Raw genomic sequence first — 40,767 nt, forward strand, 5'->3', positions numbered from 1 at the left:
GTAGGTGGCGAAATAGCTGCCGACATAGAGGTCGGCCCATTCGGGATCGACCTCGCCCTCCAGCTTCACATAGGCCTCGTCCCAGACCGAGGCGGAGACGATCTGGCCGACCAGGTCGTGCTCGCGCTCGCGCATGTAGTTGGCGACGAGGGCGCGTTTCTCGTCGATATGGGCGCGGTCGATGGCTCCGGCGGCGTAGACCAGAAGCGCCACGCCGCCCGAGGCGACGATGACGATGATCGCCGCCGCCAGGGCGACGATACGGGCGATCGCCTTGCGGTTATGCGCCAGACTGGACTTCACACCTGCCATGGCGCCGATATCGCGGGACCGGCGCTATCAAATGGTGAATCGACGGTGCGGCGTTTTGGCAGCAGGCCGTGATGGCGCGGGGCTGTCGGCCCGACTTAAGCCTGTCCGATTTCCAACTGAAGAACGTCCGATATATCGGAATTTTCCGGGCGCTATTCGAGGCGTCGTCGTCCGAAGCGGACTCTGCGGATGTCGCAGTAGGGTGGAAAGCGGACATCCAGTCCATTGAATGCGCGTTGCTGGCACTTGCCGGGCGAGAACAAAATGGGGCACCTACACCGTAGAATGGTGGGGGCTAACATGGCGTTGGATTGTGGCGCGATCGGCATTGGATTGGCGACATTCACCGAAGAGGACGTCGTCCTCGACTGTTGGTTTCCTGGTCCGCGACTGATCCGCTCTGGAGGCGGAAGTACGCTCACGGAATTGAACGCCGCCACCGCAGAGAAAGAGTTCGGGATCAGAATTCCCCTTGGGACGGATCCGCGGCGCCCCAATGTGAGCACCCGTGCGGTGCATGTCACCGTCGACGACTTGCGAAAGGCTCCGGAGAACGCATTCGACGTCTACCTTCGGCTGCACCTCATCAGTCATCGACTCGTCCGCCCTCATGGAGCGAACCTTGATGGCATTTTCGCTCTGTTGACCAACGCCGCCTGGACGACAGACGGCGTAATGCCCGTCGCAGCCGTTGCCGCTGCTCAGCTCCGAGCGCGCGCCGAGCGGCGGCACTTTGAGGTCATCTGTATCGATAAAATCCCGCGGATGGTCGACTATGTCGTGCCGGAAGGCGTCCGGATCGCCGATGTCAATCGAGTGAGGCTGGGTGCGCACCTTGCGCCTGGCACCACGGTCATGCACGAAGGGTTTTGTAATTTCAACGCTGGCACGCTGGGGCCCTCCATGGTTGAGGGCCGCATTAGCGCCGGGGTGATAGTAGGCTCCGACAGTGACGTTGGCGGTAGCGCGTCGATCATGGGGACGCTGTCGGGCGGCGGCAAGGAGATCGTGGCGATCGGGGCGCGTTGCCTGTTGGGCGCCAACTCGGGCACCGGGATATCGCTAGGCGACGACTGCGTTGTGGAAGCGGGCTGCTACATCACTGCTGGATCCCAAATCAAGCTGCCTGACGGCGGTGTGGTCAAGGCAAGGAGCCTCTCAGGCGCGACGGGCCTACTATATCGCCGGAATGCCCAGACGGGGGCCTTGGAGGCAATTCCTCGCTCGGGAGCCTGGGAGGGTCTGAATAGCGCCCTTCATGCGAATTAGCGGTAAAGCGTCATGAACTCGGTCCTGAACACTGCCCGCCTTATCCTCCGCCCCCCTCTGGCCGAGGACTTCGACGCCTGGGCGGCGTTCTGCGCTGAGGATGAGGCGATGCGCTTCCTCGGCGGGGTGAAGTCACGTCCCATGGCCTGGCGGAACTTCTGCACGGTGGCAGGCTCTTGGGACCTTTACGGGTTCGGCTACTTTTCCGTCATTGAGCGTGAGACCGGCCATTGGCTGGGGCGGGTGGGGCCATGGCGTCCCGACGGATGGCCAGGGACGGAAGTCGGATGGGGCCTGACCTCGGCCGCGACCGGCCATGGTTTCGCGCTGGAAGCCGCGGCGGCAGCAATCGACTGGGCGTTCGAGATCTTGGAATGGGAGCAGGTTATACATTGCATCGAACCGGAGAACGTCGCGTCCATCCGCCTTGCTGAGCGCCTGGGGGCGACCTATCGATACGAGACGGAGATGCCGCCGCCCCTGGATGGGCACGTCACCCATGTCTATGCGCAAGATCGTGCGGCGTGGAGGAGACTAGGCAGCAGTTGAAGTACTCGTCTGCTTTCACCCTCCGCTAAGGGCACTGGGCGGTCATTCGATGGCCTCGAGAATGAAAACCCAAAAGTGAACCCGCGGGACGCCTCTGATGGGGCCAAAGCAGGCCCCCGACCAGGCGCTGTCAGGGGACGCCGATGATGTCCGTGGGCCGGCTTGAACGGGGCGGGGCGGCTCTGTTAGGGTTGCGGCGATGGGGATGGAGTTCCCCCGAAACCGCCCGCAAGGGCTGATGACTCCTACCGCAACCGACACGCGGTAGGAGTGCGTCCGAAGCGCCCGCCGCAATGGCGGGTTTTTCATGCCCGCCCCGACGAAGGAGCGAGCATGTCTTTTTCAACCTGCATCATGGTCATGGCCGGGGGCGCGCTGGGCACGTTGGCGCGCTATGGCCTTTCGGTGGCCGCCGCCCCGTTCAGCGAGCGCCTGCCGCTCGGGACCATCCTCATCAACGTCACCGGCTCGTTCGTCATCGGGGCGTTCGGGACGCTGACGCTGGCGCACGGGCGCTATCCGGTCTCCGAGGAGGTGCGGCTGTTCGTGATGATCGGCCTGTGCGGCGGATACACGACCTTCTCATCGTTCAGCCTGCAGACGCTGGACCTGTTGCGGGCCGGCGCGCCGGTCCGGGCGGCGGTGAACGTGGGGGCCTCGATCGTGCTGTGCGTCGCGGCCGTGGCGCTGGGGCATCTGATCGGCGCCCACTTCAACCGCGGCGCAGTCGAGATCGCGCAGATCCCCATCGAGGAGGAGATCTGAGAGGGGGTCGCGCCTCGCGCCCTCAACCCGGCAGGGCGAAGGCCACCACGCTGTCGCCGCGCTTGGTGCCGCTCTTGGCGTGGCCGCCGGCGGCGACGACGACGTATTGCCGGCCCTTCCACACATAGGTCATGGGCGTGGCCTGGCCGCCGGCGGGCAGGCGGCCTTTCCAGAGCTCCTTGCCCGAGGCGGCGTCGAACGCGCGCAGGTAGTCGTCCATCGCCGCGCCGATGAAGACGAGGCCGCCGGCCGTGACGATCGGGCCGCCGACATTGGGCGTGCCGACGCCGTGGAGCAGGAACTGCGAGCCTGGGGCGAGGTCGCGGGGAGTTCCGAGCGGCGTGCGCCACAGCACCTTGCCGGTGGTCATGTCGACGGCGGTCAGCACGCCCCAGGGCGGCGGGTTGCAGGGCAGGCCGAGCGGGGAGAGCAGCACCTCGCGCCGCATCCCGTAGGCCGCGCCCGCCTGCGGGCTGATTTCCACATCGGGCGCCGCCTGCTTTTCCGCTGAAACGCGGGCGGCGGGGATCAGGGTCACCTTGTGCATGGCCGAGGAGGTGTTGACGTAGGCGACGCCGCGGCGGGCGTCGAAGGCGATCCCGCCCCAGTTCGAGCCTCCGCCGGTGAAGGGATAGAGGATCGTGCCCTGGGTGCTGGGCGGGGTGTAGAGGCCTTCGTTGCGGGCGCCTGCGATCAGCTTGCGGCAGGCCGCGCGATCCCAGGGCGTGAGGCCGAAGGCGTCGTCGGGCGTGATGCGGTTCGGGGCGAGCGGGGCGGGCGCGACCGGGAAGGGCTGGGTCGGGGACAACACCTCGCCGATCTCGCCGCCGGTCGGGACCGGGCGCTCCTCCACCGGGATGATCGGCCGGCCGGTCTCGCGGTCGAGGGTGAAGACGAGGCCCTGCTTGGTGGTCTGGATCACGGCCGGACGCGGCGGCCCGCCCCGATAGGCCAGCATGGCCAGCGTCGGCTGGGCCGGGACGTCGTAGTCCCAAACGTCGTGGTGCGAGGTCTGGAACGCCCAGGCGACCTCGCCGGTGGCCGCCCTGACCGCCACCACCGAATTGGCGTGGGCGGCGTTCCCCGGCCGTGCGGCGCCGTAGAAGTCGGGGCTGGGGCTCGAGGTCGGCAGGAAGACCAGCCCGCGCGCCTCATCGGCGGACATGGGCGCCCAGACATTGGCCGCCCCGGCGACCACGCCGGGGTCTGCGCCCTGGAGCGGGTCGTAGGTCCAGCGCAGGGCGCCGGTGACCGCATCGAAGGCGTGGACCGCGCCGGGAGTCTCGCGGACCCTCTGGTTGTCGTCGATCGAGGAGCCGACCACCACGACGCCGTTCACCACGACGGGCGGCGAGGTGATCTGCGCGCCTCCGGAGCGGGCGAGACGCGCGCCGGGCATGGCGTCGGTTTCGCCGCCCTGGCCGAAGGCCGGGCAGGCCTTTCCGGTGGTGGCGTCCCGGGCCAGCAGGCGGCGGTCGTTCGTCGCCATGAAGATGGTTTCCGCGCAAGGCGCGCCGGCCGCCGCCGGATTGCGCCAGTAGGTGACGCCCCGGCAGTTGAAACTGTTGGGATAGCGGAGGCTGGGGTCGATCTTCGGGTCGTAGGTCCAGAGCGGCTTGCCCGTCGCCGGGTCGTGGGCGCTCATCACGTTGAACGGACTGCAGAGAAAGAGGCGCCCGCCGGCCAGGATCGGCGTCGCCTCGAAGGCCGATCGCTCGCTCGCTTGCGGGTGGGCCGTCATGTGGCCGGTGGAGTAGGTCCAGGCGACCTTCAGCCCCGCCACGTTCTGCGGGGTGATCTGGGCGGCGGGCGAGAACCGCTGTCCGCCCGCGTCGCCGCCGTAATAGGCCCAGTCGGCGTCGGGCGCGGGCGTCGGCGGGGGCGTCTTCGGGCTGCAACTGGCGAGGGCGGCGGCCGAGGCTGCGACGATGAGAAGGCGCTGGATCATGGCCGGGAAGATGCCCGCCGATCATCGCACCCGACAGCCGGCGGGGACGAGCGGCGGACCGTGAGGGACAAGCGGCGGGGCTGGCCGGGCGGGCCCGCGCCTGAACCCTTCGTTGCGGAACGCGGCGAGGCGGTCTCTCCCCGCGCGGGGGATTTTGTGGCAGTCAGGCGGGCGGCGGCGTGGGGAGCGCGTGCGCCGTCGGGGAGCCTTGGATGCCGTCGCTGGAGATGCTGATCGCCTTTACGGGCGCCTCGCTGGTGCTGGCGTTCATTCCGGGGCCGGACAATATCTTCGTCATGACCCAGGCGGCCATGCGCGGCTGGAAGGTCGGGGTGAGCGTGACGCTGGGCCTCTGCACCGGGCTGATGGTCCATACCGCCCTGGTGGCGTTCGGGGTGGCGGTGATCTTCCAGAAGTCGGCCCTGGCCTTCGGCCTGCTGAAGTTCGCAGGCGCGGCCTATCTGCTCTATCTGGCCTATGGGGCGTTCAGGGCGGGGCCGGCGTCGCTGGAGGGTCAGGCGCTGAGGCCCGAGCCGTTCTGGCGGCTCTATCTGCGGGGCATCGTGATGAACGTCACCAATCCGAAGGTGGCGATCTTCTTCCTGGCCTTCCTGCCGCAGTTCATCAGCGCCTCGGCCGGGCCGGTCGTTCCGCAGGTGGCGGTGCTGGGCGCGGTGTTCATCGCCTGCGCCCTCTTTGCGTTTTCGCTGATCTCGGTGCTGGCCGGGGCGATCAGCGCACGGCTGATGCGCTCGGAGAAGGCCCAGATCATGCTGAACCGCGTCGCCGCCCTGGTGTTCGTGGGGCTGGCGGCGAAGCTGGCGACCGCCCACAACTGATGGGGCGGCCGCACAGCGGAGCTTTTAGGCGACGCGCACGCGGGCAGTCGATTCCGGCAGGTCCTGGCCGAAGGCGCGCTGGAAGAACTCGGCCACGGTGCCGCGCTCGAGCTCGTCGCACTTGTTGAGGAAGGTCAGGCGGAAGGCGAAGGCGATGTCGCCGCCGAAGATCTCGGCGTTCTGCGCCCAGGTGATGACGGTCCGCGGGCTCATGACGGTGGAGATGTCGCCGTTCATGAAGGCGTTGCGGGTCATGTCGGCCACCCGCACCATCGCGGCGATGGTGCGCTTGCCTTCGGCGCTGTCGTAGTGCGGCGCCTTGGCCAGGACGATGGCGGCTTCGACGTCGTGGGCCAGGTAGTTCAGGGTGGTGACGATCGACCAGCGGTCCATCTGGCCCTGATTGATCTGCTGGGTGCCGTGATAGAGCCCCGTGGTGTCGCCCAGGCCGATGGTGTTGGTCGTGGAGAACAGCCGGAAGAACGGGTTGGGGCGGATGACGCGGTTCTGGTCGAGCAAGGTCAGCTTGCCCTGAGCTTCCAGGATGCGCTGGATGACGAACATCACGTCCGGGCGGCCGGCGTCGTATTCGTCGAACACCAGGGCGACCGGGCGCTGGATCGCCCAGGGCAGGATGCCTTCGCGGAATTCGGTGATCTGCTTGCCGTCCTTCAGGACGATGGCATCCTTGCCGACCAGGTCGATCCGGCTGACGTGGCTGTCGAGGTTCACGCGGATCAGCGGCCAGTTGAGGCGCGCGGCGACCTGCTCGATGTGGGTCGACTTGCCGGTGCCGTGATAGCCCTGGACCATGACGCGGCGGTCGTAGGCGAAGCCCGCGCAGATGGCCTTGGTGGTTTCGGGATCGAACCGGTAGGCGGGGTCGATGTCCGGCACGTGAGCGTCGCGCTCGGAAAAGGCCGGCACGGTCATGTCGACGTCAACGCCGAAGGTTTCACGGACGGACACCTTCTTGTCCGGAACCAGGGCGATCAGCTTGTCGTCTTGCGTATTGGCGAGAGAGGTCATGGCGCGGTTCGATTACAAGGTTACGGGGGCGATGCAAACGGCTGTTTGCACCTGACGTAGCGTCCGATTGAGGCCGGGCGGTGTGTTTAGCCGGATTTGCCCGGCGAGGGCAGGGCGATGTGGGCCGGCGCGGAAAAATGCAGGGGCGGTGTCGCGCGGCCGCCGGGGCGTTCGTCCTTGGGAGAGGCCCGCCCTGGAGGAAAATCATGACCCGCGTTCCCACCATCACCGCTTTCGAGACCTCGCCCGACCGCGGGCGGGGGCTGGCGCGCGACATGCCCGTGCGCTGGGCGCTGGAGGAGGTCGGCCAGCCCTATGAGGTGCGGCTGGTCTCGTTCGCAGCGATGAAGCAGGCCGGGCACATGGCGCTGCATCCGTTCGGCCAGATCCCGACCTATGAGGAGGGTGGTCTCACGCTATTCGAGTCCGGGGCCATCGTGCTGCATGTCGCGCAGACCCATGCGGGGCTGCTGCCGGCGGAGGCCGCGGCGCGGATGCGGGCGGTGGGCTGGATGTTCGCCGCGCTCAACACGGTGGAGCCGCCAATCGTGGAGCGGTCGATGGCGGCGGTCTTCGAGCGCGACAAGCCTTGGTACGCCGAGCGCCTGCCGATGCTGGACGGGCGGGTGTGCGAGCGGCTGGGCCAGCTTTCCGACCGGCTAGGCGAGGCCGACTGGCTGGACGGCGACTTCAGCGCCGGCGACCTGATGATGGTGAGCGTGCTGCGCCGGATGCAGGGGACGGGGTTGCTGGAGCCCTATCCGAGGCTTCTTGCCTATATCGCCCGGGCCGTGGCGCGGCCGGCCTATCAGCGCGCCTTCGCGGCGCAGCTGGCGGTGTTCGAGGCGTCCAGGGGATAGCGTGTTCAAGCCGCATCTTCAGGCCGCATCGCGCCGCAGGTCGCGGGGGGAGGCGCCCCACCAGGCCTTCACGGCGCGTGAGAAAGCGCTTTCCTGGGAATAGCCCAGGCGGCGGGCGAGGTCGGGCAGGGCGAGCTGGGAGCGCGAGAGCAGGACCATGGCCTCGGTCATCCGCGCCTCGTCGCGCAGGGCGGTGAAGCTGGCGCCGGCCTCGCCCAGGCGGCGCTGGAGGCTGCGGGTGGAGAGGCCGAGCTCGGCGGCGACGGCGGCGACGTCGGGGGCGAAGCCCTGGCCGCGGACGACGGCGCGGACCTCGTCGCAGAGGGCGTCGGCGCGGCGCTGGTCGCGCAGCAGGCCCTCGGCGTAGGCGGCGTTGAGCTCCAGCAGGCGCGGATCGGCGCCGGGGATCGGGGCGGCCAGGGCAGCTGGCGAGAACACCAGGGCGGCGTGCTCGGCGAAGGCGACCGGCAGGTTCAGGAAATCCTCGTAGATCCTGGCCGGGGCGGCGCCGGCCGCCATCAGCACGACGCGGGACGGCCGCGCGCCGGAGTTGAAGGCCGAGCGGCGGGCGGCGGTGACGGCCAGCACCGACTCCACCTGCAGGCGGGCGATCTCGACCGGATCGGGGGCCGGGACATAGGTCAGGTGAAGGCCCTCGGCGTCGCGGCGGAGACGGTAGCCGCCGCTGGCGCTGACCAGGGTCTGGTAGCGGACCGCCATCTCCAGCGCCTGGCCGACCGTGGCGCTGTGGGCGGTAAGGATGGAGATGACGTTGCTGGCCTGCATCGGCAGGGCCGCGCCGACCTTGAAGCCCAGCAGCGGGTCGGGATCGAGCCTGGCCGCGCGCCGCCAGAGCAGGCGGGCGGCCGAGACGTCGACGCGCGAGGAGCGCGGGGCGCGGCCGCCTTCGAATCCGCGCAGGCCGGCGGTGAGGGCCGTGCGATCCAGCCCCTGGTCGACCAGGCCGTCGAGGGCGGCGTTCATCCAGCCGGTCATGATGGTCTGCACGTCGCTCATGCCGTCACCTTAGGCGCGCGCCACGCAAAGCCAAGCATCCTGGCGCGAGATGTCAAAAGAACGGCGCGCGGGATCAAGCGCGCTCGCCTAGCCTCTCCGGCAAAGCCGGGAAGGCAGGCAAGAGGAGGAGACGAACATGGGCATCAAAGTGACGCCGCAGGAGAGCGGTTTCGGCGCGGAGGTCACGGGCCTGGACCTGGCCGGGCCGCTGGCGGCCGAGGACCTGGCGGCGGTGAAGGACGCCTGGGCGCGCCATACGGTGCTGGCCTTCCCCGGCCAGCCGTTGAGCCTGGAGGCGCTGGAGGCCTTCACCCTGCAGATCGGGCCGTTCGGGATCGATCCGTTCATCAAGCCGATGGAGGGGCATCCGAACGTGCTGGAGCTGCGCCGCGAGCCTGATGAGAAGGCGACCAATTTCGGGGCGGGCTGGCATTCGGACTGGAGCTTCCAGAAGGAGCCGCCGGCTGCGACCCTGCTGCGTTCGGAAGTCACCCCGCCGGTCGGCGGCGACACCCTGTTCGCCGACTGCGCGCGGGCCTATGACACGCTGTCCGACGCCATGAAGGCGCTGCTGGCGCCGCTGCGGGCGGTGCATTCGGCGAGCCGGGCCTATGGCACCCAAGGGGTGTTCGCCAAGGAGACGACCAAGCGGACGATGGAGATCATCGTCTCGCCCGAGGCCGACAAGACCATCTCCCATCCGCTGGTGCGCACCCATCCGGTGACCGGCCGCAAGGCGCTCTATGTCAGCCCGGTCTATACGGTGGGGATCGAGGGCATGACCCTGAAGGAGAGCCAGGCGATCCTCGGCTTCCTGTTCGCCCACATGACCCAGGACGAGTTCGTCTATCGGCACAAGTGGAAGCAGGGGATGCTGCTGATGTGGGACAACCGCAACACGGTCCACTTCGCCGACGGCGGCTATGACGGCCATCTGCGCGTGATGCATCGCACGACCGTGGCGGGCGAGGCGGTGGTCTAGAAGGGCGCCGGAGCGTCCGCCGCGCGCATGGCGCAGGCGGACGCGACACCCCCTTACATCCCCTTGGCCAGCAGGCCGGCCAGCACCTTGTCCGGGCTCATCGGATAGTCGCGCAGGCGCACGCCGCAGGCGTTGTAGATGGCGTTGGCGACGGCCGCTCCCGCACCGGAGATGCCGAGTTCGCCGACCCCCTTGATGCCCATCGGATTGGCCTTGTCGTCGGCCTCGTCCAGGAACATCGAGTCGAGATTGGCGATGTCGGCGTGCACCGGAACCAGGTATTCGGCCATGTCGCCGGCCACGAACGACCCATAGCGTGGGTCGACGGCGTTGACCTCGGTCAGGGCCGTGCCGACGCCCCAGATCATGCCGCCGGTGATCTGGCTCTTGGCGGTCTTGGCGTTGAGGATGCGCCCGGCCGCGAACACGCCGAACATGCGCCGCAGCCGCACCTCGCCGGTCACCTGGTCGACGCCGACCTCGGCGAAATGGGCGCCGTAGGTGTGCTGGGAATAGTCGCGCGCGTCGGCCGCGGGCGTGATCGCGCCCTCGACATAGACGCCCTCCGGCGCGGCGCGCGCCACCAGGGCCGCGAGGCTTTCGCTGCGGTTCTCGATGGCGATGTTGCCGTTCTCGAAGGTCACGAACTCCGCCGGCCCGCCATAGAGCGGCGAGCGCGGATCGCCCACCGCCAGCTCGGTCAGGGCCGCGCGCAGGTTCATCGCCGCCTGGAAGGCCGCCGATCCGGCCGTGGCCGCCCCGAACTGCCCGCCCGAGCCGGGAGCCGGCGGCATGTCGCTGTCGCCGATCTCGACCCGCACGTCCTCCAGCCGCGTCCCCATGGTCTCGGCCGCGATCTGAGCCAGGATCGTGTAGCTGCCGGTGCCGATGTCGGTCATGCCCTGGCGCACGGTGACGATCCCGGTCGCGTCGATGCGCACGCCCGCCTTGGCCGGCAGCAGGAAGTTGCCGCGGATCGCCGCGGCCATGCCCATGCCCACCAGCCAGCGGCCTTCGCGCACCTGGCCCGGAACCGGGTTGCGGCGCGCCCAGCCGAACCGCTGAGCGCCCTCGGTCATGCAGCGGACCAGTTGGCGGGTGGAGAACGGCTTGCCGGTCTCCGGGTCGGTCTCGGGCTCGTTGCGGATGCGCAGCTCCACGGGGTCGATCCCGAGGGTCTCGGCCAACTCGTCCATCGCGCATTCCAGGCTGAGCATGCCCGAGGCCTCGCCCGGCGCGCGCATGGGGCCTGCGTGCGGCAGGTCCATCTTGACCAGCCGGTGGCCGGTCAGCCGGTTGGGCGCCGCATAGAGGCTGCGCGCGAAATTGGCCGCATGCTCGGTGAAGATCGCCTGGCGCGCGCAGTGGGTCGTCGCCTCGAGCGCCATGGCGCTCAGCCGGCCGTCCGCCTCGGCGCCCAGCCGCACCCGCATCTCCACCGCCGGGCGATGGATGGTGCCGTGGAACATCTGCTGGCGGGTGTAGGTGACCTTCACCGGCCGCGAGAGCGCCCGCGCCGCCAGGGCCGCCAGCACCAGGTCCTCGTAGGGCTGGCCCTTGCCGCCGAAGCCGCCGCCGATGTAGCGCGTGGAAAGCTGCACCTGCTCGGACGGGATGGCCAGGGTCTCGGCCAGGGCGTGCTGGCCGCCCTTCACCATCTGGATCGAGGTGTGGACCGTGACCTTGTCGCCCTCCCACCAGGCGACCGTCGCGCAGGGCTCCATCTGCACGTGGTTCTGGAGCGGGCTGAAATAGGTCTCGTCGAGCTTGACCGGCGCCTGGGCGAAGGCGCCCTCGAAGTCGCCGACCCGCACGTCCTCCTCGTTGGGCGGCTGTTCGGCCAGGCCGAAGCTGGCCTTGAAGTCCACCACCGCGGGCTCGGCCGCATAGTCGAAGACGATCAGCTCGGCTGCGGCCCGGGCGTTCTCGAAGGTGTCGGCTACGACGAAGCCGACCGGCTGGCCGTAATACTCGACCCGCTCGCTGGCCAGGGCGGGGTTCGAAGCCCGCTGGCTGCGCGGATTGGCCCGCGTGCCGCGCGGCGCCTGGGGCGGGACGTTGCGATGGGTCCAGACCAGCAGCACGCCCGGCGCGGCCTCGGCGGCCGAGGCGTCCACGGCGACGATCCGGCCGCGCGGGATGGTTGCTGTGGCCATCACCCCGATCGCGGGCGGCGAGGGCGCCGGCGTGTCGTAGGCGTAGGGCGCGGTCCCGGTGACCTTCAGCGGGCCTTCATAGCGGTCGACGCCCTTGCCGATCAGTCCGCCGCGGTTCTCCGTCACCGGATTGGGCGCGGCCCAGTCGCGTACCGAGCTCATGTTTGCCTCCGCGATTGCGCATCCTCGATGGTCGCCGCAGTCAGGCGGCGGACCAGGGCGATCTTGTGGACCAGGCGATCCTCGCCGCCGGCCTGGGCGGTCTCGGCGGCGGCGGCCTCGGCGGGCGAGGCGCCGGCTTCCAGCGCCGCCTGGGCGTGCGCCGCGCGCCAGGGCTTGGCGGCTACGGCGCCCAGCGCGACGCGGGTTCCGGCCACCGCCACCATGGCCAGGCCGTGGGCGTAGGAGGCCCGGTCGCGCACCTTGGCGTAGGCCTGGCCGCCGGGCGGGGGCGGCGGCACGGCGATGGCGGTGATGAGCTCGCCCGCCACCAGCTCGGTCTCCACCTGCGGGGTGTCGCCGGGCAGGCGGTGCAGGTCGGCGACCTTGATCGCGCGCGTCGTCCCGTCCGGGGTCATGGTCTCGACGCTGGCGTCCAGCGCGGTCAGGGCGACCGCCATGTCCGAGGTGTGGGTGGCGATGCAGGCGGGGCCGCCTCCGAAGATCGCGCCATAGCCGCCCGGCGCGCCGATAGCCGCGCAGCCCGAGCCCGGCTGGCGTTTGTTGCAGGGCTTGGCGGTGTCGTAGAAATAGCCGCACCGCGTCCGCTGCAGCAGGTTTCCGGCGTTGGTCGCCTTGTTGCGGAGCTGGCCCGAGGCCCCCGACAGGATCGCCCGCGCCAGCAGCGGATAGCGTTCGCGTACGATCGGATGGGCGGCCAGCTTGGAATTGGTCATCGCCCCGCCGATCTTCAGCCCGCCGTCGGCCGTCTCCTGCGCGCTCGCGAACGGCAGCCGGCCGACATCGACCAGATGGGTCGGGGTCTCGATCTCCAGCTTCATCAGGTCCAGGAGGTTGGTGCCGCCGGCCAGGAAGCGCGCGCCGGGGTTTTCCGCCACCGCCTTGACCGCCGCCTGGGCGTTCGCCGCCCGCTCGTAGGTGAAGGGCTTCATCCCGCCTCTCCGGCCAGGTCGCGGATCGCCGCCAGAATCTGCGGATAGGCCGAGCAGCGGCAGATGTTGCCGCTCATCCGCTCGCGGATCTCCGCGTCGGTCAGCACGGCCGGGGCGGTGAGGTCGCCGGTCTCCTTGCTGGCCCAGCCGTCGGCGGCCTCCTGCAGCATCCCGACCGTCGAGCATATCTGCCCGGGCGTGCAGTAGCCGCACTGGAAGGCGTCATGGCTCAGGAACGCCTGCTGCACCGGATGCAGGTCGCCCGGCGTTCCCAGTCCCTCGATGGTGGTCACCTGGTCGCCGTCGTGCATGGCCAGCAGCGACAGGCACGAATTGATCCGCACCCCGTTCACCAGCACCGTGCAGGCGCCGCACTGGCCGTGGTCGCAGCCCTTCTTGGAGCCGGTCAGGCCCAGGTGCTCGCGCAGGGCGTCCAGCAAGGTCGTCCGCGGATCGACCTCCAGCGCGCGCGCCTGCCCATTGACCGTGATCGTCGTCCGCATCGACACACCTCCCCAGATGTGAGCGCTCACATACTTCTATCTTACAGGCTCGCGCGCCTTCCGACGCGTCGAGTTTAGCTAGGACGTCTCGCCTGGCGCCAGCGCCTTGAGCGAGAGGGCGTGGACCTGCCCGGAAAGCTCCTGCGCCAGGGCCTTGTAGACCAGCCGCTGGCGCACCACTTTCGAGGCCCCCGCGAAGGCCGCGGACTCGATCAGCACGCTGAAATGACTTTCGCCCCCCGGCGTTGCGCCGGCATGGCCTGCATGCCGGGACGAGTCGTCCTCGATCTCCAGGCGCGTGGGCGCGAACGCTTCGGTGAGCTTGTGGTGGATGGCCTCAAATATGGCGCCCATCTGGGTGATGTTCAATTCTTGAAAGGGACTTCGGGAGCCTCATACTTGGCCCATGGCCGGTGCGTTTCAATACAAGCCTAAGTTCGTCGACATCCGGGTGCGGCCGCCGGCCTCCGAGGAGGAGGCCGCGCGCAACGACGACGTCTATACGCTGAAGCCCGGCGAGCGGGCCTGCGACCATCCGGGCTGCCGGGCGGCGGCGACCGCGCGCGCGCCCAAGTCGCGGGAAATGCTCAACGAACACTACTGGTTCTGCCAGCCGCACGCGGCCGAGTACAACAAGCAGTGGGACTTCTTCGCCGGCATGAGCGAGGGCGAAATCCGCCGCCGCCAGGCCCAGAGCGCGGTCGGCGACCGACCGACCTGGCAGTTCAAGGCCGGCAAGCTGTCGCGCGAGGCGGCTGCTGCGGCCCACGGCTTCGGCAAGGGCCAGGGCTATACCGACCCCTTCAATCTGTTCGGGACCGGCGCGCGGCCCCAGCACAAGGCCGAGGCCGACACCGGCCGCAAGCTGGGAAAGCTGGAGCGCAACGCCCTGGCCGACCTCGACCTCGACGAAGACGCCGACGGCCCCACGATCCGGGCCCGCTACATCGAGCTGGTCAAGCGCACCCACCCCGATTCCAACGGCGGCGACCGCTCGGCCGAACACAAGCTCCAGCGCGTCATCAAGGCCTACCAGCTCCTGAAGAAATCCAAGCTGGCCTGATGAACCTGTTCCTCCCCCGGTAAAGCAGGGGAGGAAATGGGCCGTGCCTCAGCCCCCCTGTGCCCTCACGCCGGATCTTCCGAGAAACCGCCGTGTCTCAATCCTTGAGCGCCTAGAGGCTGTTATGAACCTGAGGGCGGCCGTCCCCCACCCGATCGTCATAGCCGGGCTTGTCCCGGCTACCTATGATCTCCGCGTTTGCGGCAGGAAGCGTCGCACGGGCCGCTGATCCTTGCGATCCATCGGGTGTTCATGGGTAGCCGGGACAAGCCCGGCTATGACGATCTGTTTATGGATCAACTCCTTAGCCAAGCCATCGCTCCGGTCGCCGACGGCGCCAAGTCCCTAACAGCCTCTAGCCTGCCGACACCCTCCTGCCAGCAGGGTGTCGGCAGTCGGGAACAATCTCCCCGAGCGTCAGGCGGCGAGGCGAAGCCCCGGCCTGGCGCGGCGCAGGACCGCGCCGGCGCCCATGAACCCGCACACCATGAGCGCCCAGCTCGCGGGCTCCGGCACGGCCGAGGCGGCGCCGCCGACCTGCTCCAGCCGTACGTCGTCGATCAGCACGTCCCAGGCGTTGCCGTTTCCGGTCCCGACCAGCCGCAGCGTATAGTCGCCGGGCGCCAGCGCCGCGCTCCACGACTTCTCCGACCAGGTTCCGTTGCCGCCCAGGTGGGTGAACAGCCCCGACTGCGCGACCACGTCCTGGCCGCTCAGGATCTGGACCTGCAGGGTCGAGCCATCGAAGCCGGACTCCACGCCCATCGCCACCGCAAAATCGATCCCTATCGCCCCGGCTCCCAGCACGAAGTCCTGTGAGATCGTGTTGTAGAGCGTGATCCCACCCAGCGGCGACCAGTTCAGCGCCACATATTGAAAGCCCTCGGCGGCTGCGGCCGGCACGAGCCAGTACTCCACCGGCGCATGGTAGAGATCGGATACCGACGGATCGCCCAGCGTCCAGCCCGGCACGTATTGGGCGGTTTCGGCCGGCGCCGGATAGTGCTGGATATGGCCGCCGCTCGCCCCGTCCTCGTGCTGAAGCGGCAAGGTCGGCTCGGCCTCGAAGCCGCCGTTGGTCAGAAGATTGGCGCCGAAGGCCGGGCCGGCGGACATGAGGGCCGCGACGGCGACGGCAAGGAATCTTAACGACAAGGTGGGATGCTCCCCGAACAGTGTGATGTGTCGAGGGGTGTTCTAGGATCAGCGCCTCCCGGCGCTTTGTAGAAACTCGCCATCGCGCGCAGGGCCGAGCCTATGGAAGATCGCCAGCCCCTCGCGCCGCAGGTGCGTTTCTATCCGCCGACGCCCGGCCTGCGCGACCTAGTCACCGCCTACTACTTCGTCGACGTCCCGCCGGGGCGCCAGCTCGACCACCTGCATCCCGAATGGGCCAACATCAGGTTCGTGGTCGAGGGCGTCTGGAAATGGCGGATGAGGGAGGAAGCGCCCTGGTTCTCCACGCCCGCCGGGCTGTGGGGGCCCACCGACCGCACCGGGACCATCCTCACCGAAGGTGGGCTGGTCGTCGGCTTCGGGCTGACGCCCCTTGGCTGGAGCCGGCTGATCGGTGTGAGCGCCGAGCCCCATGCGAATGGGGCGATCGACCTTGGCGAACTCTGGGGTCCGGCCGCCGCCGAAATGCTGCAAAGCCTGTTGGAGAGCACGGACGATGCGGCTCGCGTGGCGGCTCTGGACGCCCGGCTCGGCCCGCGCGCCCAGGCCGCAGCCATCGTCGACCCGGCGGTCGGGCGCGCGGCCGGCGCCTTGCTGACCGGCGATATCCGCAGCATCGGCGCCTTCGCCCGACAGGTGGGCGTTTCGACGCGGACCCTCGACCGGCTCTGCCGGCGCGTGTTCGGCTTCGCGCCCAAGCGGCTGCTGCGCCGACAGCGTTTCCTGCGCACGCTCGAGCGGATCGGCGGGCGCGCCGGCCTGCCGCTCGGCGCCGTCCTCGACGAGGGCTACGCCGATCAGGCGCACTTCACCCGCGAATTTCGCGCCTTCATGGGCATGACCCCCAGCGCCTATTACGACCTGCCGCGCAACGTCCTGCGCCGCGCGGCCGAAAGCCGTCTCGCCGTCATCGGCCAACCCCTGCAAGGCCTCCACGGTGCGCCCGGCCAAGCCTGAGCCTGTATCTGCCGCCTAGCATACTCACTACAAGATTGACCCCGCGCCGCTCGAACCCAATATGAGTTCAAAAAACAGACTCGCGCATCGGGGGGACTATGAAGCGTGCTGGCGCCGCAAGGCGGATCGGAGTGTTTGCGGCCTCCTGGCTCGTGCTCGGGCTTCCGTCGCTTGCCTGGAGCGCGGAGCCTGCGCCCGAGGCGGCGTCGAGCTTCGCGGCCGGCTTCTTCACCCAGTATAACCCGACCACCGCCGCCGACATGGTGGCGCGGGTGCCGGGCTTCGACCTGCAGGACGGCGCCGAGCGCCGCGGTTTCGCGGCCAGTTCCGGCAACCTGCTGATCAACGGCGAGCGGCCGAGCTCCAAGGCCGTTCCCTCGGAAATCCTCAAGCGGATCCCGGCCGGCGCGGTGGTGCGGATCGAACTGCTCTCCGGCTCCGACGCCGGGTCGGACATTCGCGGCCAGTCGCAGATCGTCAATGTGGTGGTCGATCCCTCGGCCCTGCAGGGCGGGGCGACGACGGTCGCGGCGGGCCTGCGCTATATCCAGTATTCCAACCGCGTCGGCTGGGCGTTCCAGGCCTCGCGTTCCTTCGCCCTGTCGCCGAACGCCGACCTGGCGGTCGACATCCAGGCGCCCAACACCCTGGGCCGCAGCGTGAACCGCGAGGTGCTGCTCTCGGGCGCCGACGTGGTCCAGGGCTTTCGCTATCAGTACGGCCAGGCCCGCAATATGAGTCTGCAAGGCTCGGCGCACCTCAACTGGCGGGCCACGCCGCTGGATACGGTGAACGTCAACCTCCAGTACGTTCCCATCTGGAACTCCGGCGTCAACGCCCAGTACGAATCGGCGGTGAGCGGCGCCCTGCGCGGGCATGTCGAAGGCGAGACCGAGTACGACAACAACTACACCACCGAGGTCGGCGGCGACTGGGAGCATCGTTTCTCGCCGGTCCTGTCGCTGAAACTGATCGGCCTGGTCTCCAACACCAGCGTCGACCAGACCGACCGCTACGAGATCCACACCGCACCGGCGAGCGATCTCGTCCGCACCCAGGCGCGGACCACGCGGAGCGGCGAGCGGATCGCCCGCGCCCAGGTCAAGTGGGGCGCGCTGACCGGCCACGCCCTGGAGTTGGGCGCCGAGGGCGCGTTCAATTTCCGCGACACCACGCTCGACATCGTCAGCCAGGCGCCGGGCGGGCCGCCGGTCCGTACGCCCCTGCCGGTCGCCAACGCGCGGGTGGAAGAAGTGCGCGGGGAGGTGTTCGCCTCAGATTCCTGGCAGGCGAGCCCGGCCCTGACGCTGGAGGCCGGCGTCAATTTCGAGTTCTCCAAGATCAGCCAGACCGGCGACCAGCAGCAGGAGCGCAAGTTCAACTATCTGAAGCCGCGCGTCTCGGCGACCTATGTGGTCAGCCCACGGAACACCTTGCGTTTCAGCCTGTTGCGCGATGTCGCCCAGCTCGATTTCGCCGAGTTCAGCAGCGCGGTCGACTTCTTCAACGCCTCGGCGATCCAGGGCAATCCCGATCTCGTGCCGGAGACCGCCTGGAAGGCGCGGCTGGAGTGGGATACGCGCCTGGCCAGCCGCACGGCCCTGACGCTGGCCCTGTTCGCCGACCGGGTGCAGGACGTCCACGACCTCGTCGACATCGCCGGCTTCGACGCCTACGGCAATATCGGCGACGGCACGCGCCTGGGCGTCGAGGTGCGCGGCTCCACCCCGCTCGGGTTCCTCGGCCGGCCCAACGCCGAACTGCGCTTCAGCGGCCTCTATCAGCAGACCCGCGTCACCGACCCGATCACCGGCGAGGATCGTTCGTTCTCGGTCCCGGTCGAGCGCCAGGGCACGCCCTCCGGCTCGGCCACCCTGAACGGCGGCAACAAGGACTGGGCCTATCTGGTCAATTTCCGCGACAACTTGCCGAACATCTCCTCGGCCTGGGGGGCGACCCTCGTCCAGTGGGCCGGCCGCGACGAATACCGGCGCGCCGAGGCGTTCCACTATGTCCGCAAGACCCCGCGCCTCGATCTGTTCTTCGAGACGACGGCGATCAAGCCGGTGACGATCCGGCTCTACGCCAACAACGTCCTGGTGTCCTCGGAGGACCGCACCCGCACCTTCTATCTCGGCGACCGCGCCTCGGGCGTCGTGCAGCGCTACGAACTGCGCGAAGGCCTCGGCGGCCCCGAAGCCTCGCGCACCTACGGTTTCCTGATCTCGGGGCGGTTCTAGAGCGATGAAGGTCTTTCTGACGGGTGCGAGCGGCTACACCGGCGCGGTGGTGCTCGAGCATCTGCTCGCCGCCGGGCATGAGGTGGCCGCCCTGGCGCGGCCGCAGCGGATCGCCCAGCTTCCGGCGCAGGCGCGCCTGGCCTGGGTCGCCGGCGACTTCGCCCAGCCCGAGTTGATCCACGACCAGGCCAGGGCCGCCGACGCCGTGGTCCACATCGGCGCGGCGCACGATGTCGACAACGCCGAGATGGAGCGGCTCGACGGCCTGACCATCCGCGCCGTGGCCGATGCGCTGGCCGGCAGCGGCAAGGCCTTCGTCAACACCAGCGCCGCGCCGATCTATGGCGACACCGGCCCGCAGCCGCGCGACGAATCCGAGCCGATCGCCGCGCCCCTGGCCGGCCGCCTCTGGCGGCTGCGCCACGATCGCGAGACGGTGGCCATGACCGCGCGCGGCGTCCGCAGCGTGGTGATCCGCCCGCCCAATATCTACGGCCGCCGCGGCGGCGTGCCGCTCAAGCAGATCGAGCGCGCCCAGGCGGCCGGCAAGATCCGGGTGATCGGCGACGGCGACCGCCTGGCCAGCGGAATCCATGTCGACGCCCTGGCGCGTCTCTATCTGGCGGTGCTGGCCCAGGACACGGCGCAGGGCGTCTACAACGCCGCCTCCGACGAGGTCGTGCGCAGCATCGACGTCGCCCGCGTCATCGCCGAGCACTACGGGCCGGGGATCGAGGTGCAGTCCTGGCCGTTCGAGGCCGCTCACAAGGCCATGGGCGTCATGGCCGAGATCGCCGCCGTGAACTGCGTGATCAGCGCCGACCGCGCCCGCCGCGAACTGGGCTGGTCGCCCGTCGGCCCCAGCCTGATGGGCGAACTGGTGATAGGCTCCTACCGCGCCCTCGCACCGAATTCCTGAAATGGGGAACCGCCCATGACCGCTTCTGACGCCCTCGCAAAGGCCGACGCCCTCCACAAGGCGCTCATCGTCCTCGACGGGCACCTCGACATTCCGCTCGATTTCGGCGAGCCGGGGCGCGAGGCCGACGCCGACGGCCCCGGCCAGTTCGACCTGCCCAAGGCGCGCCGCGGCGGCCTGTCCGGCGCGACCGTTTGCGTGGCCGCGCCCCTGGCCCGCTCCACGCCGGCCGGCGTCGCCTCCGGCCGCGCCGCGCACGAGCGCAAGTTCGCGGCCATTCAGAAGATGGTCGAGACGTTCCCCGACCAGGCGGCCCTGGCCAAGTCCCCCGGACCACCTGCGCGAAATCGCCGCCAGCGGGTGCCTGGCCGTCACCCTGGCCCTGCAGAACGCCGCGCCCTTCGACGGCGAGCTGGAGGCGATCTCCGCCTGGGCGGCGCGCGGCGTGCAGATGATCGGCCTGACCTTCATCGGCAACAACGCCTTCGCCGACTCAGCCCGCCCCTATCCGTTCGCCGGCGCCCACGACAACGGAGGTCTGAGCGACCTGGGCCGCGAGGCGATCGGGCTGATGAACGACCTCGGGGTGATGGTCGATGTCTCCCAGTTCTCGGACGCGGCCCTGGCCGACACGCTGAAGGTGGCGAAGGCGCCGGTCATCGCCTCCCATTCGGCGCCGCGCGGCGTGCTCGAGACCCGCCGCAACCTGCCCGACGAGGACCTGCGCGCCATCGCCGACAATGGGGGCATGGTGAACATCGTCGGCTTCGCCAACTACCTGGCGCCCAACACCGCCGACGTGCACGACCAGCTTCGCGCCATGTGGATGCGCTATGGCCTCACCGACTGCCAGAAGATGGACGATGCGATCTTCCACCCGGCCACGGCCGAGTGGGAGGACGAACGCTTCTGGGAATTCCTGCACGAGTTCCACGTCATCCTGGACCTCGCCAATCCCCACGCCACGGTCGCCCACTATGTCGATGCGGTCGCCTATGTGGTCGACAAGATCGGCATCGAGCACGTGGGGCTGAGCTCCGACTTCAACCACGGCGGCGGCGTCCTCGGCTGGCGAAACAGCGGCGAGACCCGCAACGTGACCGCCGAACTCGTCCGCCGCGGCTTCAGCGACCAGGACATCGCCCGCCTCTGGGGCGAAAACTTCCTGGCCCTCTGGGGCAAGGTCCAAGCTGGCGCATCTTCCGCCGAAGTGGGCGCAGGTTCGGCGCAGAAAATGCTCTAAATTCAAAGAGGCTGAAGCGCATATTCATGGGCCGCCAGTCAGCCCATCGACCTCAGCGCCTCTATCGCCGCCGCCGCGCCCTTGCCGATCTCCGCCTCGATGGCGGCGACCTGCTCGAACGGCGCATGGGCGCGCGTGAAGACCGCCACCGCGAACGCCCGGCCGTCCGCATGGGTGATCACGCCAGCCTCGTTGCGAACCCGGCCGGTCAGGCTGCCGGTCTTGGCCGCGATGCTCGCCCCGTCCGGCAGGAAACGGCCCAGGCGCGTGCTCACCTGCTGGCCCATCACCTCCCGCAGCGCCGCGCAGGCCTGTGGCGGGGCCGCTTCGTCGCGCCAGGCCGCACGCAGCAGGCGGGTGATGTCCCGCGGGGTGGAGCGGTTGGTTCGCATCGGATCGAACGCCGTGGCCCCGTCCACCAGTGCGCGGTCGTTGCTTTGCGCAAACGCCTCAGGGCCCAGGTTTCCGGACCGCGCCGCCGCCAGTTCGGCGTAGCCCGCAAATCCGATCTCGACGGCCATTTCGTCGAACATGGTCGCAAGATCGCAGTCGACCACCGTGCTCGGACAGCCGCAGACCCCAAGGCGCGCATTGACGTTCTCGCGCCCCACCCGCGCCAGCAACAGGTCGGTCGCCGCATTGTCGCTGACGCTCATCATCTGCCGCGCAAGGTCGCGCAGCGATATCCTCACCGGATCGCTGAAGCTCGAAATCCCGGTCGGCCCGGCGGTGAGGTCCGCCGGGTCCAGGTCCAGGCGCTCGGCAGGGTCGAGACGGCCAGCGGCGACCTGAGCGTAGAACTCCAGCGCGACGAAGATCTTGAACACCGAGGCCAGCACGACCGGGTGGTCCGCATGGATGGCGACCTCGCTCGCGGTCGTCAGATCGAGCACATGCATCGCCACATCGCATCCGGCCCGGACGAAGCCCGCTTCGATCGCATCCGGCGTCATTGCGGCTGAACGGTGAGGAACGCTTCCCATGGCCGGCATCCTGCCGGCTCGGGATCGACAATGCACCCCCTAGCAAGGACAGCGGGCGGGGCGGCTATTTCGCCTGCAGGCGCAGTTCGCCGAGGATGCGGGCGAGGTCGCCTTCGCGAAAGGGCTTCTGGAGGACGGGGGAGCCCTTGTCGGCGTCGCGCAGGCCAGCGTCCCCATAGCCGGTGGCGAAGGCGAAGGGGGCGCCTTTTTCCCTCAGAAGGTCGGCGAGGGGGAAGATCGGTTGGCCGCCGAGGTTCACGTCCAGCACGGCGCAGTCGAGTTCGACCGAGTTGACCAGCTCCATGGCTTCTTCCAGCCGCGAAGCGGGGCCGACGACCTTGCATCCCAGGTCTTCGAGCATGTCCTCGATAAGCATCGAGACCATCATTTCGTCCTCGACCACGAGCACGCGCAGACCGGCCAGATCAGTCGTCGTGCTCATTTCGAAGGCTCCGGACCGCGCAAGGGTGACTCCTTCGGCATGCCTGCCAAAATTGAGCGAAGGCCGTTTTTGTACTTTAGATCAGGGGCTGGGGCGAGCGCTCAGTCACGCTCGGACCGGGCGGGCGCGGAGATCTTGAGTGCGGTGATGCGGTTGCGCTCGCGCCGGACGATCTGGAAGCGGTGGCCGTGGAAGGTCCAGGTCTGGCCGACCTTGGGAATGGTCTGGGCCTCGTGGATGACCAGGCCGGCGACGGTGACGGCATCGTCGTCGGGCAGGCTCCAGTCCAGCGCGCGGTTGAGGTCGCGGATGGCGACCCAGCCGTCGACCACCACCGAGCCGTCGGCCTGGCGGCGCACGCCTTCGAGGGCGCTGTCGTGCTCGTCCTCGATCTCGCCGACGATCTCCTCGAGGATGTCCTCCAGGGTGATGAGGCCGCGCAAGGCGCCGTATTCGTCGACCACCAGGGCGAAGTGGACCTGGCGCTTGAGGAAGGCGGCGAGCTGATCCTTCAGGGTGGTGGTCTCGGGGATGAACCAGGGCTCGCGGGCGAGGGCGGGGATGTCCAGCGCCTCCAGCTTCCCGCCCGAGGCGGCGAGCGCGGCCAGGACGTCCTTGGCGTGCAGCACGCCGACGATGTTCTCCGGATCGTCGCGGTAGAGCGGCACGCGGCTGTGGCCGGTTTCCAGCAGGTCGTCGAGCAGGGCCTTGGCCGGCTGGTCGGCGTCGATCATAGAGATGGCGCTGCGGTGGACCATGACCTGGGTCACGTCCATCTCCGACAGGTCCAGCACCCCGCCCAGCATGTGGCGGTCGCGCGCTTCGACCAGGCCCTCGGCATGGTGGTATTCGACCGCGCCGCGGATCTCCTCGTGGGCGGCCAGGACGTCGGTCTCCATGGAGAGGTTGATGCCGAAAGGCTTGAGGGTCCGGCGCACGATCCACTGGGCGCCGTTGGCGAGGGGCCCGAAGATGCGCACCACCCACCAGGTCGGGATCGAGAGGGCGCGGGCGACGTCGTCGGCGCGGGCGATGGCCAGCGTCTTGGGCAGGATCTCGCTGAAGACCACGATCAGCACGGTCATGACCGCCGTGGCGAGCAGGGCGCCGACCGGGCCGGGGAAGGCCGCCGACAGCGTCATGGTCGCGAGGGCCGAGGCGCCGATGTTGATGGCGTTGTTGGAGAGCAGGATGGCGCCGATCATCTTCTCCTGATCGGCCATCATGCGGTTGACGCGGCGGGCGGCGCGGTCGCCGTCGCGTTCGAGCTGATGCATTCGCGCGCGGCTGGCGGCGGTCATCGAGGTCTCGGCGGCCGAGATCAGGCCCGAGAGGCTGAGCAGGACGACCAGCGCGGGCGCCAGGCCCGCGAGGACGGCCACGACGCTCAAGGCAGAGCTCCCTCCGCCACCAGGAAGTCGCGGACGGCGGCGGCGTCGACGTCCTTGGCCACGAAAGTGTCGCCCAGGGCGCGGGCCAGCACGAAGGTCAGCTTGCCGCCCTCGGCCTTCTTGTCCTGGCCCATGTGGCGGACCAGGGCGTCCGCCGGGAAGGCGCCGGAGGCCACCTGCGAGAGGCGGGTCGGCAGGCCGGCGGCGGCGATGGCGGCTTCGGCGCGCTCGGCGGCCTGACCGCTGCACAGGCCCTGGGCGGCGGAGAAGCGGAAGGCGATGGCGCTGCCCGCCGCGACCGCTTCGCCGTGCAGCAGGGCCTCGCCGTAGCCGGTCTCGGCCTCCAGGGCGTGGCCGAAGGTGTGGCCGAGGTTGAGCAGGGCGCGGCGGCCGGCCTCCTTCTCGTCCTCGGCGACGATTTCGGCCTTCATCTCCACCGAGCGGGCGACGGCGTAGGCCAGGGCGTCGGGATCGCGGGCGAGGACCGCGGCGCTGTTGGCCTCCAGCCACTCGAAGAAGGCGAAGTCGCCCAGCAGGCCGTACTTGACCACCTCGGCGTAGCCGGCGCGCATTTCGCGGGCCGAAAGGGTGGCCAGGACGTCGAGGTCGGCCAGCACCAGGCGCGGCTGGTGGAAGGCGCCGATCAGGTTCTTGCCGTGCGGCGTGTCGATGGCGGTCTTGCCGCCGACCGAGGAGTCGACCTGGGCCAGCAGGGTGGTGGGGATCTGGATGAAGTCGATCCCGCGCTTGTAGATCGCCGCGGCGAAGCCGGCGAGGTCGCCGACCACCCCGCCGCCGAAGGCGATGATCAGGTCGCCGCGGTCGAGGCCCAGCGCCAGCAGGCGATCGGAGACGTCGGCCAGGCCCTCCCAGCTCTTGGTCTGCTCGCCCGGGGGCACGACGACCGGATGGCTCTCGATCCCCGCCGCGGCGAGGGCGGCGGTGAGGCGCGCGCCATGCAGGCCCCAGACCGTTGCGTCGCTGACGACGGCGGTGCGGCCGCGCTTCAGGAACGGGGCGCAGAGGGTCCCGGCGTCGTCCAGCAGGCCGTGACCGACCACCACGTCATAGGCGCGGGTCCCCAGTCCGACGGGGATGGTGCGGTTCATTGCGAGGGTTCCTGCAGGTGGGTGGCGAGCGCGCGGAGGATCTGGTCGACCGCGACGTGGTGGGGGGTGTCGCCGGTTTCGACCATGATGTCGGCCTCGGCGTAGATCGGATAGCGGGTCTCGGCGAGCTCGGTCAGCACCGCCAGCGGGTCCTTGCCCGAGACCAGGGGGCGGGTGTCCTTGCGCCCGATGCGGCGGGCGAGGATGTCGAGGTCGGCCTTGAGCCAGACCGAGACCGCCTTTTCCTTGATGAGGCGGCGGGTCTCGTCGTTCATGAAGGCGCCGCCGCCGGTGGCCAGCACGTGGGGCGGGTCTTCGAGCAGGCGGGTGATGACGCGGCGCTCGCCTTCGCGGAAGGCGGGCTCGCCCATCTCGGCGAAGATGTCGGGGATGGAGCGGCCGGCGGCCGTCTCGATCTCGTGATCGGCGTCGCGGAACGGCAGGTCGAGGGCGTTGGCCAGGCGGCGGCCGACGCTGGATTTGCCGACCCCCATGAGGCCCACGAGGGCGATGGTGCGGGCGCGCAGCGGTGTGTAACGGTCCATGAACGGCGCAGGTCTTACACGAGGCGGGAGGCTTGCGCCAACTGCGCTTGGGCGGAAGAGGTCGTAAGAGGCGATGGCGGACGGCGCGGCCTGGATCGAGGCGTTCCTGGAGATGATGGCCGGGGAGCGGGCCAGCGCGCGCAACACCCTGACCGCCTACGCCCGCGACCTGGCCGACGCCCAAGCCTTCCTGAAGCCGCGCGGCCATGACCTGGCCGGCGCCGCGGCCGAGGAGATCGAAGCCTATTTCGCGGCGCTGAGCGACCGGGGGCTGTCGCCGGCGACGGCGGCGCGGCGGCGCTCGGCGGTGCGGCAGTTCTATCGCTTCGTGCTGGGCGAAGGATGGCGGAGCGACGATCCCTCGCGGCGGGTGGACGCGCCCAAGAAGGGGCGGCCGCTGCCCAAGGTGCTGAGCCGCGCCGAGGTCGATGGGATCATCGCCGCGGCGGGGGCGCGGGACGGAGCGCAGGGACTGAGGCTCTCCTGCATGATCGAACTGGCCTACGCCTCGGGCCTGCGCATTTCGGAGCTGACCGCCTTGCCGTTGGCGGCGCTGGCGCGCGATCCGGCCTATCTGATCGTCAAGGGCAAGGGCGGCAAGGAGCGGCTGGCCCCGCTGAACGCGGCGGCGCGGGCGGCGGTGAAGGCCTATCTGGACGCGCGCAAGGACTTCCTGCCCAAGGGCGATGCGGCGAACCCGTGGCTGTTTCCTTCGCGCGGCAAGGCCGGGCGGCTGACGCCGAGGCGGTTCGCCCAACTGCTGGACGAGGCGGCGGCGGACGCCGGGATCGACCCGGCCCGGGTCAGCCCGCACGTGCTGCGCCACGCCTTTGCGACCCACCTGCTGGAAGGCGGGGCCGATCTGCGCATCGTCCAGAAGCTGCTGGGCCACGCCGATATCGCAACGACCCAGATCTACACCCACGTCGCCGGCGAGCGCCTGCGCGAGGTGGTGGAGACCAAGCACCCGCTGGGGCGGAAGGGGTAGCTGGGGAATAGATGCTCCCCCGTTGGGGGAGCTGTCGGCCAAATGGGCGACTGAGGGAGCTTGCTGAGTCAGCAGTCCCCCTCCGTCTCGGCGCTCTGCGCCGATCCACCTCCCCCAGAGGGGGAGGATTTAGAGGCCGGCCCTACGCTGGCGCTTCGGGCGTTCGTCGCGGCGATCGACAAATCGTTGTCGATCGCATCCGGCTCGCCAGAGCGAGCCGGCGCTCCTCACCCCGTGATCCGGTAGCGGCCGTCGCGGTCGGGGCAGACGCGGACGTAGCGGTATTCGTCGCCGGAGACCGGGGCGGGGGCCAGGCGGCAGCGCTGGTTGCTGTAGTAGCTGTAGTCGTAGCGGCCCGAGCGGCGGGCGCGGTCGTAGGCGCCCTCGCGGTAAGGGATGGTCTGGTCGTAGCTGTAGTAATAGCCGCGGTCGTCGCAGCGGGCCGAGGAGCGGCCGACCCCGACGCCGATGCCGCCGCCGACCAGGGCGCCTAGCACGGCGCCCTCGGTGCGGGCGTTGCGGGCGGCGATGTTGGAGCCGAGCGCGCCGCCGATCAGGGCGCCGATCAGGCCGCCGGCCACCGAGTTGGTGTCGCGGCGGTTGCGACAGGACGGATCGGAGCTGAAATAGGAGGTGTCGTGCCCGTAGTCGCCGGCGCTCCAGGCGGGCGGCGGTCCGTAGCGGCGTTCGTAGGCGCCCGAACCCCAGCGGCGGTCGTAGGTTCCGCGCTGGCGCTCCCAATCGGCGCGGCGGGCTTCGTAGTCGCGGCGGGCGGCGTCGTAGTCGGCGCGCTCGCGGTCGTACTGGCGCAGGTCCTGGCGGTACTGGTCGGTGGGCTGGTACTGGGCGAAGGCGGCCGGCGGCGCCACCGAAAGCGCCGCCGCCGTCGCCAGTGCGATCTTGATCATTCGCATAGGTTGGCTCCTGGCTGCCTCAGCGCCCGCCGGGGGGCGGGCCGAGGGCGAGGGGATCGCCGGCCTCCCGCCGGGACGTCGGTCCGACCTCGGCTATCAGAACGTGACGGGGCGGCGGCGGTTGCAGTCGCCGGGTTGACGCGCGGGCCGCGATGGAGGTTCCTCGGGCTTGTGAGGCGGGCGCTTCGCGCCTAGTTTCCGCCGCTTCCGCCAACGGAAAGGGAAGATTCCTCGAATGGCCGCACACTATCTCGAGTTCGAGCGCCCGATCGCCGACCTCGAAGCGAAGATCGAGGAACTGTCCAAACTGTCGGAAACCACCGGCTCCGGGGCGCTGGACGCCGAGATCGAGGCGCTGCGGGCGCGGGCGCAGGAAGTGCGCCGCCAAGCCTACGCCAAGCTGGACGCCTGGCAGAAGACCCAGGTGGCGCGCCATCCCGACCGGCCGCACTTCGTCGACTATTGCAGCGGGCTGATCGAGGAGTTCGTGGAGCTGCGCGGCGACCGCAAGTTCGCCGACGACCAGGCGATCCTGGGCGGGCTGGGCCGGTTCCGCGGCCAGCCGGTGGTGGTGATGGGCCACGAGAAGGGCCGCGACACCGTCGGCCGCGTGAAGCACAATTTCGGCTACGCCCGGCCCGAAGGCTATCGCAAGGCGATCCGGCTGATGGAGCTGGCCGAGCGCTTCAACCTGCCGGTCATCAGCTTCGTGGACACGCCCGCGGCCTATCCGGGCGTCGGCTCGGAGGAGCGCGGGGTGGCCGAGGCCATCGCCCGGTCCACCGAGAAGTGCCTGATGCTGGAGGCGCCGATGGTCGCGGTGGTGACCGGCGAAGGCGGCTCGGGCGGGGCGCTGGGCATCGCCTGCGGAAACCGGGTGCTGATCCTGGAACACGCCATCTATTCGGTGATCCCGCCGGAGGGGGCCAACTCGATCCTGTGGCGCGGGGCGCGCACGGCCGAGGAAGCGGCCAAGGCGATGAAGATCACCGCCCAGGACCTGATCGGCATGAAGATCGTCGACCGGATCATCGCCGAGCCGCCGGGCGGGGCGCACGCCGACAAGGAGGCGACGATCCAGGCGGTGGGCGACGCCATCGAGGACGAGCTTTCCAAGCTGGCCGGGCTGTCGATCGAAGCCCTGCGCAAGCAGCGGGCCGAGCGCTTCTACGCCATCGGGCGCAGCGGGCTGCAATAGGGCTTGGCGCTAAACCGGCTTGCCTGACGCGGCGTTGGCGGGTTCATTGTCGCCCAAACAAATGTTTGGGAGGGCGCTATGGCCTTGAAGACCCGTTTCACCGAACTCGTGGGCGTCGAGCACCCTGTCGTGCAGGGCGGGATGCAATGGGTCGGGCGCGCCGAACTGGTGGCCGCGGTGGCCAATGCAGGGGGGCTGGGCTTCATCACCGCCCTGACCCAGCCGACGCCGGACAAGCTGCGCGAGGAGATCGAGCGCTGCCGCGCCCTGACCGACAAGCCGTTCGGGGTGAACCTGACCATCCTGCCGGCGATCAACCCGCCGCCCTATGCCGAATACCGCCAGGCGATCATCGACAGCGGGGTGAAGATCGTGGAGACCGCCGGCAACAAGCCGGCCGAACACGTCGCCGAATTCAAGAAGCACGGGATCGTGGTGATCCATAAGTGCACCAGCGTTCGCCACGCCCTGTCGGCCGAGCGGATGGGTGTGGACGCCATCTCCATCGACGGCTTCGAATGCGCGGGCCACCCGGGCGAGGACGACGTGCCGGGCCTGATCCTGATCCCGGCGGCGGCCGACAAGGTGAAGATCCCGATGATCGCCTCGGGCGGGTTCGGCGACGGGCGCGGCCTGGTCGCGGCCCTGGCGCTGGGCGCCGAGGGGATCAACATGGGCACCCGCTTCATGTGCACCAAGGAAAGCCCGATCCACCAAGCGATCAAGGAGCAGATCGTCGCCAACGACGAGCGCGCGACCGACCTGATCTTCCGCACCATGCACAACACCAGCCGGGTGGCGAGGAACGCCGTCAGCCAGCAGGTGGTGGCGCTGGAGAAGCAAGGCGCCAAGTTCGAGGACGTGCGCGAACTGGTGGCCGGCGTCCGCGGCCGCAGCGTCTACGAGGTGGGCGACAACGATGCGGGCATCTGGTCGGCCGGCCAGATCCAGGGCCTGATCCACGACATTCCCTCCTGCCAGGAACTGGTGAGCCGCATCGTCCGCGAGGCCGAGGAGATCATCAACGGCCGCCTGGCCCGCTTCTCGACCACCCGTCAGGCCGTGCCGGCCTGACGGAGATATGTCCTAGACCAGGCTGCGGAGCGTTTCGGTGAGGTCGTCGACCGCCTCGGCGGTGACGGCCCATGAGCACATGAAGCGCACCGAGCCGTCCAGGAAACGGTAGGCGAACCAGCCGGCGGCGTGCAGGCGCGCCAGAGCCTGATCGTCCATGTGCACGAAGACCGCATTGGCCTCGACCGGATGGGCGAGGGGAAAGGGCATGGCGCCGGCGAGCCGCCGGGCCATGGCGTTGGCGTGGGCGGCGCGGGCGGTGAAGGCGCCGGTCTCCAGCATGCCGATGAAGGGGGCGGCGTAGAAGCGGCCCTTGGACGGCAATTGGCCGGCCTGTTTCAGGCGCGCATCGAAGCGGCGGGCCAGGGCGCGGTCGAAGATCACGACCGCCTCGGTCGGCGGCATGCCGGCCTTGGTTCCGCCGACCACCAGGATGTCGACGCCGAGCCGGGCGACGGCCTTCAGGTCGAAGCCGGCCGCCGCGGCGTTGGCCAGGCGCGCGCCGTCGAGATGGACGGCCAGGCCCTTGGCCCTGGCCGGCGCGATCAGGGCGGCGAGCTGGTCCTGCGAATAGAGCGCGCCGTATTCGGTGGCGTTGGTCAGGGAGAGGGCGGCGGGCGACTGTCGGTGCGAGACGTCGGGCTGATCCAGGGCGCCGGCGAGGGTGTCCGGCGCGATCCGGCCCGAGGCGCCGGGCAGGCCGACGAGGCCCAGGCCATGGCCGAAGAAGCCCGGCGCGCCGGTCTCGTCGGTGCAGACATGGGCGTGCTCGTGGGCGAGCACCGCTTCGAACGGGCGGCAGATCGTGCCAAGGGCGATGGCGTTGGCCGCGGTGCCCGAGGCGACGAAACGGACCTCGGCGTCGGCGTCCAGCAGGGCGCGGACCGCATCGGCGGCGCGGGCGCTGACCTGGTCGGTCCCGTAGCCCGAGGTGAAACCGGCGTTGGCGGCGATCACCGCCTCCATGGCCTCGGGCGCTGCGGGGGCGGTGTTGTCGGAGGCGAAATCGTAGCGGGCCATGGGCGGCTTGGTAGCGCGGCTTTCGTGCGCGGCGAAGCCGGGAGTTTTCTGGAATCTTCATAGTCGCCCCGTCATGTTCGGCGGCGGGGGTTTGAGTATGGGTGATTTTTCCGGGGCGGATCTGGCCGGACGGCTGGCCAATGTCGCGCGGCTGACCGCGCATGCGGTGGCCCTGTGCGACGCCGCCGGCCGGGTCGAGTGGATCAACGACAGCTTCACCGCCATGACCGGCTACAGCCTGGCCGAGGTGCGGGGCCGCCAACTGGGCGAGCTGTTCTATTGCGTCGACGCCGATCCGGAGACGGTGGCCTGGATGGCGGCGCGCGCCGCGGCTGGCGAGGGGTTCCGCACCGAGGTCCTGAACCAGGTGAAGGAAGGGCGGCGGGTCTGGATGGACGTCGACTTCCGGCCGATCTTCGATGATGCGGGCGCCCTGGACGGGTTCATGGCCATTCAGGCGGACGTGACGGCGGCCCGGCAGATGCGCGAGCGGCTGGCGGCTGCGTCGACGGCGCTGAAGGCGGCCGGGCGCCTGGCGCGGCTGGGCGGCTGGGAGGTCGACCTGATCGCCGGCGTGGTGCGCTGGAGCGCCGAGCTGGTCGAGTTGCTCGGTCGGCCCGCCCCGGTCGAGAACCACATCGCCTCGATGGACGTCTATGCGCCGAACGAGCGCGAATGGGTGCTGGAGCACATCAGCCACGCCATCCGCACCGGCGAACGGGTCGATTTCGAGGCCCAGGCGGTGGGGGCGGACGGGGCGCCGATCTGGCTGCGGGTGATGGGCGAGGCGCGCATGGTCGACGGGCGCTGCGTGGCCCTGCACGGCGCCAGCCAGGACGTCACCGCCCAGCGCGAGGCGATGGCCGAGCTGCGCGAATCCGAGCGGTTCGGGCGCGGGGTGATCGACGGCCTGCCCGCCCTGTTGACCGTCATCGACGAGTCCGGGGCGATCATCGCGGCCAATTCGGCGTTCCGGAAGCTGGGGGCGGAGGTCGTGAAGAGCGACGTCTATCCGATGGGCCGCAACCTGTTCGACGTGTTCGACCGGCTGCCGGGCGGGCGCGGCAAACTGCTGACCCGGGGCGTGCGCTCGGTGCTGGCGGGGCAGGCCGACAGCTTCACCCGCGCCTATCAGGCCAGGAACGGCGAGTGGTTCCGGCTGGTCGCCGCGCGGTTCGAGGGCGAGGGACCGGTGCGCTGCGTGGTCATCACCCAGTCGATCGAGGACGTGAAGCGCTCGGAACGGCGGCTGAAGGAGCTGAACCTGCGGCTGCGCAAGGCGCGCGATGCGGCCAATGCGGCCAATGCGGCGAAGTCGGCGTTCCTGGCCACCATGAGCCACGAAATCCGCACGCCGTTGAACGGGGTGCTGGGCATGGCCCAGGCCATGGCCGGGGACGAGCTGATCGACCGCCAGCGCGAGCGGCTGGAGGTGGTGCGCCAGGCGGGCGAGACGCTGCTGGTGCTGCTCAACGACCTCCTGGACCTGTCGCGGATCGAGGCCGGGCGGCTGGAGCTGGAGGATGGGGCGGTCGACATCGCCGCGCTGATGCAGGGCGTGGCGGCGACCTTCGGGCCGTTGGCGGCCGAGAAGGGGCTGGAACTGGAGCTTGCGGCCGAGCCGGCCTTGAACGGGCTTTGGGCGGGCGATCCGATCCGCGTGCGCCAGATCCTGCACAACCTGGTCTCCAATGCGGTGAAGTTCACCGCCCGGGGAACGGTGCGGGTGCGGGCCCTGCGGCGGGCCGGCCGGCTGGTGCTGGAGGTCGCCGACACCGGGCCGGGGATCGCGGCCGAGCGGCAAGGCGCGCTGTTCCAGAAGTTCGTGCAGGAAGACGCCTCCACCACCCGGCGCTATGGCGGGTCGGGCCTGGGCCTGGCGATCTGCCGCGAACTGGCCGAGCTGATGGGCGGACGCGTCGGGGTGGTCTCCGAGCTTGGCGCAGGATCGACCTTCACGGTGAGCTTGCCGCTGACGCGGGTGCGGGCCGCGCCGGAGCCGGCGCCGCAGGCGCCTGCGCAGGTTCCGGCCGGCGGGCTGCGGGTGCTGGCGGCCGAGGACAATCTGGTCAATCAACTGGTGCTGAAGACCCTGCTGGCGCAGCTTGGCCTGGAGGTCGCCTGCGTGGCGGACGGCCAGGCGGCGGTCGAGGCCGCGGCGCAGGGCGGCTGGGACCTGATCCTGATGGACGTGCAGATGCCGGTGATGGACGGGCCGACCGCGACCCGGCGCATCCGCGAGCACGAGGCGGACGCGGGCCTGGCCCGCACGCCGATCATCGCCCTGACCGCCAACGCCATGGCCCACCAGGAGGCCGAATACCGCGCCGCCGGCATGGACGCCCTGGTGCCCAAGCCGCTGGAGGTCGCTCGCCTGGTCGAGGCGATCGCGGCGGTGACGGGGGAATAGGCCCGCCGTGTAGAGGCTAGCTCTCCCGGCCCCAGGCCTGGACGTCGGCGACGAAGAGGTCGGGTTCCTCCATGGCGGCGAAGTGGCCGCCGCTGGGCTGCTCGGTCCAGCGGACGATGTTGTAGGCGCGCTCGGCCCAGGGGCGGGGCGGGGCGGTGTAGAGCGGCTCGCCCGGGAAGTTGGCGAAGGCGGTCGGGGTCTCGCAGCGCTCGCCCTCGGCCATCAGTGGGGGCCGCTCTTCCAGCAGGCCGCGATAGTACCAGGCGCCGGTCGCAAAGGCGCCGGTCATCACGTAGATCATGATGTTGGTCAGCAGCCGGTCCTTGGGATGGACCTGGTCGAGGGACCGCTGGCGCAGGTCGGACCAGTCGTGGAACCGCTCTGCGATCCAGGCGGCCTGGCCGACCGGGTTGCCGGCGCCCAGCCAGGCCAGGGACTGCGGCCTGGAGGACTGGAGCCGGAAATAGGCGCCCATCACGTCCATCATCGCGCCCTGGCGGGTCATCCAGGCGACTTCCTCCTCGCTCTTGGGACCGCCGGCCGGGCGGAAGCCCATCATGTTGAGGTGGATGGCCGAGACGTTCTGAGCGTGTTCGAGGCCGAGCCAGGAGGTGACGAGCGCGCCCCAGTCGCCGCCCTGGGCGCGGTAGCGGTCGTAGCCCAGCACCTGGGTCATCAGGGTGTTGAACAGCCGCGCGGTGGTCTGCTGGCCGATCGGCCGGGCCGGCCTGGACGAGAAGCCGAAGCCGGGCAGGGAGGGGATGACGAGGTCGAAGGCGTCTTCGGCGCGACCGCCGAAACGGCTGGGCCAGGCGAGCTTTTCGATCACGCCCCAGAATTCGTAGTGCGAGCCGGGCCAGCCGTGGGTGAGCAGCAGCGGCCGCTTGCCGCCCGCTTCGCCGACCACGTGCAGGAAGTGGAGGTCGAAGTCCTCGACCCTGGCGGTGAACTGGGGGAAGCGGTTGAGGTCGGCGACCGCGGCGCGCCAGTCGTAGCGCTCGGTCCAATGGTCGCAGAGCTCGCGCAGATAGGCGCCGTCGCAGCCATAGGCCCAGCCGTCGGGAACCTGCGGCGCCGGCGGCCAGGGATAGGCGCGGACCTGATCCAGCACCGCCTGGACGGCGTCGTCGCTCCAGGCGACCTCGAACGGTTGGACCATGCGGCGTTCCCCTTTTTCTTTGGTTGCGACGAAGGTGGCGCGGTTGCCCTTGGGGGCGTCAATACGGATTCCTGCCGGTAGGGCGGGGCGATTGGGCTTTCTTTTCCTCCCCTACGAAGCCGGGCAGGGCTATCGCATATGGCGCGGATAAGCGGTGGTATCCCACTTCGCATGTCGTCCCGGAAAGCGTGCAGCGCTTGTCTGGGATCCATGAACACCTGAGCTTTCAGGGTCTGGCGCCGCCGAGGCGGATTCTGAACCGCCTGTGTTCATGGGTCCCGGTCTTGCTTCGCAAACCGGGATGACACCCATATGCGATCGCCCGGCGAAGCGGGGGAGGAAAATACTTGGCCTCCGCGCCCGGGCGCAGGCCTCGGGCCAGGGTCTGGCCGAGCTGGCGCGAGAGGGTGCGGGCCGCGCCGCTGGGCAGCTTGCCGGCGAGTTCGAGGGTGACGGCGCCGTGGGTGGCGGCCCAGTACATGCGGCCGATCTCCTCCGGGTCGCCCTGCATGAAGCCGGATTCGACCAGGCCGCGGATATAGGCCGACTGCATGGCGTTGGCGCGGGCGGCGGCTGCGACGAGGTCGGGATAGTCCTTCTCGTGCGGCTGGTTGAGGTCGAACATCAGCTTGTAGGTCTGGGGGTGTTCGAAGGCGAAGTTGAGATAGGCCTCGCCGACCGCGGTGCTCTTGGCGCGCGCGCTGCCCTGGGTCTTGGTGAGCGCCGTCTCCAGCGCCTCGGCGAAGCGGTTGAAGCCGTTGGTGCGCACCGCGGCCAGGATGTCCTCCTTGTCGGCGAAGTAGCGGTAGGGGGTCATGGGGCTGACCCCCAGCTCGGCGGCGAGCTGACGCATGGTCACCGCGTCCGGCCCCTTCTCGGCGAACAGCTTTTCGGCCGCTTCGCACAGGCGTTCGCGGAAGTCGGCGACGTCGGCTTCGGACAGGACGCGGGGCATCGGGGACTCAAGGCCAAGGAAAAAGAGCTTGCCATGGCCTAACTCTTACGAGATAAATTTACAACGTAAAAAGCAAAGAAGAGGAGACGCAGATGGACGGCGAGGTTCGCATCAACCCCTACCTGTCCGGCAACTTCGCGCCGGTTCGCAGCGAGGACGACTTCGACCTTGTGGTGAAGGGCGAGATCCCGAAGGACCTGCGGGGCACGCTCTATCGCATCGGTCCCAATCCGCAGTTCGAGCCGCGCGGCCAGTACCACTGGTTCGCCGGGGACGGGATGATCCACGCCTTCCACGTGGAGGACGGCAAGGTCGGCTATCGCAACCGCTATGTCCGCACGCCCAAGTGGGAGCTGGAGAACGCGGCGGGCCAGGCGCTGTTCGGGTCGTTCGGCAACCCGATGGCCACCGATCCCAGCGCCATCGGCAAGGACAGCGGCGTAGCCAACACCAACATCGTCTCGCACGCCGGGCGGCTGCTGGCGCTGGAGGAAGGGCACATGCCCTTCGAGATGGAGTCGCGGACCCTGAACTCGAAGGGCTATGTGGAAGGCTACAAGGGCCGGACCACGGCCCATCCCAAGATCGATCCGAAGACCGGCGAGATGGTCTGGTTCGGCTATGGGATCGGGCCGATGCCGTTCGGCGCGGGGATCAGCTACGGCGTCACCGACGCGGGCGGGCAGGTGGTGCGGCGCGACGATTTCGAGGCGCCCTATTCCTCGATGATTCACGACTTCCTGGTGACGGAGAACTACGTCGCCTTCCCGGTGCTGCCGCTGACCGGCAGCCTGGAGCGGGCGATGAGCGGGCTGCCGGCCTTCGCCTGGGAGGCGGACAAGGCGAGCTATGTGGCGGTGATGCGCCGCGACGGCGACGTCTCGTCGATCCGCTGGTTCAACGCGCCGGCGCGCTATGTCTTCCACCCGATGAACGCCTGGGAGGAAGGCGGCAAGCTGATCGCCGACGTGTTCGAATATCCGGCCGCGCCGCTGTTTCCCAACGCCGACGGGTCGCCCGGCCAGAAGACCGCCGCGCGGATGGTGCGCTGGACCTTCGACCTGGCGGGAAACTCCGACGCGATCAAGGTCGAGCCGATCGACGACCTGGATGGGGAGTTCCCGCGCTTTGACGAGCGGTTCGCGGGCCTGGCCTATAGGCACGGCTGGTATGCGGCCGATCCGGGCGGGGCCAAGACCATCAAGCAGAACGCCATCGCCCACCTGGATCTTTCGACGGGCAAGCGCTCGGTCTACGCCCTGCCGGAGGGGGACATGACCTCCGAGCCGGTGTTCACGCCGAGATCGGACGATGCGAGCGAGGGCGACGGCTGGCTGACCGCGGTGGTCTGGCGGGCGGCGGAGAACCGCAGCGACTTCCTGGTGTTCGACGCGCTGGACGTCGCCAAGGGGCCGATCGGGACCGCCGAACTGCCGCGCCGCGTGCCGTTCGGGTTCCACGGCAACTGGGTGGCGGGGTAGGGACCGCCCGCCATTCGGCGCCGGCCAGGGCCTTGGATGCGGCGACGCCTTCCCATAGACCTGTCGGTCGCAACGTGAGCGATCGGGAGGAGCCATGCGGGCGATCTGGTACGACCGGACGGGGCCGGCGCGCGAAGTGCTGCAACTGGGCGACCGGCCGACGCCCGAGCCGGGGCAGGGCCAGGCGCTGATCCGCGTGCGGGCCTCGGGGGTCAATCCTTCGGACGCGGGGATGCGCGCGGGGCCGGCGCCCATGGCCTATCCCCGCATCACGCCCAACAGCGACGGGGCCGGCGTGGTCGAGGCCGTGGGGCCGGGCGTCTCTCCCGCCTGGGTCGGCAAGCGGGTCTGGTTCTACAACGGCCAGCGCAACGGCCGGGCGTTCGGATCGGCGGCAGAATACATCGAACTGGACGTCGACCTGCTGAGCGTCCTGCCGGACCAGGTCTCGTTCGCCGAGGGCGCGACCCTGGGCATTCCCTGCATGACCGCCCATCGCAGCCTGTTCCTGGCCGGGCCGGTGCAGGGACGCACGGTGCTGGTCACCGGCGGGGCCGGCGCGGTCGGCCACTATGCGGTGCAACTCGCCGCCTGGGCCGGGGCGAGCGTGATCGCCACGGTGAGCTCGGAGGAGAAGGCCGAGCGGGCGCGGGCGGGCGGCGCCCATCACGTGATCGACTATCGCCGGGAGGACGTGGCCGCGCGGGTGCGCGAGCTGACCGACGGGGAGGGCGTGCATCACGTCGTCGACGTGGATTTCGGCGGCAACCTGGCCGCGACGCTGGCCTGCGTGCGGCTGAACGGCTCGATCGCCTATTACGCCACCAAGGGCGCGCGCGAACCGGTTGTGCCGGCGGGGGCGATGATGGGGCTGAACCTGCAGGTCAGCGGCGTCTATCTGCCGGTCTCGCCGCACGAGGCGCGGCGGCGGGCGCAGGCGGACATCACCCGCTGGATCGGAACGGGCGAGCGGATGTTGTCGGTGGCGGGGCGCTTCCCGCTGGAGGACTGCGCCGGCGCGCACGAACTGGTCGAGAGCGGCGGCAAGGTCGGGACCGTGGTGGTCGAGCCGTGACGGCGCCGCAGGACGCCATCCGCGCCCGCCGCAAGCTGACCAACAGACTGATCGCCGCCCACGATGCGCGGCGGCTGGCGCCGTTCTTCGCCTCCGACGCGACCCTGATCTCCGGCGAAGGTGGCCTCCTGATGGGCGCGGCGGCGATCATCGCCGCCTTCGAGGCGCAGTTCGCCGACCCCAGCTTCGTGACCTATCTGCGCACCACGCAGGAGGTGGCGCTGGACCCCTTCGGCGAGCGCGCCGCCGAGACCGGGACCTGGCTGGCTACCTGGAAGGATGCGTCGTCGAGCGGCCCCTATCTCGCCGCCTGGAAGAAGGTGCGCGGCCAGTGGGTGATTGAGAGCGAGACCTTCGTCACCACCGGTTAGGTTGCGGGGCGCGGCGGCGGCGGTTATGTAGGGGCATGGTCAGCGCCTTTGCAGCCCTGCTCCGCGTCAGCACGCGACTTACCGGCGGCCGCCGGATCTAAACGGCTGCCCCGGCGGCGGCACGCCAGCCTCAATCCATAATCCTACGCCTCCCTGCGAGAGAGCCGCCCCATGCCCATGCTGCGCGACCCATCGGTCAAGTATCGCCCGTTTCCGCCTGTAGACCTGCCGGACCGCCAATGGCCGTCGAAAACCATCACCAGGGCCCCGCGTTGGCTGTCGACCGACCTGCGCGACGGCAACCAGGCCCTGGCCGACCCGATGAACGCCGAGAAGAAGCAGCGCTTCTTCGAGCTGCTGGTCGCCATCGGCCTTAAGGAGATCGAGGTCGGCTTCCCCTCGGCCGGCGCGACCGAGTTCGACTTCATCCGCAGCCTGATCGAAGAGGGCCGCGTGCCCGAGGACGTGATGGTCCAGGTGCTGACCCAGTCGCGGCGCGACCTGATCGAGCGCAGCTTCGAGAGCCTGGAGGGCGCGCGGGCGGCGACCGTGCACCTCTACAACGCCGTCTCGCCGGTCTGGCGCGAAGTGGTGTTCGGCCTGGACCGGGCAGGGGTGAAGGCCCTGGCGGTCGAGGGCGTCAGCATCATGCGCGAGCAGGCCGAGAAGCGGCCGGGCACGGACTGGCGCTATGAGTACAGCCCCGAGACCTTCTCGACCGCCGAGCTGGAGTTCAGCCTGGAGGTCTGCGAGGCGGTGCTGGACGTGCTGGAGCCGACGCCGGAGAAGCCGGTGATCCTGAACCTGCCGGCGACCATCGAGGCGGCGGGACCGAACATCTATGCCGACCAGGTGGAGTGGATGCACCGCCATCTGTCGCGGCGCGACAGCGTGGTCATCTCGGTCCACCCGCACAACGACCGCGGGACCGGCGTGGCCGCAGCCGAACTGGCGGTGATGGCCGGCGCCGACCGAGTGGAAGGCTGCTTGTTCGGCAACGGCGAGCGGACCGGCAATGTCGACCTGGTGACCCTGGCGCTGAACCTCTACACGCAGGGCGTCGATCCGGGCCTGGACTTCTCGGACATGGAGACCGTCGTGAAGACGGTCGAATACTGCAACCAGTTGCCGGTGCATCCGCGCCATCCCTATGGCGGGGAACTGGTGTTCACCGCCTTTTCCGGCAGCCACCAGGATGCGATCAAGAAGGGCTTCGAGGCGCGGGCCAGGCGCAACGACGAGGTCTGGGCCATGCCCTACCTGCCGATCGACCCGGCCGACCTGGGCGGCAGCTACGAGGCGGTGATCCGGGTCAATTCGCAATCGGGCAAGGGCGGGGTCGCCTGGGTGCTGCAGCAGGACAAGGGCCTGAAGCTGCCCAAGCCGATGCAGGCCGACTTCAGCCGCGTGGTGCAGCAGCTGGCCGACGACACCAGCCGCGAGCTGGTCACCGCCGATATCTGGGAGGCGTTCCAGCGGGCCTATCGGCTGACGCCCGGCCAGCGGTTCGAGCTGGTCAGCTTCGAGGAGACCGGGGTTTCGCGCGCCGACCAGCAGCGGGTGTTCGTGGGCGAGCTGCGGCTGGACGGACGGGCGATCACCATTCGCGGCCGTGGCAACGGCCTGATCTCCAGCCTGCTGGCGGCGCTGGAGAGCGACTGCGGGGTGAAGCTGGACGTCAGCGACTTCCAGGAGCACGCGATCGGGACCGGGGGCGATGCCGTGGCGGCTGCCTATGTGCAGTGCCGTACGAGCGATGGGCGCACGATCTTCGGCGTCGGCATGGACGCCGACGTCGCCACCGCCTCGGTGCGGGCGGTGCTCAGCGCGGCGAACGGGGTGGGGTAGTTTTCGCGGCCCAGGTGCTCCCTTTTTGGGCGGGGCCATCGCATATGAGTGTCCTCCCGGTTTGCGAAGCAAGACCGGGACCTATGAACACATGCGGTTCAGAAACCGCCTCGGCGGCGCAAGAGCCTGAAAGCTCAGGCGTTCATGGATCCCGGACAAGCGCTGCGCGCTTTCCGGGACGACATGCGTGGGTGGGAACATGGCCGTCCATCTGCGCGGCGGTCAGAGGGGCGTTTGAGAGTCCGCTCGCCCGGGTGAAGGCCGGGCTCCGTCGCGCTGGCCGGGCAGGTGACCGACTCCGCGCCCGGCCACAGAGCCCGGCCTTCGCCGGGGCGAGCGTCAGGGGTGCAGGTAGAACTCCACAGGGGTCGAGACTTCGATGCGTTCGCCGCGCACTCCGTTCGGGGCGCCGGGGAAGGGGTTGGAGCGGTCCAGCATGGCCATGGCCTCGGCGTCGAGGCTGGCGAAGCCGGAGCTCTTGATGACGTCGCCGCCGAGCAGCCGGCCCTGGCGGTCGACGGCGAACTGCAGGTGGACGACGCCTTCCTCGCGGCGCATGCGGGCGCGCTTGGGATAGGTCTTGTGCGCCTCCAGCCAGGCGCGCAGGCGCGAGGCGTAGTCGAGGCTGGCGCCGTTCTTCGCATCGATGTCGAGCCCGTCGCGGGTTCCCTGGCGCGGCGGCGGCGCTGCGGCCGGGGCGGCGCTGGACGCGGCGGCGAGCTGGATCGGGGCGGGCGGTTGGGCCGACGCCGATGCGGCGGACGGCGGGCTCGCTGCGGCGGCAGTCGTCGAAGGCGCATCCTGGCGGACCTGGGGTGGAACAACAGCCGTCGGCGCAGGCTCCCGAGGAGGGGAGGAAGGAGCC

At 69.7% G+C, this 40,767-nt stretch carries 38 protein-coding genes and 1 riboswitch; of the genes, 19 read left to right on the forward strand and 19 right to left on the reverse strand.

The genetic code is table 11. The annotated features are described in order from the left end of the window. On the reverse strand, positions 1-312 hold a 312-nt coding region (locus ACE3TL_RS07385; protein ID WP_374578074.1), incomplete at its 3' end, for a hypothetical protein. Positions 313-612: 300 nt separating this feature from the next. Between ACE3TL_RS07385 and ACE3TL_RS07390 the strand changes: the two genes are divergently transcribed. From ACE3TL_RS07390 to crcB, 3 genes are all read left to right on the forward strand, one after another. Further along, positions 613-1,581, forward strand: a complete 969-nt coding sequence (locus ACE3TL_RS07390; protein ID WP_374578075.1) for a DapH/DapD/GlmU-related protein — start codon at positions 613-615, stop codon at positions 1,579-1,581. Positions 1,582-1,593: 12 nt separating this feature from the next. After that, on the forward strand, positions 1,594-2,130 hold the full coding sequence (locus ACE3TL_RS07395) for a GNAT family N-acetyltransferase (protein ID WP_374578076.1): 537 nt from the start codon (positions 1,594-1,596) through the stop codon (positions 2,128-2,130). Positions 2,131-2,322: 192 nt separating this feature from the next. Beyond that, a riboswitch (Fluoride riboswitch) is annotated at positions 2,323-2,385 on the forward strand. Positions 2,386-2,463: 78 nt separating this feature from the next. After that, positions 2,464-2,895: a fluoride efflux transporter CrcB gene (crcB, locus tag ACE3TL_RS07400; RefSeq protein ID WP_374578077.1), complete on the forward strand. Its 432-nt coding sequence runs from the start codon at positions 2,464-2,466 to the stop codon at positions 2,893-2,895. A 22-nt stretch (positions 2,896-2,917) separates the two neighbouring features. On the opposite strand, the gene ACE3TL_RS07405 is transcribed toward crcB, so the two are convergent. Next, complete coding sequence (locus tag ACE3TL_RS07405; RefSeq protein WP_374578078.1) at positions 2,918-4,843, reverse strand: pyrroloquinoline quinone-dependent dehydrogenase; 1,926 nt, start codon at positions 4,841-4,843, stop codon at positions 2,918-2,920. Between the two features lie 212 nt (positions 4,844-5,055). On the opposite strand from ACE3TL_RS07405, the gene ACE3TL_RS07410 reads away from it, so the two are divergent. Then, the gene (locus tag ACE3TL_RS07410) at positions 5,056-5,682 is read left to right on the forward strand and encodes a LysE family translocator (protein WP_374578079.1); all 627 of its coding nucleotides are present in this window, start codon (positions 5,056-5,058) and stop codon (positions 5,680-5,682) included. Between the two features lie 24 nt (positions 5,683-5,706). Here ACE3TL_RS07410 and cobS read toward each other — a convergent pair whose 3' ends face one another. Beyond that, a complete protein-coding gene (gene cobS / locus ACE3TL_RS07415; RefSeq protein WP_374578080.1) occupies positions 5,707-6,711 on the reverse strand; it encodes a cobaltochelatase subunit CobS in 1,005 nt (334 codons plus the stop codon). A 206-nt stretch (positions 6,712-6,917) separates the two neighbouring features. On the opposite strand from cobS, the gene ACE3TL_RS07420 reads away from it, so the two are divergent. Beyond that, the gene (locus tag ACE3TL_RS07420) at positions 6,918-7,571 is read left to right on the forward strand and encodes a glutathione S-transferase family protein (RefSeq protein WP_374578081.1); all 654 of its coding nucleotides are present in this window, start codon (positions 6,918-6,920) and stop codon (positions 7,569-7,571) included. Between the two features lie 18 nt (positions 7,572-7,589). On the opposite strand, the gene ACE3TL_RS07425 is transcribed toward ACE3TL_RS07420, so the two are convergent. Beyond that, positions 7,590-8,588 carry an AraC family transcriptional regulator ligand-binding domain-containing protein gene (locus ACE3TL_RS07425; protein WP_374578082.1) on the reverse strand — a complete coding sequence of 333 codons (999 nt, stop codon included), beginning with the start codon at positions 8,586-8,588 and terminating at the stop codon, positions 7,590-7,592. A gap of 136 nt (positions 8,589-8,724) precedes the next feature. Between ACE3TL_RS07425 and ACE3TL_RS07430 the strand changes: the two genes are divergently transcribed. Further along, positions 8,725-9,570, forward strand: coding sequence for a TauD/TfdA dioxygenase family protein (locus tag ACE3TL_RS07430; protein WP_374578083.1), 846 nt, complete (start codon positions 8,725-8,727; stop codon positions 9,568-9,570). Positions 9,571-9,623: 53 nt separating this feature from the next. On the opposite strand, the gene ACE3TL_RS07435 is transcribed toward ACE3TL_RS07430, so the two are convergent. The 4 genes from ACE3TL_RS07435 to ACE3TL_RS07450 all read right to left on the reverse strand — a co-directional run bounded on the left by ACE3TL_RS07435 (position 9,624) and on the right by ACE3TL_RS07450 (position 13,695). Then, positions 9,624-11,888 (reverse strand): molybdopterin cofactor-binding domain-containing protein, encoded by a 2,265-nt coding sequence (locus ACE3TL_RS07435; protein ID WP_374578084.1) that lies wholly within the window; start codon positions 11,886-11,888, stop codon positions 9,624-9,626. After that, entirely contained in the window at positions 11,885-12,838 is a 954-nt protein-coding gene (locus ACE3TL_RS07440; protein ID WP_374578085.1) for a xanthine dehydrogenase family protein subunit M, read from the reverse strand. Before ACE3TL_RS07440 ends, ACE3TL_RS07435 begins: the two co-directional genes overlap by 4 nt. Then, positions 12,835-13,341 carry a 2Fe-2S iron-sulfur cluster-binding protein gene (locus tag ACE3TL_RS07445; protein ID WP_374578086.1) on the reverse strand — a complete coding sequence of 169 codons (507 nt, stop codon included), beginning with the start codon at positions 13,339-13,341 and terminating at the stop codon, positions 12,835-12,837. The genes ACE3TL_RS07440 and ACE3TL_RS07445 overlap by 4 nt, the downstream gene beginning before the upstream one ends. A gap of 78 nt (positions 13,342-13,419) precedes the next feature. After that, positions 13,420-13,695: a BolA family protein gene (locus tag ACE3TL_RS07450; protein WP_374578087.1), complete on the reverse strand. Its 276-nt coding sequence runs from the start codon at positions 13,693-13,695 to the stop codon at positions 13,420-13,422. 52 nt (positions 13,696-13,747) lie between these two features. Here ACE3TL_RS07450 and ACE3TL_RS07455 point away from each other — a divergent pair, with 52 nt between their 5' ends. Next, entirely contained in the window at positions 13,748-14,404 is a 657-nt protein-coding gene (locus ACE3TL_RS07455) for a J domain-containing protein (protein WP_374578088.1), read from the forward strand. Positions 14,405-14,821: 417 nt separating this feature from the next. Here the strand turns inward: ACE3TL_RS07455 and ACE3TL_RS07460 are convergent, their stop codons facing one another. Further along, entirely contained in the window at positions 14,822-15,559 is a 738-nt protein-coding gene (locus ACE3TL_RS07460) for a hypothetical protein (protein ID WP_374578089.1), read from the reverse strand. Positions 15,560-15,661: 102 nt separating this feature from the next. On the opposite strand from ACE3TL_RS07460, the gene ACE3TL_RS07465 reads away from it, so the two are divergent. From ACE3TL_RS07465 to ACE3TL_RS07480, 4 genes are all read left to right on the forward strand, one after another. Beyond that, entirely contained in the window at positions 15,662-16,537 is an 876-nt protein-coding gene (locus ACE3TL_RS07465) for a helix-turn-helix domain-containing protein (protein ID WP_374578090.1), read from the forward strand. Between the two features lie 98 nt (positions 16,538-16,635). Further along, entirely contained in the window at positions 16,636-18,777 is a 2,142-nt protein-coding gene (locus ACE3TL_RS07470) for a TonB-dependent receptor plug domain-containing protein (protein WP_374578091.1), read from the forward strand. 4 nt (positions 18,778-18,781) lie between these two features. Then, entirely contained in the window at positions 18,782-19,696 is a 915-nt protein-coding gene (locus ACE3TL_RS07475) for an NAD-dependent epimerase/dehydratase family protein (RefSeq protein ID WP_374578092.1), read from the forward strand. 100 nt (positions 19,697-19,796) lie between these two features. Continuing rightward, on the forward strand, positions 19,797-20,939 hold the full coding sequence (locus ACE3TL_RS07480) for a dipeptidase (protein ID WP_374578110.1): 1,143 nt from the start codon (positions 19,797-19,799) through the stop codon (positions 20,937-20,939). A 38-nt stretch (positions 20,940-20,977) separates the two neighbouring features. On the opposite strand, the gene ACE3TL_RS07485 is transcribed toward ACE3TL_RS07480, so the two are convergent. From ACE3TL_RS07485 to ACE3TL_RS07505, 5 genes are all read right to left on the reverse strand, one after another. Further along, entirely contained in the window at positions 20,978-21,922 is a 945-nt protein-coding gene (locus ACE3TL_RS07485; protein WP_374578093.1) for a serine hydrolase, read from the reverse strand. A gap of 64 nt (positions 21,923-21,986) precedes the next feature. Beyond that, positions 21,987-22,364: a response regulator gene (locus ACE3TL_RS07490; RefSeq protein WP_374578094.1), complete on the reverse strand. Its 378-nt coding sequence runs from the start codon at positions 22,362-22,364 to the stop codon at positions 21,987-21,989. A 101-nt stretch (positions 22,365-22,465) separates the two neighbouring features. Continuing rightward, positions 22,466-23,755: an HlyC/CorC family transporter gene (locus ACE3TL_RS07495; protein ID WP_374578095.1), complete on the reverse strand. Its 1,290-nt coding sequence runs from the start codon at positions 23,753-23,755 to the stop codon at positions 22,466-22,468. Next, positions 23,752-24,864 (reverse strand): 3-dehydroquinate synthase, encoded by a 1,113-nt coding sequence (aroB, locus tag ACE3TL_RS07500; protein ID WP_374578096.1) that lies wholly within the window; start codon positions 24,862-24,864, stop codon positions 23,752-23,754. The genes ACE3TL_RS07495 and aroB overlap by 4 nt, the downstream gene beginning before the upstream one ends. Further along, complete coding sequence (locus ACE3TL_RS07505; protein ID WP_374578097.1) at positions 24,861-25,409, reverse strand: shikimate kinase; 549 nt, start codon at positions 25,407-25,409, stop codon at positions 24,861-24,863. Before ACE3TL_RS07505 ends, aroB begins: the two co-directional genes overlap by 4 nt. A 73-nt stretch (positions 25,410-25,482) precedes the next feature. Here ACE3TL_RS07505 and ACE3TL_RS07510 point away from each other — a divergent pair, with 73 nt between their 5' ends. Further along, entirely contained in the window at positions 25,483-26,397 is a 915-nt protein-coding gene (locus tag ACE3TL_RS07510) for a tyrosine recombinase (protein WP_374578098.1), read from the forward strand. Positions 26,398-26,624: 227 nt separating this feature from the next. On the opposite strand, the gene ACE3TL_RS07515 is transcribed toward ACE3TL_RS07510, so the two are convergent. Further along, the gene (locus ACE3TL_RS07515) at positions 26,625-27,305 is read right to left on the reverse strand and encodes a hypothetical protein (protein WP_374578099.1); all 681 of its coding nucleotides are present in this window, start codon (positions 27,303-27,305) and stop codon (positions 26,625-26,627) included. Positions 27,306-27,546: 241 nt separating this feature from the next. On the opposite strand from ACE3TL_RS07515, the gene ACE3TL_RS07520 reads away from it, so the two are divergent. Both ACE3TL_RS07520 and ACE3TL_RS07525 read left to right on the forward strand, forming a co-directional pair. After that, the gene (locus ACE3TL_RS07520) at positions 27,547-28,509 is read left to right on the forward strand and encodes an acetyl-CoA carboxylase carboxyltransferase subunit alpha (RefSeq protein ID WP_374578100.1); all 963 of its coding nucleotides are present in this window, start codon (positions 27,547-27,549) and stop codon (positions 28,507-28,509) included. Positions 28,510-28,554: 45 nt separating this feature from the next. Further along, positions 28,555-29,583 carry an NAD(P)H-dependent flavin oxidoreductase gene (locus ACE3TL_RS07525; RefSeq protein ID WP_374578111.1) on the forward strand — a complete coding sequence of 343 codons (1,029 nt, stop codon included), beginning with the start codon at positions 28,555-28,557 and terminating at the stop codon, positions 29,581-29,583. 12 nt (positions 29,584-29,595) lie between these two features. Here the strand turns inward: ACE3TL_RS07525 and ACE3TL_RS07530 are convergent, their stop codons facing one another. Then, entirely contained in the window at positions 29,596-30,603 is a 1,008-nt protein-coding gene (locus ACE3TL_RS07530; protein ID WP_374578101.1) for a low specificity L-threonine aldolase, read from the reverse strand. Positions 30,604-30,700: 97 nt separating this feature from the next. Here ACE3TL_RS07530 and ACE3TL_RS07535 point away from each other — a divergent pair, with 97 nt between their 5' ends. Continuing rightward, on the forward strand, positions 30,701-33,013 hold the full coding sequence (locus ACE3TL_RS07535) for an ATP-binding protein (RefSeq protein ID WP_374578102.1): 2,313 nt from the start codon (positions 30,701-30,703) through the stop codon (positions 33,011-33,013). 16 nt (positions 33,014-33,029) lie between these two features. On the opposite strand, the gene ACE3TL_RS07540 is transcribed toward ACE3TL_RS07535, so the two are convergent. Together ACE3TL_RS07540 and ACE3TL_RS07545 are read right to left on the reverse strand one after the other, a co-directional pair. Then, complete coding sequence (locus ACE3TL_RS07540; protein ID WP_374578103.1) at positions 33,030-34,172, reverse strand: epoxide hydrolase family protein; 1,143 nt, start codon at positions 34,170-34,172, stop codon at positions 33,030-33,032. Between the two features lie 226 nt (positions 34,173-34,398). Next, complete coding sequence (locus tag ACE3TL_RS07545; RefSeq protein WP_374578104.1) at positions 34,399-35,127, reverse strand: TetR/AcrR family transcriptional regulator; 729 nt, start codon at positions 35,125-35,127, stop codon at positions 34,399-34,401. A gap of 92 nt (positions 35,128-35,219) precedes the next feature. On the opposite strand from ACE3TL_RS07545, the gene ACE3TL_RS07550 reads away from it, so the two are divergent. The 4 genes from ACE3TL_RS07550 to leuA all read left to right on the forward strand — a co-directional run bounded on the left by ACE3TL_RS07550 (position 35,220) and on the right by leuA (position 39,902). Then, a complete protein-coding gene (locus tag ACE3TL_RS07550) occupies positions 35,220-36,608 on the forward strand; it encodes a carotenoid oxygenase family protein (protein ID WP_374578105.1) in 1,389 nt (462 codons plus the stop codon). 94 nt (positions 36,609-36,702) lie between these two features. Beyond that, entirely contained in the window at positions 36,703-37,683 is a 981-nt protein-coding gene (locus ACE3TL_RS07555; RefSeq protein WP_374578106.1) for an NADPH:quinone reductase, read from the forward strand. Beyond that, positions 37,680-38,054, forward strand: a complete 375-nt coding sequence (locus tag ACE3TL_RS07560; protein WP_374578107.1) for a DUF4440 domain-containing protein — start codon at positions 37,680-37,682, stop codon at positions 38,052-38,054. Before ACE3TL_RS07555 ends, ACE3TL_RS07560 begins: the two co-directional genes overlap by 4 nt. Before the next feature lie 177 nt (positions 38,055-38,231). Next, positions 38,232-39,902 carry a 2-isopropylmalate synthase gene (gene leuA / locus ACE3TL_RS07565; protein ID WP_374578108.1) on the forward strand — a complete coding sequence of 557 codons (1,671 nt, stop codon included), beginning with the start codon at positions 38,232-38,234 and terminating at the stop codon, positions 39,900-39,902. 339 nt (positions 39,903-40,241) lie between these two features. Here the strand turns inward: leuA and ACE3TL_RS07570 are convergent. After that, positions 40,242-40,767, reverse strand: a 526-nt coding sequence (locus ACE3TL_RS07570; protein WP_374578109.1) for an energy transducer TonB, incomplete at its 5' end; no start/stop codon positions are given.

The sequence above is a fragment of the Phenylobacterium sp. genome (assembly GCF_041920015.1).
In the GTDB taxonomy this organism is placed as follows: domain Bacteria; phylum Pseudomonadota; class Alphaproteobacteria; order Caulobacterales; family Caulobacteraceae; genus Phenylobacterium.

Bases quoted from the DNA above. Each gene is read 5' to 3' on its own strand.
- ACE3TL_RS07420 (WP_374578081.1), top strand. From the start codon at position 6,918: ATGACCCGCGTTCCCACCATCACCGCTTTCGAGACCTCGCCCGACCGC.
- ACE3TL_RS07455 (WP_374578088.1), top strand. From the start codon at position 13,748: ATGGCCGGTGCGTTTCAATACAAGCCTAAGTTCGTCGACATCCGGGTG.
- ACE3TL_RS07445 (WP_374578086.1), bottom strand. From the start codon at position 13,341: ATGCGGACGACGATCACGGTCAATGGGCAGGCGCGCGCGCTGGAGGTC.
- ACE3TL_RS07545 (WP_374578104.1), bottom strand. From the start codon at position 35,127: ATGCCCCGCGTCCTGTCCGAAGCCGACGTCGCCGACTTCCGCGAACGC.
- ACE3TL_RS07405 (WP_374578078.1), bottom strand. From the start codon at position 4,843: ATGATCCAGCGCCTTCTCATCGTCGCAGCCTCGGCCGCCGCCCTCGCC.
- ACE3TL_RS07485 (WP_374578093.1), bottom strand. From the start codon at position 21,922: ATGGGAAGCGTTCCTCACCGTTCAGCCGCAATGACGCCGGATGCGATC.
- ACE3TL_RS07475 (WP_374578092.1), top strand. From the start codon at position 18,782: ATGAAGGTCTTTCTGACGGGTGCGAGCGGCTACACCGGCGCGGTGGTG.
- ACE3TL_RS07515 (WP_374578099.1), bottom strand. From the start codon at position 27,305: ATGATCAAGATCGCACTGGCGACGGCGGCGGCGCTTTCGGTGGCGCCG.
- cobS (WP_374578080.1), bottom strand. From the start codon at position 6,711: ATGACCTCTCTCGCCAATACGCAAGACGACAAGCTGATCGCCCTGGTT.
- aroB (WP_374578096.1), bottom strand. From the start codon at position 24,864: ATGAACCGCACCATCCCCGTCGGACTGGGGACCCGCGCCTATGACGTG.
- ACE3TL_RS07450 (WP_374578087.1), bottom strand. From the start codon at position 13,695: ATGGGCGCCATATTTGAGGCCATCCACCACAAGCTCACCGAAGCGTTC.
- ACE3TL_RS07430 (WP_374578083.1), top strand. From the start codon at position 8,725: ATGGGCATCAAAGTGACGCCGCAGGAGAGCGGTTTCGGCGCGGAGGTC.
- ACE3TL_RS07505 (WP_374578097.1), bottom strand. From the start codon at position 25,409: ATGGACCGTTACACACCGCTGCGCGCCCGCACCATCGCCCTCGTGGGC.
- leuA (WP_374578108.1), top strand. From the start codon at position 38,232: ATGCTGCGCGACCCATCGGTCAAGTATCGCCCGTTTCCGCCTGTAGAC.
- ACE3TL_RS07520 (WP_374578100.1), top strand. From the start codon at position 27,547: ATGGCCGCACACTATCTCGAGTTCGAGCGCCCGATCGCCGACCTCGAA.
- ACE3TL_RS07425 (WP_374578082.1), bottom strand. From the start codon at position 8,588: ATGAGCGACGTGCAGACCATCATGACCGGCTGGATGAACGCCGCCCTC.
- ACE3TL_RS07490 (WP_374578094.1), bottom strand. From the start codon at position 22,364: ATGAGCACGACGACTGATCTGGCCGGTCTGCGCGTGCTCGTGGTCGAG.
- crcB (WP_374578077.1), top strand. From the start codon at position 2,464: ATGTCTTTTTCAACCTGCATCATGGTCATGGCCGGGGGCGCGCTGGGC.
- ACE3TL_RS07465 (WP_374578090.1), top strand. From the start codon at position 15,662: ATGGAAGATCGCCAGCCCCTCGCGCCGCAGGTGCGTTTCTATCCGCCG.
- ACE3TL_RS07435 (WP_374578084.1), bottom strand. From the start codon at position 11,888: ATGAGCTCGGTACGCGACTGGGCCGCGCCCAATCCGGTGACGGAGAAC.
- ACE3TL_RS07540 (WP_374578103.1), bottom strand. From the start codon at position 34,172: ATGGTCCAACCGTTCGAGGTCGCCTGGAGCGACGACGCCGTCCAGGCG.
- ACE3TL_RS07535 (WP_374578102.1), top strand. From the start codon at position 30,701: ATGGGTGATTTTTCCGGGGCGGATCTGGCCGGACGGCTGGCCAATGTC.
- ACE3TL_RS07510 (WP_374578098.1), top strand. From the start codon at position 25,483: ATGGCGGACGGCGCGGCCTGGATCGAGGCGTTCCTGGAGATGATGGCC.
- ACE3TL_RS07550 (WP_374578105.1), top strand. From the start codon at position 35,220: ATGGACGGCGAGGTTCGCATCAACCCCTACCTGTCCGGCAACTTCGCG.
- ACE3TL_RS07410 (WP_374578079.1), top strand. From the start codon at position 5,056: ATGCCGTCGCTGGAGATGCTGATCGCCTTTACGGGCGCCTCGCTGGTG.
- ACE3TL_RS07470 (WP_374578091.1), top strand. From the start codon at position 16,636: ATGAAGCGTGCTGGCGCCGCAAGGCGGATCGGAGTGTTTGCGGCCTCC.
- ACE3TL_RS07555 (WP_374578106.1), top strand. From the start codon at position 36,703: ATGCGGGCGATCTGGTACGACCGGACGGGGCCGGCGCGCGAAGTGCTG.
- ACE3TL_RS07440 (WP_374578085.1), bottom strand. From the start codon at position 12,838: ATGAAGCCCTTCACCTACGAGCGGGCGGCGAACGCCCAGGCGGCGGTC.
- ACE3TL_RS07530 (WP_374578101.1), bottom strand. From the start codon at position 30,603: ATGGCCCGCTACGATTTCGCCTCCGACAACACCGCCCCCGCAGCGCCC.
- ACE3TL_RS07395 (WP_374578076.1), top strand. From the start codon at position 1,594: ATGAACTCGGTCCTGAACACTGCCCGCCTTATCCTCCGCCCCCCTCTG.
- ACE3TL_RS07390 (WP_374578075.1), top strand. From the start codon at position 613: ATGGCGTTGGATTGTGGCGCGATCGGCATTGGATTGGCGACATTCACC.